Source organism: Chryseobacterium sp. (assembly GCF_022712095.1).
GTDB lineage: Bacteria > Bacteroidota > Bacteroidia > Flavobacteriales > Weeksellaceae > Chryseobacterium.
On sequence record NZ_JALAHD010000085.1, the window covers coordinates 1 to 57,671 of the forward strand.

General features: G+C 37.6%; 56 protein-coding genes and 1 pseudogene (1 of these 57 running past the window's edge). 7 read left to right on the forward strand and 50 right to left on the reverse strand.

Annotated elements, in window-relative coordinates; translation table 11 throughout:
• The 28 genes and pseudogenes from Q0A18_RS03875 to Q0A18_RS04010 form a co-directional block, all read right to left on the reverse strand.
• Nucleotides 1-1,092: pseudogene (locus Q0A18_RS03875) on the reverse strand (hypothetical protein); the annotation flags it as partial.
• Nucleotides 1,093-1,094: 2 nt separating this feature from the next.
• The gene (locus Q0A18_RS03880; RefSeq protein ID WP_292008861.1) at nucleotides 1,095-3,110 is read right to left on the reverse strand and encodes an N-6 DNA methylase; all 2,016 of its coding nucleotides are present in this window, start codon (nucleotides 3,108-3,110) and stop codon (nucleotides 1,095-1,097) included.
• Nucleotides 3,110-3,952, reverse strand: coding sequence for a nucleotidyl transferase AbiEii/AbiGii toxin family protein (locus Q0A18_RS03885; RefSeq protein WP_292008862.1), 843 nt, complete (start codon nucleotides 3,950-3,952; stop codon nucleotides 3,110-3,112). Before Q0A18_RS03885 ends, Q0A18_RS03880 begins: the two co-directional genes overlap by 1 nt.
• Entirely contained in the window at nucleotides 3,942-4,964 is a 1,023-nt protein-coding gene (locus tag Q0A18_RS03890; RefSeq protein WP_292008863.1) for a type IV toxin-antitoxin system AbiEi family antitoxin, read from the reverse strand. Before Q0A18_RS03890 ends, Q0A18_RS03885 begins: the two co-directional genes overlap by 11 nt.
• Before the next feature lie 294 nt (nucleotides 4,965-5,258).
• Nucleotides 5,259-10,424, reverse strand: coding sequence for an SNF2-related protein (locus Q0A18_RS03895; protein WP_292008864.1), 5,166 nt, complete (start codon nucleotides 10,422-10,424; stop codon nucleotides 5,259-5,261).
• Nucleotides 10,417-11,097, reverse strand: coding sequence for a hypothetical protein (locus tag Q0A18_RS03900; RefSeq protein WP_292008865.1), 681 nt, complete (start codon nucleotides 11,095-11,097; stop codon nucleotides 10,417-10,419). The genes Q0A18_RS03895 and Q0A18_RS03900 overlap by 8 nt, the downstream gene beginning before the upstream one ends.
• A gap of 71 nt (nucleotides 11,098-11,168) precedes the next feature.
• Nucleotides 11,169-13,148, reverse strand: a complete 1,980-nt coding sequence (locus Q0A18_RS03905) for a hypothetical protein (RefSeq protein WP_292008866.1) — start codon at nucleotides 13,146-13,148, stop codon at nucleotides 11,169-11,171.
• A 56-nt stretch (nucleotides 13,149-13,204) separates the two neighbouring features.
• Nucleotides 13,205-13,909, reverse strand: a complete 705-nt coding sequence (locus Q0A18_RS03910) for a hypothetical protein (RefSeq protein ID WP_292008867.1) — start codon at nucleotides 13,907-13,909, stop codon at nucleotides 13,205-13,207.
• An 11-nt stretch (nucleotides 13,910-13,920) separates the two neighbouring features.
• Nucleotides 13,921-14,802, reverse strand: a complete 882-nt coding sequence (locus Q0A18_RS03915; protein ID WP_292008868.1) for a M23 family metallopeptidase — start codon at nucleotides 14,800-14,802, stop codon at nucleotides 13,921-13,923.
• Between the two features lie 4 nt (nucleotides 14,803-14,806).
• Nucleotides 14,807-16,795, reverse strand: coding sequence for a type IV secretory system conjugative DNA transfer family protein (locus Q0A18_RS03920; RefSeq protein ID WP_292008869.1), 1,989 nt, complete (start codon nucleotides 16,793-16,795; stop codon nucleotides 14,807-14,809).
• Nucleotides 16,795-17,124 carry a hypothetical protein gene (locus Q0A18_RS03925; protein ID WP_292008870.1) on the reverse strand — a complete coding sequence of 110 codons (330 nt, stop codon included), beginning with the start codon at nucleotides 17,122-17,124 and terminating at the stop codon, nucleotides 16,795-16,797. The genes Q0A18_RS03920 and Q0A18_RS03925 overlap by 1 nt, the downstream gene beginning before the upstream one ends.
• Before the next feature lie 41 nt (nucleotides 17,125-17,165).
• The gene (gene traN / locus Q0A18_RS03930; RefSeq protein ID WP_292008871.1) at nucleotides 17,166-18,035 is read right to left on the reverse strand and encodes a conjugative transposon protein TraN; all 870 of its coding nucleotides are present in this window, start codon (nucleotides 18,033-18,035) and stop codon (nucleotides 17,166-17,168) included.
• Nucleotides 18,036-18,039: 4 nt separating this feature from the next.
• Complete coding sequence (gene traM, locus Q0A18_RS03935) at nucleotides 18,040-19,254, reverse strand: conjugative transposon protein TraM (protein WP_292008872.1); 1,215 nt, start codon at nucleotides 19,252-19,254, stop codon at nucleotides 18,040-18,042.
• Nucleotides 19,251-19,601, reverse strand: a complete 351-nt coding sequence (locus tag Q0A18_RS03940) for a hypothetical protein (protein WP_292008873.1) — start codon at nucleotides 19,599-19,601, stop codon at nucleotides 19,251-19,253. The genes traM and Q0A18_RS03940 overlap by 4 nt, the downstream gene beginning before the upstream one ends.
• 2 nt (nucleotides 19,602-19,603) lie before the next feature.
• On the reverse strand, nucleotides 19,604-20,218 hold the full coding sequence (gene traK, locus Q0A18_RS03945; RefSeq protein ID WP_292008874.1) for a conjugative transposon protein TraK: 615 nt from the start codon (nucleotides 20,216-20,218) through the stop codon (nucleotides 19,604-19,606).
• Nucleotides 20,219-20,240: 22 nt separating this feature from the next.
• Complete coding sequence (locus tag Q0A18_RS03950) at nucleotides 20,241-21,488, reverse strand: type IV secretion system protein (protein WP_292008875.1); 1,248 nt, start codon at nucleotides 21,486-21,488, stop codon at nucleotides 20,241-20,243.
• Between the two features lies 1 nt (nucleotide 21,489).
• Nucleotides 21,490-22,320 carry a hypothetical protein gene (locus tag Q0A18_RS03955; RefSeq protein ID WP_292008876.1) on the reverse strand — a complete coding sequence of 277 codons (831 nt, stop codon included), beginning with the start codon at nucleotides 22,318-22,320 and terminating at the stop codon, nucleotides 21,490-21,492.
• Nucleotides 22,321-22,324: 4 nt separating this feature from the next.
• Complete coding sequence (locus tag Q0A18_RS03960) at nucleotides 22,325-22,990, reverse strand: hypothetical protein (protein ID WP_292008877.1); 666 nt, start codon at nucleotides 22,988-22,990, stop codon at nucleotides 22,325-22,327.
• A 2-nt stretch (nucleotides 22,991-22,992) separates the two neighbouring features.
• Nucleotides 22,993-23,751, reverse strand: a complete 759-nt coding sequence (locus Q0A18_RS03965) for a hypothetical protein (protein WP_292008878.1) — start codon at nucleotides 23,749-23,751, stop codon at nucleotides 22,993-22,995.
• Nucleotides 23,752-23,761: 10 nt separating this feature from the next.
• Complete coding sequence (locus Q0A18_RS03970) at nucleotides 23,762-24,415, reverse strand: hypothetical protein (protein WP_292008879.1); 654 nt, start codon at nucleotides 24,413-24,415, stop codon at nucleotides 23,762-23,764.
• Nucleotides 24,402-27,491: a TraG family conjugative transposon ATPase gene (locus tag Q0A18_RS03975; RefSeq protein WP_292008880.1), complete on the reverse strand. Its 3,090-nt coding sequence runs from the start codon at nucleotides 27,489-27,491 to the stop codon at nucleotides 24,402-24,404. The genes Q0A18_RS03970 and Q0A18_RS03975 overlap by 14 nt, the downstream gene beginning before the upstream one ends.
• Nucleotides 27,463-27,777 (reverse strand): DUF4133 domain-containing protein, encoded by a 315-nt coding sequence (locus Q0A18_RS03980; protein ID WP_292008881.1) that lies wholly within the window; start codon nucleotides 27,775-27,777, stop codon nucleotides 27,463-27,465. The genes Q0A18_RS03975 and Q0A18_RS03980 overlap by 29 nt, the downstream gene beginning before the upstream one ends.
• Nucleotides 27,778-27,780: 3 nt before the next feature.
• A complete protein-coding gene (locus Q0A18_RS03985) occupies nucleotides 27,781-28,077 on the reverse strand; it encodes a DUF4134 domain-containing protein (protein ID WP_292008914.1) in 297 nt (98 codons plus the stop codon).
• Nucleotides 28,078-28,217: 140 nt separating this feature from the next.
• Nucleotides 28,218-28,754 carry a hypothetical protein gene (locus tag Q0A18_RS03990; protein ID WP_292008882.1) on the reverse strand — a complete coding sequence of 179 codons (537 nt, stop codon included), beginning with the start codon at nucleotides 28,752-28,754 and terminating at the stop codon, nucleotides 28,218-28,220.
• A gap of 33 nt (nucleotides 28,755-28,787) precedes the next feature.
• Nucleotides 28,788-29,441: a ParA family protein gene (locus tag Q0A18_RS03995; RefSeq protein ID WP_292008883.1), complete on the reverse strand. Its 654-nt coding sequence runs from the start codon at nucleotides 29,439-29,441 to the stop codon at nucleotides 28,788-28,790.
• A gap of 50 nt (nucleotides 29,442-29,491) precedes the next feature.
• Nucleotides 29,492-30,967: a relaxase/mobilization nuclease domain-containing protein gene (locus tag Q0A18_RS04000; protein WP_363315944.1), complete on the reverse strand. Its 1,476-nt coding sequence runs from the start codon at nucleotides 30,965-30,967 to the stop codon at nucleotides 29,492-29,494.
• A gap of 75 nt (nucleotides 30,968-31,042) precedes the next feature.
• Nucleotides 31,043-32,299, reverse strand: a complete 1,257-nt coding sequence (locus Q0A18_RS04005; RefSeq protein WP_292008885.1) for a hypothetical protein — start codon at nucleotides 32,297-32,299, stop codon at nucleotides 31,043-31,045.
• 24 nt (nucleotides 32,300-32,323) lie between these two features.
• Complete coding sequence (locus Q0A18_RS04010; protein ID WP_292008886.1) at nucleotides 32,324-32,680, reverse strand: hypothetical protein; 357 nt, start codon at nucleotides 32,678-32,680, stop codon at nucleotides 32,324-32,326.
• A 1,062-nt stretch (nucleotides 32,681-33,742) separates the two neighbouring features.
• On the opposite strand from Q0A18_RS04010, the gene Q0A18_RS04015 reads away from it, so the two are divergent.
• Both Q0A18_RS04015 and Q0A18_RS04020 read left to right on the forward strand, forming a co-directional pair.
• Nucleotides 33,743-34,735, forward strand: a complete 993-nt coding sequence (locus Q0A18_RS04015; protein ID WP_292008887.1) for a PDDEXK nuclease domain-containing protein — start codon at nucleotides 33,743-33,745, stop codon at nucleotides 34,733-34,735.
• Between the two features lie 296 nt (nucleotides 34,736-35,031).
• The gene (locus tag Q0A18_RS04020) at nucleotides 35,032-35,505 is read left to right on the forward strand and encodes a PH domain-containing protein (RefSeq protein WP_292008888.1); all 474 of its coding nucleotides are present in this window, start codon (nucleotides 35,032-35,034) and stop codon (nucleotides 35,503-35,505) included.
• Between the two features lie 243 nt (nucleotides 35,506-35,748).
• Here Q0A18_RS04020 and Q0A18_RS04025 read toward each other — a convergent pair whose 3' ends face one another.
• The 10 genes from Q0A18_RS04025 to Q0A18_RS04070 all read right to left on the reverse strand — a co-directional run bounded on the left by Q0A18_RS04025 (nucleotide 35,749) and on the right by Q0A18_RS04070 (nucleotide 41,189).
• On the reverse strand, nucleotides 35,749-36,171 hold the full coding sequence (locus Q0A18_RS04025) for a hypothetical protein (protein WP_292008889.1): 423 nt from the start codon (nucleotides 36,169-36,171) through the stop codon (nucleotides 35,749-35,751).
• A gap of 64 nt (nucleotides 36,172-36,235) precedes the next feature.
• Nucleotides 36,236-37,039 carry a PRTRC system ThiF family protein gene (locus Q0A18_RS04030; RefSeq protein ID WP_292008890.1) on the reverse strand — a complete coding sequence of 268 codons (804 nt, stop codon included), beginning with the start codon at nucleotides 37,037-37,039 and terminating at the stop codon, nucleotides 36,236-36,238.
• A complete protein-coding gene (locus tag Q0A18_RS04035; protein ID WP_292008891.1) occupies nucleotides 37,036-37,746 on the reverse strand; it encodes a PRTRC system protein B in 711 nt (236 codons plus the stop codon). Before Q0A18_RS04035 ends, Q0A18_RS04030 begins: the two co-directional genes overlap by 4 nt.
• A 27-nt stretch (nucleotides 37,747-37,773) precedes the next feature.
• The gene (locus Q0A18_RS04040; protein WP_292008892.1) at nucleotides 37,774-38,943 is read right to left on the reverse strand and encodes a hypothetical protein; all 1,170 of its coding nucleotides are present in this window, start codon (nucleotides 38,941-38,943) and stop codon (nucleotides 37,774-37,776) included.
• Nucleotides 38,944-39,018: 75 nt separating this feature from the next.
• The gene (locus Q0A18_RS04045) at nucleotides 39,019-39,237 is read right to left on the reverse strand and encodes a PRTRC system protein C (protein WP_069214556.1); all 219 of its coding nucleotides are present in this window, start codon (nucleotides 39,235-39,237) and stop codon (nucleotides 39,019-39,021) included.
• 12 nt (nucleotides 39,238-39,249) lie between these two features.
• Nucleotides 39,250-39,846 carry a PRTRC system protein E gene (locus Q0A18_RS04050; protein ID WP_292008893.1) on the reverse strand — a complete coding sequence of 199 codons (597 nt, stop codon included), beginning with the start codon at nucleotides 39,844-39,846 and terminating at the stop codon, nucleotides 39,250-39,252.
• 11 nt (nucleotides 39,847-39,857) lie between these two features.
• Nucleotides 39,858-40,322 (reverse strand): hypothetical protein, encoded by a 465-nt coding sequence (locus tag Q0A18_RS04055; protein ID WP_292008894.1) that lies wholly within the window; start codon nucleotides 40,320-40,322, stop codon nucleotides 39,858-39,860.
• Nucleotides 40,323-40,349: 27 nt separating this feature from the next.
• Entirely contained in the window at nucleotides 40,350-40,547 is a 198-nt protein-coding gene (locus Q0A18_RS04060; RefSeq protein ID WP_292008895.1) for a DNA-binding protein, read from the reverse strand.
• A 2-nt stretch (nucleotides 40,548-40,549) separates the two neighbouring features.
• Nucleotides 40,550-40,759, reverse strand: coding sequence for a hypothetical protein (locus Q0A18_RS04065; RefSeq protein ID WP_034870074.1), 210 nt, complete (start codon nucleotides 40,757-40,759; stop codon nucleotides 40,550-40,552).
• A 31-nt stretch (nucleotides 40,760-40,790) separates the two neighbouring features.
• Nucleotides 40,791-41,189, reverse strand: a complete 399-nt coding sequence (locus Q0A18_RS04070; RefSeq protein WP_292008896.1) for a single-stranded DNA-binding protein — start codon at nucleotides 41,187-41,189, stop codon at nucleotides 40,791-40,793.
• 204 nt (nucleotides 41,190-41,393) lie between these two features.
• Between Q0A18_RS04070 and Q0A18_RS04075 the strand changes: the two genes are divergently transcribed.
• On the forward strand, nucleotides 41,394-41,528 hold the full coding sequence (locus tag Q0A18_RS04075; RefSeq protein WP_292008897.1) for a hypothetical protein: 135 nt from the start codon (nucleotides 41,394-41,396) through the stop codon (nucleotides 41,526-41,528).
• Between the two features lie 494 nt (nucleotides 41,529-42,022).
• Here the strand turns inward: Q0A18_RS04075 and Q0A18_RS04080 are convergent, their stop codons facing one another.
• From Q0A18_RS04080 to Q0A18_RS04120, 9 genes are all read right to left on the reverse strand, one after another.
• Complete coding sequence (locus tag Q0A18_RS04080) at nucleotides 42,023-42,862, reverse strand: toprim domain-containing protein (RefSeq protein ID WP_292008898.1); 840 nt, start codon at nucleotides 42,860-42,862, stop codon at nucleotides 42,023-42,025.
• A 375-nt stretch (nucleotides 42,863-43,237) separates the two neighbouring features.
• Nucleotides 43,238-44,335, reverse strand: coding sequence for a hypothetical protein (locus tag Q0A18_RS04085; RefSeq protein WP_292008899.1), 1,098 nt, complete (start codon nucleotides 44,333-44,335; stop codon nucleotides 43,238-43,240).
• A gap of 61 nt (nucleotides 44,336-44,396) precedes the next feature.
• A complete protein-coding gene (locus Q0A18_RS04090; RefSeq protein WP_292008900.1) occupies nucleotides 44,397-44,603 on the reverse strand; it encodes a hypothetical protein in 207 nt (68 codons plus the stop codon).
• A gap of 54 nt (nucleotides 44,604-44,657) precedes the next feature.
• On the reverse strand, nucleotides 44,658-45,272 hold the full coding sequence (locus tag Q0A18_RS04095) for a hypothetical protein (RefSeq protein ID WP_292008901.1): 615 nt from the start codon (nucleotides 45,270-45,272) through the stop codon (nucleotides 44,658-44,660).
• 98 nt (nucleotides 45,273-45,370) lie between these two features.
• Nucleotides 45,371-45,622, reverse strand: a complete 252-nt coding sequence (locus Q0A18_RS04100) for a DUF3853 family protein (protein ID WP_292008902.1) — start codon at nucleotides 45,620-45,622, stop codon at nucleotides 45,371-45,373.
• Nucleotides 45,623-45,641: 19 nt separating this feature from the next.
• Nucleotides 45,642-46,181 (reverse strand): hypothetical protein, encoded by a 540-nt coding sequence (locus tag Q0A18_RS04105; RefSeq protein ID WP_292008903.1) that lies wholly within the window; start codon nucleotides 46,179-46,181, stop codon nucleotides 45,642-45,644.
• Nucleotides 46,182-46,200: 19 nt separating this feature from the next.
• Entirely contained in the window at nucleotides 46,201-46,461 is a 261-nt protein-coding gene (locus Q0A18_RS04110) for a helix-turn-helix domain-containing protein (protein ID WP_292008904.1), read from the reverse strand.
• Nucleotides 46,462-46,695: 234 nt separating this feature from the next.
• The gene (locus Q0A18_RS04115; protein WP_292008905.1) at nucleotides 46,696-47,541 is read right to left on the reverse strand and encodes an RteC domain-containing protein; all 846 of its coding nucleotides are present in this window, start codon (nucleotides 47,539-47,541) and stop codon (nucleotides 46,696-46,698) included.
• Between the two features lie 40 nt (nucleotides 47,542-47,581).
• Complete coding sequence (locus Q0A18_RS04120) at nucleotides 47,582-49,312, reverse strand: helix-turn-helix domain-containing protein (RefSeq protein WP_292008906.1); 1,731 nt, start codon at nucleotides 49,310-49,312, stop codon at nucleotides 47,582-47,584.
• 266 nt (nucleotides 49,313-49,578) lie between these two features.
• On the opposite strand from Q0A18_RS04120, the gene Q0A18_RS04125 reads away from it, so the two are divergent.
• Genes Q0A18_RS04125 through Q0A18_RS04140 form a run of 4 tightly spaced genes read left to right on the forward strand, consistent with a single transcriptional unit; the run spans nucleotide 49,579 to nucleotide 51,829 of the window.
• Nucleotides 49,579-49,827, forward strand: coding sequence for a hypothetical protein (locus Q0A18_RS04125; RefSeq protein ID WP_292008907.1), 249 nt, complete (start codon nucleotides 49,579-49,581; stop codon nucleotides 49,825-49,827).
• Nucleotides 49,828-49,861: 34 nt separating this feature from the next.
• Nucleotides 49,862-50,026, forward strand: coding sequence for a hypothetical protein (locus tag Q0A18_RS04130; RefSeq protein WP_225717029.1), 165 nt, complete (start codon nucleotides 49,862-49,864; stop codon nucleotides 50,024-50,026).
• 10 nt (nucleotides 50,027-50,036) lie between these two features.
• Nucleotides 50,037-51,542: a MauE/DoxX family redox-associated membrane protein gene (locus Q0A18_RS04135; protein WP_292008908.1), complete on the forward strand. Its 1,506-nt coding sequence runs from the start codon at nucleotides 50,037-50,039 to the stop codon at nucleotides 51,540-51,542.
• Nucleotides 51,543-51,574: 32 nt separating this feature from the next.
• On the forward strand, nucleotides 51,575-51,829 hold the full coding sequence (locus tag Q0A18_RS04140; RefSeq protein WP_292008909.1) for a DUF6520 family protein: 255 nt from the start codon (nucleotides 51,575-51,577) through the stop codon (nucleotides 51,827-51,829).
• Between the two features lie 30 nt (nucleotides 51,830-51,859).
• On the opposite strand, the gene Q0A18_RS04145 is transcribed toward Q0A18_RS04140, so the two are convergent.
• The 3 genes in view from Q0A18_RS04145 to Q0A18_RS04155 are tightly spaced (at most 11 nt apart) and all read right to left on the reverse strand, a layout consistent with a single transcriptional unit that may run on beyond the window.
• Complete coding sequence (locus tag Q0A18_RS04145) at nucleotides 51,860-54,442, reverse strand: prolyl oligopeptidase family serine peptidase (protein ID WP_292008910.1); 2,583 nt, start codon at nucleotides 54,440-54,442, stop codon at nucleotides 51,860-51,862.
• A complete protein-coding gene (locus tag Q0A18_RS04150; RefSeq protein ID WP_292008911.1) occupies nucleotides 54,442-55,902 on the reverse strand; it encodes a RagB/SusD family nutrient uptake outer membrane protein in 1,461 nt (486 codons plus the stop codon). Before Q0A18_RS04150 ends, Q0A18_RS04145 begins: the two co-directional genes overlap by 1 nt.
• Before the next feature lie 11 nt (nucleotides 55,903-55,913).
• Nucleotides 55,914-57,671: the 3' portion of a SusC/RagA family TonB-linked outer membrane protein gene (locus Q0A18_RS04155; protein WP_292008912.1), read on the reverse strand. Its footprint extends 1,110 nt past the window's final position; the window shows 1,758 of its 2,868 coding nt (coding positions 1,111-2,868); the start codon falls outside the window, past its right edge; it ends in the stop codon at nucleotides 55,914-55,916.

A 57,671-nucleotide genomic window follows, 5' to 3' on the forward strand; every position in this document is an offset into this window, starting at 1 on the left:
ATCTTGTGACCCGATAGCTTCTTTTTCTTCAAATTCTTTAGTAATTATTCTTGAGAAACCAATATTTCCTGCACACGTCAGTAAAATCTGATTTTCTTTAAGAAGCATTTCTTCTATAAATGGCGTTTTAGATTTGGACAAATATTCGCACTCAGCAAAAGGATCTAACAGAGATAAGTCTGCTCCCTTTAAATACGGTATTCCATTTTCATTGTTAACTTTAACTCTTTTAAAAATGCCAGGACGCCGAGTTTTATATTTTAACGATTTTAAATCCTTAAATTCTACTCCTTTATTTTGGAGTTGCTTTAATTTATAAACACCTTCATTTATGAAAGTATTACCATTTAACCGGGTTTGAGAGTTTGATTTAATTTGAGATATACTTATTTTATCAACTTTTTTAACAAAATTTTTATCCTCGTTTGTAAATAGTTCTTTTAGAAAAATTTCTTGAGCCTTTAATAATGAATGGTAACCATTTTCTCTAATTGATTTAGCCCGAATTATATCATTGTTGATTTGTTTTAACAAATCCTGTTTTATAATTGGCACTAAGGTTTTGCTGATCCCTGGTGCTTCAATATATCGAATTGCTGATCCAGAAGCATTTTTGTTAATTTGAGCTCTACCATATTTAGATTTCAAAAATGCGGTCAGATAGCCATTATAATCTTTATCCTTCACGATTAGTCTAGCTACGTTATTAGCAAAAGCACAACCTTTTAAAAAATCATCTACCATCCCTGCATAGCCTACGATGGTTCCAAACCCAGTTATTAGAATCCATCCTTCCTCTACTTCTAAATTCAGTTTTTCAACTTGATTTTTAGACAAAAAAACAGAGCTTTCATAATTTAATTTTATTATATCGTGGCTTTGTTTATAGGGAACTGAAGAAACACTTTTTTCACAATATTGTCTTTTAAAAATTGACGGATTGAAAAGATCTCCAAACGAAGAAAGTTCTCTTAACTCTAAAGATGAATTCTCTAATAACCGGCTATATATAGCATTAGGATTAAGATGGAATTTCCCTTCAAGTCGTTTCTCTTTTAGTAATTCAGAATATTTTATAGAAGATGCTACCATAACTAATTATTAATAAATTCTAAATATGCCTTTGCAATTTTAGGCAAATCATCATCCAATATCCGTTGTTTCTCGGTACGTGATTTTACCATCGGTTTCCCATCTTCTGGTCGGTAGGCTACATATTTATTCTGTACAGGGAAAATAATTTCAGCTCCATCTTCATCTCGTAAATAGATTGGATTACCTCTTCGGTCTTTTCCTAACTTTTCGGCTATTGCCATAAACACGTCGTAATCTTCTTCTCCTTCGTGGGCAATATTGCGTTCATTGGCAGATTTCTTTTGTAAGAACAAAAGCGAAGCTTGTACACCAACTTGGGGAAGGAAGGCTTCTACAGCTAAATCCACTGAAGCTAATATTTTAAATTTATCCAATATCCATTCTCTGACAGGCAATGTATTCGGATTACCTAAAATGCCATCTGGCAATACGATAGCCATTTTACCGTCTTCTTTCAAAAAGTTGTAACAAGCTTCTATAAATAAAACCTCGGGCGCAGTTGAGTACTTTGATAGCTCATATTTTTCAGCAATATCCTCATCGACCTTTACTTTTGCTCCAAATGGCGGATTGGTAAATATGATGTCGAATTTTTCTCTCGCACTATTACCATACATTCCCTCATCATTCTTCATTGCCGTTAAACTTCTATTGATTGCCTTTTCAATTTTTTCAATTTCGGCAGGATGTTCCCAGTTGGGATAAGCCAAAGAATTAACGTGAAAGATATTGGCGTGTCCGTCACCAGCCATGACCATATTCATTCGAGCCGCTTTCTTTAAATCAGGGTCAAAATCAAAACCGAATATGCTGTTTTCTGCATATTCGCGAACTCTTTCGTTTACTTCGTAGGTGTTATATTTTGCAGCAAGTAATACTTCATCCGTAATTTCTGGATATAGTTTTTCTGCTATTTGTTTGCGAACATGATCCAATACCATGACCAAAAAACCTCCCGAACCGCAGGCAGGATCCAACACTCGTGTATTTTCATTTGGATTCATCATTTCTACCATCGCTTTGATGATGTTGCGAGGTGTGAAAAACTGACCAGCTTCTTGTTTCAGGGTATTACTTACAATGGTTTCATAAGCTAAACCTTTTACATCTACAGAAGCATCAAGGAAGGAGTATTTTGCCAATTCCCCTGCAATAAATGCAATTCCTTTGTCGGTTAATTCTATTGCTTCATTCCCATCAAATACATCCGAAAAAGTGCCTTCTGTTTTTAATTCTTCAAAAATTTTCTTAATTCTTTCTGCAACGGCTTTTCTACCTTCAACAGTATTTTGTTCTTTTACACCCACCCAAAAATAACGACGATAAGAAATACCGTCTGGCTGAGGCATAAAACGTCTTTTCTCATCATACAATTTACAGAAAATAAGATAGAGCAATTGCCAAAACGCATCTTTCTTCCGACCTTCATTTCCATAAATATAATCGTGCGACCGCTTAAAGACTTTTATCAAAGAGTCATTCGCAGGCTTACGGCTATGGGAGCGGTCTCCACGGTTTAAATCGTCTAAGTTTTCTCCAAATCCAGGGAAATCCGATAAATCAGAAAAAGTATAATCAAAACCAACAGCGTCATCTTCTTTTTGTAAATATTTGATGTCTGTTCCGTTTGTCCACAAGCCAAATTCGCAATTATCGACAGCAGCAAGAGCATTCTCCAATGTGATGGTTACACCTTTCTTCTTATCGTTTTCCTTTATTTTTTCGTCTTGCACAATAGCAATTCGGACAATATGATCCTGCTCGTGTGCTTTACCTTTTTCAAAAATAACTAGTTCAATCTTTTGCTTTTTATTTTTCCCAGTGTCTGGATCGGTATAAATAATATTAAAATCTCGTTCCATATCGGTCAGATCAAAACCATACTCTTCGTTAAGCATACGGATTATGGACTGTAGGTTATTTTCCTGTGATGTTGCTTTTCTCGGTTTTTCCGTAAGAATACACATCACTTGATTGTCTTCTAATATTTGTTCTATTGTATTATTGATTCCCATTATTTTATTTTCTGGTTAAGAATTTGAAAGCAACATAGTATGTCTTCAAATTTGATATGATTTGTTTCTAGTATTTGATTGAATAAAATACTGTCTTCTTTTGCATTTATTTCTTTCTCCATAATCGCTTTTAATTTTGCTTTGTTATCTTCATTGTCAGATAAGAGCATATTAATATCTATACCTAATAGAGCTGCTCCAGCTTTTGTTATAGTAAAATTTTTTATATCATACACTTCTTCGTAATACTGCGCTGCGGCTCTTTCTTCGTGAATATTGAGATAGTTCAATAGAATAAATCCCATATCATCCGCATCTTTATTACCTTTATGATGCCTGTCTTTCCAAGCAACCAATTTCAAAATAAAAATTCCTGCCAATGAAACAATATCAATCTCCAATGTGTCATCTATCTTAACCCTGACCAAATCCTTTTCTGCTTCTTCAAAACCCAATACGGTCATTGCAAAAGACTGGTCAGGCGGCCAGAATATTTTGTCTTCAGCAGTTGTAATCCCACCATACGGAACTATATCTAATTGAAAATCATTTAGATATAAAAACCGTTGTTGCTGTTTTGGATCTTTTTTAAAATCAGGCAGTTGCGTTATTTCGTATTCAATAGTTTTGAATTCCTCCCATTTATCCACAGCTATGGCAATATCTATGTCTTGAGTTCTTCTACCAGATCTTTCTCCGTGAAGTTCCATAATGATATCCCTTGCAGTTGCTCCGATGACGAAAAATTTGATTTCCAATTTTTGAAATACAGGGATTAATTCTGTCAACAATTTTTTTAATAATGGATGCTCCAGTTTTTCACTTGATATGTTATAATCCATTCTCTAGAATAATTTTAGCCGTTTCTATATTTCTATTATTACCGGTTCCTAATAAATCTGCATATACAACCAAAGGAGGAGCAGCATCTTCATTTTTTAAATAAAGACTGTCTGTCCAGAATTTGCTATACAATTCAATGTTTCCTGCTTCGTCCGGAACAAGTTTCAAATCTTTTGCAACTTTGCTTATCTCTTCGTCTGTATATATAATATAATCCTTTGGTTTTAGATGTCCAGTTAAAAGTTCACCACCAGGCTCACCTCCGAAATAGAGTTTCATATTATTATTTATAATATTATTTGTATTAAACTCATTTCCTAAAGCCCGCATTTTTCTTTTAAAAGTGCGAGGCTTTAAAAGCTCATTATATGCTATTACCCATCGCTCAATTATTTCATCCTGATTTTTTAGAACTCTTTTGTTTCTTGTTTTTAACAAGTAGTGGCTTTCTTCTAATTCTTTTAAAATATTACTTACAGATCCTAAAGCAATCCCTGTTTTTTCTGCCAATTCTCTATAGGAAAATTGTAGTGTTTCAGGATTAGAGACAAGTAGTAGTAGTAGTTTTAATCCCGCTTCTTGAAATGCTCGGGTTTGATTAGTTTTTTTATTTATTTTTCCTTTTTTACCTTCTATATATATAAAGAAGTTGTTAGCTTTTAAAAAAGCATTTCCGGAAGCATCTAAGTAATTGATGTTATTTTCTTTAAGCTCTAATGCTGTTTTTTTAGTTAAGTAGTCAGCAATGACTACATTGCCTTTTGCATGATTAATTTCTTTCAAACTAGACATAATGATTCCATAATTTGCATTTTTTGCATTTTTCTTTGCAATACAATAAAATGTTTGTTCATTGATTTGAAGCACTACATCATAGCCTTCCCTAAAACTTTCAATGGCAATAGGAAGGCCTGTTATTTCTTCTAATGAAGCAACAGCTTCATAAACAAAATCATTATCTCTATACATTTTCTTGTTCAATAAAATTAAGCGTTCAGCAGGAATGAACATTCAAAAATAGTGAACAAAAATAGATTAAACAAACTTTTAGAGAGAAAAGTACTTTAAATTTTTCTACCGCCTTTCTTCTTTTTTTTCATCCAATTAGCAAACAACTATTCCTCCTAATTCACACCTGTGCCTCGGGTAAAAAGCTGAATAAACTAATATCAGAATTAGAAATGCTATTATGAAAGAAACTCCAAAAGGTCGTTAGCTGGTAAATTGTTTTATATTGATTTTGGAAACAAGGAAACTTAATTACCTGAAAAAAGATGAAGTGAAAGAATCTCTACATATTTAACACTATCTTTTTCTTCCCACAGTCGATACATTTTCCAGATTTATGCTTTCTCTCGGTAATAGTATTACGTCGACAGAATTTTTAATCGCCATATAATCAGCAGTATTTACTTTCAGTAAAGCATTATGCAGAATTAAATTTTCATCTGCTCTTTCTTTTACATAATTTATAAGCTCATTCATTTTGAGTTGCTTTGCTTTTTCCTCCGTATATTGAGTAATTAAATTATCTTTTATCTCCGGAAGCTCTTCCAGTTTTTTATCCAGCTCCGCTATTTTATCCTCTGTAGCCCTTGTTTGCTTCTCAATTTCTGTAACATTCACTCCTTTTTCAGCTAAATTCTGGATTGCTTTTTGAACCTCATCTTTTGCGAGATCAATCGTTTTTTGATACGACGGAAGCTGGTTTTTCCAATATTCTGAGTCCTCTCCTTCCTCTTTGGAGTACCCTAAAATCCTGTTATAACTATACTCTGCTTTGGTTACGCCTTCCTGAACTTTGATAAAATCTTCATACTTCCTTAATACAAAGGCACTATCTGCAAGGTGTTTGTTTTTCTCACTTTCAATTCGTTTTTTCATCAGTTCAATCTCAATATTAGCCCTTGTTTCCGGATTGGTAATGATTGATGTTTTGAGTTCTTGGGTACTGATATCCGAAACATCCAATACATCTGCCCCCTTTTTCATTGCTTCTAAATATCTTGCCTGCTTAGCCTGCAATTTTTGAAGCATAAAAACATCAATACTGTCATTGGTCAGCATAAAATTGACACGGACATTTTCATTCTTATTCCCCTGTCTCCATATTCGGCCTTCCACCTGCCGTAGAGAAGTAAAATTATAGGGTAAAGAAAGGAGATACAGATCGGTTGTATTTTCCTGAAGATTCATACCTTCCTGAATGGCTTCGCTGCCTATGATTACTTTTATTTTTCCTGCATTAAAATCATCCTGGATCTTTAACCTACCCGGTTTACTTGTTGCTCCGGTAATAATTCCAATTTCCTCGGGTCTATAACCAACTTCATTAACGAGATATTCTTTCAGCTTTGGAAATTCTGCAACGGCTAATTCTGAATAAATAATTTGCCCTAAATCCGGAATGTCTTTTTTATTCTGCCGGATCAGCTGCATCGTCTGCCTTAGCTTCGGAGAATTCTCTATAAATTCCTGTGCAGAAGGTTCTTCTCCATCATAATAAATCGACAGATATGGAGAAATGGCAATCAGCCTTGCATTGAGAATATGGGTAAGAATGGCTCCTTTCTCTGTTTCACTAAAGCTATCATTAAGTAAGTCATATTGCTCTTTCGTCAGGTCATTTTGCTCAATTTTATATTCTTTGTTGATTTTATTGGGCCGCTTCAGTTCTGGATTATCTTCTTCTCCTTTGATGTCAATAAATTCAGAAAGTAGCTGCTGAAATAAAGAATTATTCTTAAACCTCCGTACATTCGCTTTGAATTTCACATCGCCTTTAGCATCAATTTCCATATCATTATCAGCTTCCATAAAGGTTTCAAAGAAGGTATTGACATTGAAGTAACCGGACTCTTCCAGACGTTTATTGGCAATCAGGGATAAAATGGAATAATACTCCAAAGGTTTGTTGGTGAAGGGAGTAGCAGAAAGCAGCGTTACGTTTCTTCCATCATTTTTGTCCTGAATGTATTGCGCCGCCATCCAGGTATTGATTCCCAGTTTGGAAGTCTGCTGGTTCTGGCTCCTGAAATCCGATGCAAATCTACGGTCTTCTACCCTAACCTTTCCGACAATATGATTGGCATTATGGACTTCATCATAAGTAAGATGGTCAAAACCAAAATCTTCCCAATCATAGATTTTACCACGCTTCATTTTTCCCTCCAGCTCCTTTTCTTTCTCCAGTTCTTTCTGAAAATCCCTTTCGCTAATGGAATTAACACTTTTTAGTTCACTTTCTGAAATGTAAGAAAACCGGGAAGCCAGCTCCTGAGTAATATTTTCAGAAAAACCGATATTATTAAAGCCTTCATAGGTAACGATGGTTATCTCTCCGTCCTTGTTATCAAACTTTGAGAGATCATAATCTTTACCCAGGTTTCCCAGTACATTTAGTTTGGCATGAGGAATGGTTTCAAAAATTGTTTCCACCCATTGTTTGAGAATACTTTCGTTCGGAACAACAATTAAAGGCCTTTTTGCATTTCCACGCTCCATAGCTTCGTGCATAGATAAGATTCCGGATAAAGTTTTCCCAAAACCGACTTCGTGAGCTAATAAGCCAACCCCTTTTGTGGTTTGTCTTCCGATTCCCGCTTTCTGAACTTCGGTTAGTTTCAGTTCTCTTCCTTTGAAATTGAGATGAATTTTAGAAAACAACGGAAATTTGGAATAATCAGGAACATGGATATTATTATAGTTTCTATTAAAGTCTTTTACGAAACGTTCCCTTAATTCATCCGATAATTCTTCTCTCAAAAATTTATAAAACAAATCGTTAGCAGCAGCTTTTCTCCTCTCACGGACGAGAGCATTTCTTTCTTTATCACTTCCTGTAACCGTTTCATTATCCACAAAGCCTCTGACTTCCCATGACGACGATCCCGCAAAGGCATCACTAGGCAAACTACTTACAAAGTCCTTAAATTTTTCAGCAAGATTGTAGGACACCATTACGGTTTCTATTTGTCTTGTGTTCTGATTCCACTTTTCTTTTTCTACATAGCCCAATTCAAATTGGTGTATAAATTCATGATTCGGGCTGATATAAATTTCATCGAGGGATTTAGGCTTGGGTAAAACGCTTTCTAATAGTGCTTTTTGTTTTAAATACTGAGTTTCGGAATATCCTTCCGAAAAAGAATCTTTAAAATCAATTTCTAATTGCTCTAATTTTGTATAAATATTCCCTTCAATATAATAAAAATCATGTACCCATTTTCCGTTAATAAAATTGGCGTATTGATGATGTTTACCATTTTTATTTAAAACTCCTTCGTAATTTGTATCTCTAAAAGCTTCAATCTGTGCCTTTGAAAGTTCAGAGCTGTTTTGAAGCGAAGCATTTACAATTTCATCGGATTTAAGGAATTGATACTTTAGAACTCCTTTTTTAAGCTCCGGTTTGGTCTGAATTCTATACTCTGTATTTTTTTCATTTTGAGACTGAATAATTTTCTCCGCTTTTTGGAGAATTTCATCAATTTGGCTTTGATCGAATTTCTTTGGCTCGCTGGCAATTTGGGATTGAAGTTTGTTGTATTTCTCAATCTCCTTTACAACTGAAGGAGATTTAAATTTTATGGCGTCGAGCGATGAAAGTACCCGTTCAACCTTTTCCTGAACTTCAGTAAGATTTATCTCATCAGGCCCAGAATCCGTAATTTTTTCCGGTTGAACCTCCGAAACCTTATTTTGTAAGGTTATTTTAGGTCCCTCTTCAGCTTCCAGGAATAAATCTTCAAAAAGATTCCCTATTCTTTCGGTTTCTTTTTTGCCTCTCAGCTGCTCAATTTTTAATAAAGCCTCCTCTAAATTTCCGTGGACATAGTTTTCCTGACGCCCAAAACGGTTGGTTTTTTCCCGGGTTTCACCCAGAATTTTTTCAGGATTGTTTTCAAAATAGTCGGAGATATCCGTTGAAATTTTCAGAGGGTCTTTCTTAAGAAGAATAATATCCGTACCAATGGCGGTTCCGGCAAAAGCACCGCTAGGCAAGCGGTATCCTTCCATTAATTCGGCATTTTTCAATTGGTCTTGACGATTGAGCCAACCCGACGGAAGCACCATTGCCAGAATCCCACCGGGCTTTAAGGAATCTAAAGAGCGTTTTACAAAATAATCTTCATATTTTGAGATTTTCGGCTCTTCGCCCAACCCTTTGTACAATCCCCGATGATCTCCGTAAGGTGGGTTACCAATAACCAGATCATATTTTTCGGAAAATTCTTTTCTGCCACCCTTCTCATCAATAAATTCAGTTTCAAAGGAACGCAGATGGATATCAGCTTCGGGATGAAGGATTTTGGCAATTTTTGCTGTAGTTTCGTTGATTTCAAAAGCCGTAATACTGGTTTTTATACCCAAATCTTTTGCAGCATAGAGAAAGTTTCCTATTCCTACGCTGGGTTCCAATACTGAAATTTCCTGATGGTTTTTAAACCGGTCTTTGATTAAATTTCTCACGGCATCTACAATCCTTGAATCGGTGTAGTATTCATCTAAAATTCCCCTGCCTTCCTTGGCTGTTCCACCACTTTTGAACTGGCTACAAATATCTTGCAGTTCATCAGATATTTTAAGATTTTCTTTTAGAAAAATTTTGTGGTCTTTTGAAACGAAACAAGCTGCGGAAACCACTTCTGCAACTTGCTCATTAGTCAGCTTCTGACCTCTATACTTTGAAATGAGAATATCTAATTCCTCATTATTTTTATGGGATAAATCTAATCCTGATCTATTGGATAAAGTTCTCCGGGATACGATTCCGCCCACGGAATGTTTTCTTCCTTCATTTTCTTCATCATTCTGCTGTTGTGCTCCGTCAGTGGATCTTCCTTCTCCTCTGCTTCCCAAATTGCTCCACCCTGTGCCTGCAAGTCCATTTCCAGCATGGTTGCTGCCCATAGCTTGTCCTCGCGGGTGATTTCCGTTTTGCCCGGATTGGCTTCTTTGGAGAGATTCTCCAGAATTTCGTTCAGAAAGTTGGGATCCCAAGTGCTGAGTGTTGGGAATTCCGTTTCGTTTATTATTAAGGTCTGCATCTTCTGAATTTTTTGGTTCGACTAAAATAGTATTTTTATTTTGAAGACCTAGTTTGTTTTCTAAATACTCACTTAGGCTTTGATTACCGCTTTCTGAGATTCCGTATAAGGGACGAATGTCCTTTATATTTTTATCATTCAGCTCAGTAAGAATTTTCAGTGTCATCATATTTCCCGTTCTGTCACCATTCAGGCAAAGGAATATTTTACCTTCATAGTTCTGATACCTGTTCATAAACTTTTTGGTATTTGCACCGGAATGAATGGCAACAAGGGTTCTGTTATTATTCTGATTATTTAATTTCAGCAGTTCCAGGAATGAATCCCTGTCCTTACTGCTGTTAAAAACAATCAGTTCATTTTTATTCCCTTCTATTACGGAAATATCATCGATGTTATATGTCAGCTGATTTTCATTCACTTTCCCTTTTTTTTACAAAATGATTAAATTCAAATAATTCTTTCGCAGTATCATCCCAGTTTTTTCTGGGCAGTAATTGAAGCGTTACAAAAACGTCCTCTTTTTTATTATAGGAATCAATACGTTCCAACCGTCCATGATAATCCTTTTCGGCATGTCTGTACAGTGAATAAGGTAAAATAGTATCCGTAGGATTGATATAAAACCTTGTATAGGTCCAGGGAGAATTGATCTCAAAACGTTTGTATTTCTTATGGAATAATATGGTATCGGACAGGTTTCTTCTGTTCCTATAGTTGGGAATCCATTCTTTTGAAAACACAGCTCCTTCTTTCTTTTTCCAAACCAGAAAAGGCTGTTGTTTCCTGGAAAGATCAGAAAAGATGAGATCGCGCTCCATGAGGTCAATTGAATAACAGAGTGAATCCCTGATATAATATACCTGTCTGTTAATTTCGGGAAATGAAAGGTCCGGAACATATTCTATAAGCTGATCGTGAGAATAATTTATTTTCGAGACATGAAAGCTCTGCATATTGTCCAGTCCCTTGGACGCATCAAAATAGATATTGGAAATCAAATCAATTCCGCCTTTCTCGGATTTGATTTCTTTGTGACAGGAACTGATAGTGAAAAGAAAAAGCAGGTATGGCAGTATTAAATGTATTTTCATAGGGATTGATTTAAAGAAAGCGGCAAATCATTATCAGACTTACCGCTTTCAGATAATTGGTAAGGAAATTTTTATCGTTTGATGCTTTGCTCTCTTACATTGGCTTTATCATGTTCTCTCTCATCTTCCAAACCCTGCAAAGGCTTGTTGGTATTGATCCTGTTCATATCCTGATCATACAAGTTCAGATTTTTGTACTGGGGGTTGAGAACCGCTTTTCCTTCTATAACCCCGTCGTCCAATTCAAACTTCACCTTAACCACGTTGCCTTTTTCCAAAGATTTTATGGTATTCTCCTTATATTCAGGCTTATCAAATACCAGATTGGACTTTTCTACAATTTCAGCAGTATCAATACCATAATTTTTATAAAAATTCTGGAAATTATAATTTCCTTTTTCTGTTTTGGGCTCTTTAAAATCGAGCTTAACAAAGGCAGGCTCTACCTGATCTGTTTTCGGATTGTGAAATTCTATTTTCACGGAACGCCCTTCCAGAAGATTAACGGCCTCTTTAGCAGTAAAGGTGTTTTCTTTGCTCACATAAAAATTGTGGGAAAAACTTTCATTTTTTTCATTTTTCAGCGTTGCCTGGTAAGAATTAAAGAAAACACCTCCATTTTCGCTTTTATTGAATTTCAAACTAAAGTCTACGGTATTTCCGGGCAGTGCCTTATCTGAGACCACCTTGATTTCAAACTGCTGTTTGGGAGACTCAATACCTTTTTCCAAATCTTTGTGAAGTGTTGAATCTTCGCCAAAGCCAAGGTATTTTAACTGGTCTTTTAGGTATTGAACCTGATCGAATTCTTTTGTTGTTTCCATAATGTTGGGATTTTGATTGTTATTAATTGATTTATGATGAATCAGGGCCAGAAGTCTTTTTATTTCATTATCAATAAAAGACATAGCAATGATATCATCGTTCACTTGTTCTATTTTAAACTGTTCTTTCTTTAGCTTTAATAAATTTTCTAATTCGCCATCGGATAGATTCATTAATTCACTGTTGCTATATCCCTCAATGGTCGTTTCCAAATGGGGATTATTTTTTCCTATTTGAGGAGCTTCATAGGTTTTCCTTTCATTATTAGCATGATCTTCATTAATGGCTTTAATGGTAGCTTTAGTTTCAGCAGAAAACTGATTAGACAGGTCATGCATTAAGGCTTTGAATGCATCCGGTGCGCTTTCGACATTGGATTCATGGATCATATGAATATCAAAATTGTACCTGTCAAAAACTGAATAAACATTTTCTAAAAAAAGGTTATATTTTTCCATCTTTATCTTCTGGGATTCCTTTGCTTTCTCATAAAAAGATTCTCCCCTATCATAAGAATCATCCATGAAGTCGTAAAAATCAGGCTGTACTGGCGGTTCTGTAAAAATGTATGTCAGAACTTCCTTCTTTAACGATTCATCTGCATTTTGAAGAAATAATGCCAGTTCCAACGTCTTAATAGATTTCGGATGGGTAAAATCAAACATACTTTCCTGCTCTTTTTCATAGTACTTATTAAGCATATCCTTGAGTTCATCAAGCTTCAATGCTCTGTTCTCTGCAATACCTGAATTCTCGATTACTGGTTCTCTACTTTCAGGATAAGAAGCATTAATTTCATTTTTAGAACTTTTATACTCAAGAATTTTTAAAAACTTGATTTCTTTTGCCGTAAAGACTCTTTCACCATCCTGAAAAAAATGTTCAGGTGATGTATTTTCTTTTTCTTTTACAAAATCTTTATAAGCCCGGGTTAGAGGAGTAATATTCTTATCATACCAGCTTAGATCATTTGTTGTTCGCATAATGCCTTGATCTTGATTGTTTGTAATATGGTCTTGTAATTGTTGTCCTAAATTGATGGGTCGTAAATCAAATGGTTCTGCATCCAGTCCATAATCAAACGTATAGCCGATAGCTTCGCATTCTTTCTGAAAAATCTCACAATCATTATAATCAAGTCCCCGGTACGCTGCTTTTTCCTGCCATTTATCACAGACCGTCTTCAATTCCTCCGGAAGTAGGTTGTAATCTTCAAATAAATCCATTTTAAAATTTTATTTTTATATATTCTGAAACAGTTTATCAGGGGCATCCATAGGATTTATCTTCTAAACCTTCGCTTTTCTTCTTGCTCCTGCCCCTCTTTTTCTCTCATTCGGTTGGCATCCTGATAGAGATCAGGATCATTTACATCCAGCCTGATATCAGATTTTTCTTTTTGATTAAGATTTTGCTGGGTAAGAATTTCATCAACTGTACTGATCTCTTTTGAGATAATATTCAACTCATTAGTAATTTCTTTAGCGATCTCAGGCGGAAGTTCCACTTCCAATTTATCGAGGATAAATGCCTTAAGCTTTAGTAATTCAAATTTATATCGCGCGGTTTCAGTTGCATCTCTTAGATCAGCAATAATTGCCGTTAATTCCGTTGTATGCCTGATGAAATCAAACTCTGCTACTATGCCGGTGTCCTTATCGAAAATAAAGGCTTTCTTTTCCAGTGCCGGAACCTCCGGTGGCAATTTATTAGAGAGTTCCTTTATGTCAGAATATTCGATTCTCTTTTCACTGTTTTTAAGGATTTCCGAGATGCTTTTATCCCTTTCCAAAAAAATTACTTTTAGTCTGGTATTATCATCCGTGAGCTGAAAAGTTGCCCTTTTTGTATCGTTGTCAGCGACAATAGTGTATCCCTGTAAGAATTTCTGAATATCTTCTGTGCTTAGTTTTTTGGAAAATGTATGGTCTTCACCAATAATGCCATATTTTTTCAGTTCGTCTGTAGGTAAATTGCTGTTTTTCATTGTTAATGTATTTAGTAGGGGTTGTATGTTGCTGTCTTAGTATTATGATAGGTTGCCATGAGATGAGTGGCTTTTATTAAATCATTTAAAAAATGAGTAGGGTTAATGCTTTGTCCGAATTCTTTCACCGAAAAATGCAGGTGAGGCCCTGTAGAATTCCCGGTATTCCCGCTTCTTCCCAAGATAAATCCGGCTTTCACGAACTCTCCGGTCCGATAATAAATCTCAGAAAGATGCAGGTAGCTTGTCTCAAATCGGCCATAGTGGAGGATCTTGATATAATTGCCTCCGGTCGCTGACCGGCCCACTGCCGTTACGACTCCGTCCATGACTGCATATACATTTTCATAATATGCTTTCAGGTCAATACCATTGTGCATTTTCCGGTTTCCGGAAATGGGATGAACCCGTGTCCCGTAAGAAGAAGTGATCGCCATCTTACCCGCCAAAGGCATTACAACTTTTGATAAAGATTCTTTAGGCTCCTCCACAAAGTCATATAAAGCCGGGGAACTTTGATTTTCTAAAAGATCCATTTGTTGTTCGGCTCTACGCTTGGTGGCCAATAGCAAAGAATCTTTCATTTTTTGAAAGCTCTCTTTTCCAGAATTATTGGTATACTTGTACTTTTTTAACAGTATTTTTAAAGAATCCAATTCATTTTTTAAATCCGACCTTGTTGTCGTATTGAATATTTTTTTCCAGAAATTTTTCCCATTTTTGGGATCAATAGGTTTCTCTTCTTTTGTAAATTCAATACGGGATTGACTTTCGGGCTTTTGAGGCTGTGCAGGCATTATGGTATTGAATTGGGCAAACGTAAAACTGTTTACCAACAGAAGCATGAAGACCACCATCTTGTAAATTCGGTTGCTAATTATTTTACTCTTCATATGATTATGCTTTTACTGATTCTCTGACAATTAATTCTACTTCCTTATTGATTTTCCTGAAGTTGGTCATTAAGACTTCTTCTTTGCGGTTAACTCCTGTCCTATCCACAAAGGAGTAATAGGAAGGCATGGGCGGAAGTTCTGCTTCCTCTTTTTTAATACTTTTCATATCCAGGTTTATTTTACCGTTCACAGCAGAGGTTTTGTATTCTTCGGTATCATTTTCTTCTCCCTGGGCGATCATCCCCACCATTTCTCCGGTTTTAAGTGCCGCGATTTTTCCGGCAGGAATCATATGGTCCATTTTCTCATTGATACTGGTGGTCGTACCTTGCTGGGAGATGGATTGGGAATACGACTTCTGCTTTATTTTTCCAAATAATTTTTCAAGCCAATCCAAGGTATTCTTATCCCTTGCAGAGCCGGACAGGATATTTCCGACAATGGCAGAAATGGTATCTGCAACTTCTTTCTTATAAAACTGGCGAAGCTGTGGAAGCTCCTGAAGCCCTAGCATTACAGCAACCCTGTTGCTTCTTGCCGTAGCAACGACATTATCAATTTTATGGATGTAAATCGTAGGAAATTCATCAGCAATAATACCTCCCGGAAGATTACCTTTGGAGTTGATCAATCTTAAAGTCCTGTTAAGCACCGAAGAATACAAAGCAGAGTTGATGTCCTGAGTTCCCGGGTCTGACGCTAAAATAACAATGGAAGGATTGTTCCGGTCTGTTATTTTGAGTTCTACTTCATCCCCTGAAAACACCCAAAAGCTTTCTTTGGTAGCCAGTCGGGAAAGGAAAATCTTCAATGTTCCTACCTGCCCCTCCAATTGGTCAAAAGCTTTGTTATCATAGGCTGATTTAAAAGGTGATAACAAAGAATACAGCTCTTCATGGCCAAAAAGTGTATCAAATATTTCCTTATAGCTTCGGTTCATAAAGGAAAGGATGTGGGGCAGATCCGAATACTTCCCGTTTTCGTGGGTCGCAAAAAAATAAATACAGGATGAAAGGAAATTAATCGCTGATTGGGTAAAGAACTGGTCAGCCCCACCTCCGGAACTGGTACTGCCTTTTTGTAAAGAAGACACCATAGCCTCAGCCATTTCCTGTGCTTCGGCTAACGTCTTTACGTACTCCTTTTTGAAAGGGTTCACTCTTTTTGATTTCTCCACTTCATTGAGATTGATAACATTGAAACTGTAATTAAAATTGGAATCTTTACTTTTCTTCATTAAATAATGGTAATAGGCTATCTGTGCCAGGTCGGGAAATTTGAAGTCGTAAATCATCAGACAAAATCCTTTAGCTATCATCTGCCTGATGGCGGGATTGATCACTCCGAAAGATTTACCGGAACCTGGCACACCAATCACCATCGTCCCCCGGAAAGGATTAATATTCATCCAGCCTTTATTGCTTTTCCCTTTATACCTAAATAAATAAGGGATATTAATCATCATGTCGGATTCTACTAATTCCTGGTTCTGGTCAAAAGATTCTTCCTCGACATTCCATCGGTCTTTTCCCATTTTCTGCTGCATCAGCTTAGAGATGCTGTCAGCTCCCATTTGAAGAACAACCGCTCCCAAAAACGATAAAAAAGCATACACAACCTGGTAAAGACTCATTCCGGGAAATATTTTAGGAAGTGAAGGATTTCCGGCTTTATCCTGCAAAACCAAAGAGGAAAACATCATCAGGAGTCCCAATACCATAGGAACTACTATTTCCATAGCGATATGAAGGTCTTTCTTTTTCTTAGCTTTTGTTCCTACAGCCACTAATCCTATCAATAGTAGTGTCGCCAGTTTAGCATTGACAGGAGGATAAATGAAACTCATTCTGGAAAAATTCTTCAATAAGCCAGATACCACCGGAATATTGGCATGCAGATAAAATAGTGAAGCACAATCCAGCGCTACCACGGCATATACCGCCTTCTGAATGAAGCCGTAAATCCTGATCTGATGTTGTTGTTCTTGCATTAGGAATAGTTTTCAAAAAAATTGTCCAGTGATGGCTCCTTCTCAGCCTGGTTATCATGCTGCTTCTGCCGTTGCAATTTTTCATGATCTTCCTGTATTTTAACAAGATTGGCATTTAGCAGATTCAATTGATCAATTAATTGACGTCCTCTTTTTTCAACCTTTTCTAAAATATATGATCGGTTTACCTCTTCAGCTATGTTCTCATACCAATTTTTAAGGATGAGCAGCTGCTCATAGTCCTGTATAAGTTCTTTTCGCTTTTTTTCAAAAATGATCATACCCATACAGTAGCAGATCATTGCTAGGATGATTAAGTTTAACTCCATTGTAATTATGGTTATTTTAAAAATTGGAAGCGGAACTTCCGCTAAAAAGTATCGGCTTTTAAAATGTCCGAATAATTGATTCTCATTTCGATGGTTCTTCCGGAGAGCTGCTCTTCAATCAGGCGGATCATCATTACCTTAGAGTTTGGATAGGTAAATTTTTTGAACACATAGATATTCCGGAAATTCTTCATGAAATGCTTCTGAGGGTTCAGCTGGAATAATGGGGTCATCTCGATACTTTGGTTGTTGGTCGCCTTATGGATCTTTTTATCTTCTACGGAGAATTTCAAAGCTTCGATATCATAACTTAAGTTGGAGCTGTTTTTAAAGGTCATATCCAAAAAGATGTAATCACTTATAACATAGACATTATTAAGCTGAACACTGAGCCCGAGATTCTTCTCTTCCCGGATGGGATTTTTTTCTGATTTGTTCTGAATAATATTCATCGCAAATTTTCTCAGCTCAAGATTGGAGAAAACCATTTTATCAAATTCTATGGGCTGCATTTCTTCCGGCTGGATATGGATATTGGTAACGGTGTTCAGGTTTTCAGGATTCCTATATACTGCTTTATACTGGGCAATAAAAGACTGACCCACCACCGTGATAATGCCGAGGTTTGGGTTCCATTTTTCTTGGGTTCCATATCCTGATTCTTGTATCTTGGCTGCCGAATCTCTTTCTACAATTTTAACCCGGGCAATCTGGGCTGAAGGTAAATCTCCCGTGAGCTGCTTAGTGGACAGGTCCACATATTGAATGGGTTCCGGAGAAATAATATGAAGACTGATACCTTCGGTAATTTCGAGTTCCGGCAAATCCGAAATGAGCTGTTCTTTAGTGACAGTTTGCGCGTGGAAAAATGAGGCTGTAAAAATTATTAAGACATACAATATCGTTTTCATAAGTTTATTTTTTTTGTTGGTTTTGTGAATCTTTCAATTGTTTTTCGTCAATTAGCAGTACATAAGAGTTGTATTTCAATTTGGCTTTGTTGGTTTTAATCAGGTTGGCAATGGATTTGGAAGTGGATGTGAATAATTTGGAGCCGATGCTGGTAAAAAATCCCTGTCCTCCCATATCCATCTGCGTTCCCTGCACAGAGTTGCTTCCCATTTCCCGGATCATATCCCGGAAAACGCTCTCCGGAACATACAATCCCTTCATGCCGTCGACATCATAAACCGATAAATTGACCGGATATATTTCTCCTTTGGTGAATACGGATACGATACTGAGATTCACCCTTTGCATTGCAAACCCTGAAATCTGCCCATAGAGTATGGAACCTTTGCTTAGCTTTTTGTTTCCCACAAAAACGTCTTCCAATAACCTTAACCGGATCCGGCTTCCTAAATATCCCTTGTTATTTTCATCAATGACCGCTTTGATAAAGCTGTTTTCCTTTTCTTTGTAAAAAGCATTGAATTCAGTGTTGATACCTGATTTGCTGACATTGAAGGTCGAATTCAGGAATTCCTCCATTTTTTCTTTGTTGGCTTTGAGCCTTTCCTCTGCTGCCAGCTTACTTTGGTATTCCGGGTCTCTTGCTTTTTCCAAAGAATCCATAACCAGCATCTGCTGTTTCAGGTATTTGACCGGATCAGGAGCCTGCTCTTTATTTTGAGATTTTACACTTAGATTTTCAGAGACATACTCGCTTTCAGGCTTGCCATAGGATTGAGCGTTCAGCATCCGGATAATTTCCGAAGACCTCTTATAATCCCTGTCATCTTTCTGTTCCTGTTTCGGGTTATAGTAAGAAGATAAATTTCCTTTCGATTGATATCCGTTTTGCCTCCCGGACACTGCTTTAAGCGAATCTATTTTTCTCTTCTGAGCTAATGACAGCTGGTCTTCGTAGCTCAATAGGCTGTCCTTTTCTTTACCCAACCCTTCGAGCATTGTCCTATTATCCTCTTTTTTGAAGAATGCATCATAGGCATCATTTTTACTCATAATCGAATCCTGCGACTCACCAAGGGAAATGGAGAGTTCTTTGTGCTTCTCTTTGGGCTGTTCTTCTTTGGCGAACTGGGTTCCTACATAGACAAAAAGCAGCAGAAACGGTAATGCCAGAAGGGGCAGGATGTATTTCTTCTGTTTGAAATCAAATTTTTTCATTGAGTTTTTAATTTTTGAAATTGGTTAAACAAATATTCAATCCTCAGGCTGTCTTCTTTCTGTAATTGCTTCCTGTCTCTTTTCACTTTTAAAACCTTAAGCTCTTCCACAATCTTTTTGATCTCTCTTTCATTGTTTACAGTGGGGCTCTGAGCCATCTGGCTTTTGGAATAAAGGACAGGTGGTTTAATGGTAAATACTGTCCCCAAGGGAAAGAAAATTCCCTGGATCAGAGAACCTATGAATGACACTGACAAAAAAATCATCGAATAGGCAAAAAACTTTTTTGGGTGATGGACAATCCATTGCAGGCATTTCTGTCCGGCTTGTTTGAATGAAGTATTCATGGTTAGTACGAATTTTTGGTTTGGTTAGAGATTTCTTCATTATCAAGGATGCGCCAGTTTGTAAGCATTACTCCATGTGGGTTATTGGGACTCCGGATAATGTCCTCAAAGAAACCTTCGGTGATAAGCTTTCGGGTAATTACGGATGATTTTCTTGTGATCATCTGCTTCCCGAAAAAGGCGAATTTCTTTTGTTCCATATCAAGCTTAACCGAATCGGTATGAATGCTTACCATCGAACTTGAAGCAATGATCTGATTATAAAAGCCTTTTTCCCTAAGGTTGGTATATTCTTTCTTTCCGCTGTCATCGATGAGATACAATGATTTCTGGATATTATCCTTGATATAGGTATCGTCAGGCGCCAATGTGAAAAATAACCGATGAAAGAGTTCAATCTGGGCTTTGTATTCAACGGGCCTGTTGAGTAAAACATCCGTCTGCTTTGCCAAAACCGGGACACCATTATCCAGGATGTAAATGGATTTCCTAGAATCTTCAATCATTTTATAAGCGAAGAAAAATCCTGCAAAGACAATAAAAACGGCAAAGGCAATGGCAGCCAGAGAAACCACCTTATTCACCTTGATTCTTTGTTCTATATTTTTGATAAGCATTTTATGGTAATATTTTTCGAGATTATTTTTTATTTTTCATGGCCTGCTGAACTCTTCCCGATGCAGAACCTGCCGCAGCAGATTTTACAGCCGTAGTCGCTACAGAAGCACCTCCGGTTTTAACAGCCAGAACCGCAGTTTTAGCACTGCCCGCCATTTTGCCCATAGCACTTTTCATCTTCGTCATAGCTCCGGCTCCTCCTGCTGACACAATGGTATCTGCAATCGTAGGGGTCATCAAAACCCCGATTCCAGTAACGATATAAGCTACGCACGTAAAAAGCTGGTTGTAGATCATTCCCGAATTACTAACATAGACCATTAGGGCATCCAAATTGGTTACCGTTCCATTCGTTAAAAGCGTGTCATACCTTTCTATTTCCATCATATAGCCGGAAGCGATAAGCTGCTGGCCAATGTTGATAATGGTATAAGCCACAAAAGTGTAGAGATTGATATTGATGAATTTGGAAACCCAATTGTAGAAGGAACTTTCAAATCCCGGAACAAGAGCCATTCCCACGGCAATAGGACCTAATATAATAAGGATATAGGCCCATATTTTCTGGATAAAGAAAATAAGGTAGACACAAATTCTCAGAATGGAAAGGCAGATAAACTCAATGACTTCAGCCACCAATTTCTGCATCTGAAACTGCATCCTCAGCTGCCACTCCTTAATAGGCTGGATGAGCTTATCCAATCCCTCACTGATATCAAACCAGGAATCATCGGCATCTTTTCCGGTATTCTCAATAACTTCCTGCTTGGCATCTTCATCCGCTTTGAGCTTTATAACAGCGTCTAACAATTGCTGTTGTTTTTTGAAGCGCTGCACCCGAAGATCATTAACCTCAGATTCTATATCGCTGAAAATGCTGATTCCCGGTTCTGCAATGGCTTCAAAGGGAGCCTGTATCAGATTGACAAATCCCGTCCAATAGATCAGGGTGAATCCGATCAGGATTGGTTTCAGCATCGGGGTAATTTCCCATTCCCGGTCTCCGGCAGCCATCTGCCATCCCATGTATCCGAGGTACATTAAAGCCCCTAATCCGCCAATGGCTTTTCCAACCAATGCGGCATCATTAGCATTGTCCTGAACACTGGTATCCAGTTTGGTAAATACCTCCATGAACCATTTCTCAAAAGCACCATCACCTTTCAGGAACTGGAGTAAATTGCTGTAATCGCCATCGGTCTGGGCAAAGCCCATTACCGGCAATAAAAGAGCCAGAAGGCAACAGCATAAGGTTACTATCTTATTCATCTTAATATCGGTGTTTGTATTGATTCATAATATTTTGAATAATCTGCTGACCTGACGTCGGCGTCCAACTTGTAGGCAATGCATATGGAGAATGATTTTTCAGGATATTTTTATAATCCAGAAGAAGGGTCGTTTTGTTATTATGTTTCCTTAATTCCTGAACAAATTTTCTCCAACGAAGGAGGGTTTCGTGATACATCAGGAAGCGCTTTCCCCTTGGCATATCCATAGACCGGGACATCGAATATTTTTCTTTGATCATATCCAGTTCCTGCTGAAGCCTTTTTAGGGTTCCTATACTATTAAGCGTTTCATAAGTTTGCTCATCTTTCAGCCTCCATTCCACAAAATTCTGCGGGGTATCAGGGAATTCAGTAATGGGCTTTAACATTCGCTTGTAATACAAAAGCCAGAGAGGATCGGCATCTACGGCAGCAGAAGTCCAATGGGCAAAATCCTGGACACTCCTTTTGTAAATGGTGTCGGAAGCTGCTTTTATTTTTTGGGCTTCCTGCTCCTCATATTTCACTTCAGCAAATCGCTGATTTTGTACTCCTGTGGGTTTTAAGGGCCTTATATCGTCTCCGTCTTTATAATCCCTGTTGATTTTGGGTGCCCACATTCCCCACACCGTGGCATAGGCAAAATTGGTCTGAACTCCCAGGAAATATTTAGGGTACGGGCGCCAGTCTCCCCAGCTTTCAAAAACCATACGCTTGTGCTGGGCAACAATGGCAGGGTCATTGAGGCGTTTTACACTCAGTTGTGCGGATACGGCAGCAGCTACAAGCAGTAATTGCAGCCTGATTAATTGTATGAATAAGTTTTCCATTGTTTTAATTAAAAATGTATTTGTATTTCTGAATAATGTCTCCCACTATGGCTCTGTCGATATTGATGTAATTTCTAAGTACAGGAACCTGATAGAGATAGGGGATCTTCTTTGCGTTCTGTAGCCGTAAAATGATATAGAGAATATTGCCGTTGATATTCCTGACCCTTGTCAGTACCTTTTCAATGAGCATTTCCCGATCCATAGCATCCATCAGAAAATCTTTGTTTTCATTCAGAATATCCTGAGTGACCTCCTGTTGGAGCTTCAGGGCTTGCTGTCCTATAGCAGCATAATATTTTGAAACCAGCACGGCATATTCCGGATGTTGTATTGATAAATCCAGCATGATATTGGAGTTGCTTACAATTTTCCCCAGATACTGATAGAGATAGATGAGCTTTTTACTTTGGGTAAGGGCTGAATTGACATTTTTAAGCTGCTGGTAGATATATTCCTGAATGGCAATCACCTGGGCTGTTTTGTTTTTAATCTCGTTATAGAGCTCATTTTGCTTTTCATAAGAGTCTAAAAAAGCCTGCTCACTCCCTAAACGAACGCCATGATTAACGGTAATCTGGGACAGCAGCTTATCATTGATCACGATCTGCTGGCTTTTTACGGAAACGCCTGAAAATACTAGGGTTCCAAAAAAAAATATTTTTTTCATTTTTAAAAGGATTTAATGTTCTTCATAATGTTCTCCACCACTTGCTTATCCCTGTTGACGTAATACTGGAAAGCTCTTTTATTGCGCAGTACTTTAGCTTTAATATCCCGTATTTTTAAAAGCATATGGGTTGAGTTCCTGCTCAGGGTTTTAACCTCCCCTAGCGCATAGTCCAGCAAAATCTTGCGTTCCGATTTTTCCATTTGATTGATTGCCCCATAAGAGAGGATAATTCCGGTGATTAAGCGGAGTACCATTTGTAAATCATCCACATACTGTACTCCGGAAGGTAGCACCGTCACAATGGAGTAAGGTGCGGTTTCAATTTCATCAATAATGGCTGCCTGGTTTTGAGTGATCTTACCTATCTCCCGGCTTATTGCTACTCCTGTTGGGATTGCCTGCAAGGCAAATGAAACAATCCTTAGCCTGTCCTGTATTTTAACAACCTTATCCTTAAAGCTGTTCCACTCGTTTTTATTAACCGTTTCAATACCGGCATTCAGGGCCTGGTTTTGCCTCATCTCCTTTTGCCTGTCATGCTCTTTCATTGTGGCACTAATTTCCAGATCCATCATCGGAAAGGAAACATTTTCTTTTTGCCAGGCGGGTGTAGATCCTCCTCCTGAAGAAATTAATGCCACATAAACTGCCGGAATCAACAAGCTTAGAAAAATTTTCTTTTTGCCTCCATAAAGTCGGCGAATCTCATTCTTCGATGTACCTCCTATGAGTCGGTGAATCTCGTTTCTCGATTTCATGTTAAAAACTTTAAAAGTTGTGTTTGTATCGGTTCATGATATCTTCAACAATGGCTTTATCCGTGTTGATATAGCCCGCAAAAGGATTAATGGAGTTCCAGAATCCCAGTCTGTTGGCTTTTTCCAATCGCAGCTTGATAGCCAACAGCCACAGCTTTAGATTTTTTACGTTTCCCGAGATGTTATGCAGTATCTTATAGCGGTCTCCTGCCGTAGCGAGGTTGAGCTCTCCTGAAGCCAGGATGTCTGATACATCTGTTACGATTTTCAGGCTCTGCTCATAGGTTTTTTGCGAGGCTTTAACCCCGAAAATGGCATATTGGGGATGGGCGGAAGCCAGTTGAACAACATCCGAAGAGTACCCGTAGCATTTATTAAGTTCCGTGTAAATCTCTTTTACCTGAATCCCGTTTTGCAGGGTTCCTGAAACTTCTTTTAAGCCTTTGAGTATTTTATTCTGGATATCATTGGTGGCTACCATCTGGGTTCCTACCCAGGTTTGGGCATCTTTCAGCTTGGAAGTTTCATCGATAACTTCATTCTGCTTTGCTTTCAGGTTTTCTGAATACAGGATCATCGCTGCTGTTACGGTAGGGTCTATGTACGTGTTTTGAGCATACACTACACTTCCAAATCCTAAAAATAGTAAGCTAAACTTTTTCATATTCATGGGTTTGTCTGTTGATTAATTCCGAAAGGCTGATGTTATGATCTTCCAATTCCTGGGAGATAATTTTGAAAATATTTTTACCAAGATTCACCTTCCGGTTCTTTAGTCCGTGGTAGAATGCAAGGACTTTTGAGTCCAAAGGCTTTTGATAGAGGTTTACTAAGGAAACCATACTTCCCATATCATCCCCGAAGCTTTTCACCTGTTCTACAAAAATTTCTAAGGCTTTATCATAATTTCCATATTGTTGTACATAGTATTCAACAGCCGACTTTTCGGGTTTTTCCGTGGTGTAGGTCAAATATTGCTCGAGGGCCACTTCATTGCCGTATACTTCTCCCTTAGAACCTCTTTTGAGATAAAATTCCTTGAAGCGGCTTCGCCCGAACTTATTATTTAAGTTGTTGATCGTGAAGATCTTGTTCTGTTCTACTTTATTCAGAGATAATAGTGACGCTATGCGATCAAAATTGTCTTTGAATTTGGTCTGATCCAAAAGGATAAACGTATCGGAATTGTTGATAATGCTGTCTTTTACTACGGCATTTCCGATAATATCGTCCAGTTCCTGGGTCACCACCACTGCTTCCCCCCAGAATTTCCGTACGGTTTTATACAAATACAAAATGTATCCTCCCATCAGCTTACTGGCGATAGCTTTCCATGCTTCTTCGATGATCAGGGCTTTGCGACGGTCTTTTCTCAGTCTCATCTTCTGGATAAAAGTATCCATAATGATGAGTGTTACAATGGGGAAAAGTTTTGGGTTCTCCTTAACATTATCGATCTCGAATACAATGAAAGGTTCACTAAATAAGGTATTGTCAGCACTTTCATTAAGCGTGGTTCCGTATCTTCCGCCTTTGTAAAAATCTCTTAATACAAATAGAAATGTCCTAAGATTAAATTCCGTCTCTCTGATTTTATGCTTTTTGTTATTCAGGTAAAGAGGCAGGAATTTTTCGCAGTATTCATAAAAGCCGTTAAAGGAAAGTTCTTTTATAACAAGCTTCTCTTCCAGCTCCTTAATTTTTTTAATCAGGGCTTTCCTAAAGGATTCATTCCATTCTTCAGTATCTTTGGGCTGCTGTATGATTTCATTTGCCTGAATGAGAATCAGCTGGGTTTCGTTATAAGCTTTACGTTTTTCCTCATCACTCAGGGTTTCATAAGCTTCATAGATTGTATAAAATTTCTCGCTGTCATAATCGGGGTTATTCAGATTTTTATCGGGGTGGTATTCAATAGCCAGTTTTCTAAAGGCTTCTTTCACTTCATCAAAGCCAGCATCAAAGGCAATTCCCAGAATATCATAATAGGTATGTTGTCCTCTGGACTGCTCTTCGTATACTGCATAAACATCTTCTTCATGAATATTATATTTGCTTAAATAGAGAATGAGTTCTTCCGAGGTTTTATTTTCGTACCACTTCGTTCCCGAATTAAAGTACTGGTGGTAATACGACATCAGGACATTATCTAATATGGATTTTTGTGTGGAGGACATCGTAGCATCAGCTCCCTGCCAGATCAAAAAGATTAGGTTAGTTAAAAACTCTATTTTTTCAATATTGAATTCTTTTTGGTCCATCAGGAAAGGATTCATCGTAATAGGTTTTTCCTCCGTATATTGGATATATCTTCCGCCTTTATATTTGCAGGTTCCCGAATAGGAATCTCCGGTATCTACGATCACGACATCATAATTGTAGGTAAGGTATTGCTCCACGATATTATTCATTAAAAAACTCTTGCCTGAGCCGCTGGGTCCCAGCACAAACTTGTTACGGTTATTGATTCTTCCGGTTTTCATCGGTAAATCCGAGGGATCAACTTTTAGGGGAACGCCCTGCCGGTCGGTAAATCTGAGGTAGAAGCCACTTTCTTCATTCACGGGGTAGCTTTCTTTAAAAAAAAAACAAAGCGCCGCTTCACTCGTCGTCATAAATAAATCGTATTCCCGAAGTTCCGTGGCATTGCCCGGTAGGGCTGCCCGGAAAAGCTCCAGTTGGTTATAGGCATTCCTTGAAACTATGATCCCCTTGGTAAACAGCTTATTTTCAATCAGGGACTGTGTCCCTTCCATTTCTTCCAGCGTGTTTGTTGAAAATAGTAAGGAAAAATGGGCATTGACAATAAGTTGGCTGTCTATGGCTATATGATGAAGCAAGCTCTGGATTTCTTCGGCAATAATGGCATTGGAAGGGGAATTGTTCGCCGCTCCTTCGTGCTTTTTCCTTTTTTTGTCGAGTTCCCTTTGCTGCTGTGCCTGATGTGGAATGGTAATGACCTGGTTGTAGATGATCGTTTCATAATCTTCCAGCTCATTGATGAAAGTAAAATTATCCACTGCTGTTTCGGCAGCGGCTCCGTTTCCTCCCAGTATGGAATAAGGTTCAATTTCAGAAGGCAGGTCAATGTTTTCCACATCGACATAGGAAATATTTTTAACAAAGCGATTGCCTATTTGCAAATATTCATTAGTACTTCTGATATTGTCAAAAACCGGGGTACCCGAAAACTGCATGGATAAGGCTCCGGAAATATAATACTCAAAATCTTTCTCGAATAAAAACTCCGGTTCACAGTTATTTTGCTTCAACAGCATAAATACCTTCTGGCATTTGTCCCGGAGTTCTTTATAACTCTTTTCTGTTACATTGCCACCGGTCGCTGACCGGCCGGTTTTTTTATTTTTATCATGAATAATATCCGTAAACAGCAGGACGGTTTCAATGGTTTTAAAAAGCCGCCCGTCAAAATGCTCGGAATATTTCTGTTGTAGGAACTCCTTGGAAGGTTCGGCTGAATATTTCTTTTTTGAGAAAATATCAAGCTTCTGAACAATTCTCCCTTCCCCGATGATGGATACCATCTGGTTCAGAACCGTATGGAAATGGAGATAATAATCCGGGTCTGCCGAATATTGTTCCACCATATTTTTTATCTTTATCCCAATTATTGGGTTTCCGTACTGACCGAAAAGAACATCAAAATCCCAATGGTGATCTTTTCCATAATCATACCCGATGAAAGGAATATTAAATGCCTGTTTTTTTGTTGTTGCCATGCTGTAAAAATCTTTTGTTGTTCAACCTTTTAGGAAAAATGAAAATCTGACCGAAGTTTTTAGTTTTATCGTACAGGCCATGCTTATCCTGTCTTTTGAAAATGAGATATACCCCGCCTCCGGTGGCTGCAAGTCCCAATAAAGAGCCCAGTAATCCAAACCTGGATAAGATGAGCGCGGCTATGACTCCACCTCCGATAACACCCACCGCATAGAAAATATATTTTCCTTTGAGTCCGAAGAATACAAGAGGCTTTTTGAGCCCCTTGTAGAGGTAGAATCCCATAACTTAAGCAAAGAATGAGGTTACAAATTCCGGAACGACAATCAGGAAGATCATGGCTCCCCCATAACCCAGGATTTCTTTGTTCACATCCTGATCACCGTTAGTCCATTTGTTATACACTCTAAGACCTCCGATGAAGCCGACCAGTCCGCCCACCGCTTTCAAAATCAGTTTGATGGGATCCCAATAGTCCTTAATATCATTGGCTGCATTGGAGATGGCTGTTGCTCCGCCCTGGGCAAATATGGGAGTGACGGCAAGGAGAATCATACAGGCAGTTAATATCTTTTTTACTGCCATATAGCGTTTTAAATTATTGTTCATAATGATTAATTATTGGTTTAGAATTAAATTTTGTGCTTAGAAATTGGCATAAGGGGTATGCTATCCGTATCAGTTGATAGGATGATATTTGGTAATTTTAAAAGGTTTCTTACTGCTTAAATGACGGAGTGGTAGACCTTCTGGCCATCGTAATTAGCCACTAGCTGCACGGTGGTTTCCGATAAATTCAAAAGCTCTTTCCAATGGGACTTTTTAGGCTCAGCCTTTTCCTGTTTGGAATGCTCTACTGGTTTGTCGGGCATATCCTGAGGTTGGCTTGTGTTATCGGGCTGGCTCTCTTCTTCTGGTGCTGCTGTGGTATCGTTCACCGGTGCTGGCAGATCATCAATATCCTGCTCTGCTTCAAATCGCTTTCTCATCTCTTCTAAATCCGGCTGCTGGTCAGTAGAAGATGGTCTTTGGAAATCAAGCTCCTTTTTTAAAAAGGATTTGGGGGTACTAAGGTTTTCAACATCTTCAATTCCAATCCGGCTTGGAGGTTTAGCATTACTTTGTGCAAAACCGCCCAGTGAAAATTCTTCAGCCAGATCGACATGAGTGATCTTATCTTTTTTTAAGAAAAGGTCGTACAGGATATTTCCGGCATAATACAGGAAATAAGCTGCTAACAGGATGAGTGAATACTTTATCATATTTTTTATTTTGTTTTTTCTTTGGAATCAGCCTTACAGGGTAATTTGTAATGCTTCACTTATTTGCTCAATGATTTCATTGAATGGCTTTTTTATGGCGTATCGCTGCTCGTAGGTAAGCTTCCTCGTATTAATGGTCTGCAAACAGTTCCTTTTGTACACAGTGCTTACAATCAGGGTTCCGTATTTTGCGATCTCAATATCCATTTCCCTTTGGTTGAGATATTTATACCCTTTATCATATTTAGATCGGATGAAAATCCTTTCGGCCTCACTTTCGAGTAAACCCAGCAGGTTTTTGAATACCAGGGTCGATTTTACCGATACATCGGAGTATTCAAAGGGAATGATAATAAAATCGCTGTAAATGAGTAAGTCACTGTATTTCTGGTCCAGCGTGCCTGCCAGATCAAACAGGTATATTTCCTCACTTTCCTTAAGACCTATAATTTTTTCCAGATCGGCAAAAGGCTGCTCTTCTTCATCGTCTCCAATGAGCTCCACTTCATAAAGCCTGGGCAGCTCTGAATCTTCGTCCTCTTTCCATTTGTTGAAAAAAGATTTCTGAAAATCAAAATCATACGCCTTGATTTTCCTTTGGGAAACCTCACAAAGGTAATTGGCAAAGGCAATGGCAAGAGTGGTTTTTCCCGCTCCGCCCTTTTGGGTGGCAAAGGTGATAATCATAGTTTTAAATCGCTAATGTTTAATGGGAAGCCGAACTTCGGCACTTCGGGCTATCGGTTTTTCTTTTTACGTCTTTTCTTTTGCTCCTCTTCTCTGGGGTCTTTTCCTGTTCCTCCTGATGATTTATTGAATTGAAAAATCAAGTCATTGATGCTTCTGTCCAGTTCTTTTGAAAGCTTTTCATTTTGGATTACTGAAACCTGCTGGTGATTTTCAGCCGGATTCAGGAATATTTGATAATCTTTTTCTCCGATCAGCTGTTCCAGTTCTCCTACATAATGTAATTTTGAGTGTATCGCATAAAATTTACCGTCTTCGGACTTTATAATGTGAACATCTTTTACGTTCTGTGTTCTGAGATATTGCTTTACCTCACTCCTGACAGCGCCAAATATTTCTTTATTTTTTCTTTTTTTAGTTTCAAAAAGCATAAAATCTTTTGGTATATGGTCTGGATTCTGACGTTTCAAATGCTCTAGTAGGACTTGCTTAGAAGCTTCATCTCCTATATTGTAATCCTTTAAGCTTTCAAAAAGCCTTTTGTCAATGACATCGGAAGTGAACTCAAATAACTCGTTCATTTTCATAATCTCGCTTCCTTTATATATCGATCCTGTCTTATGGTCAATTAACGTATATCCAAAAGGTTTGAGATTTACAGCAGTTTTTACTTTGTCAGAAGTATGGAATACAATATCAATCCCGAAAACATCCCGCAACTTTTTCTGAAGCTCACTCTCAAATTCAATTTTCGCCTTCCAGTTCTCGTTGTGCTTTTCTTCCGGGAATACGCCTTCCTGAGCCCTGCGGTCTTCAACCTTGAACACCTTGCATGAATACAGTTCTTTGTATTTTAAGAGAATCGCTTTTAACTGCCATGTCCTGGAATCTTTTTTTTGACTGCTGAAGTTGAGCCGGGCGGCGTTAATGGTTTTTTCCCAGGCTCCGTTTTTCAGGATATCCAAGGCTCCCTCATCATTCTTATTGGGAGAAAGCCGGAATCCGTTTCTTTCTAAAAGCAGTTCCAGTTGCTTAAGAGAACCATATCGGTAGCCCAATAATTTTTCTATTTTCTCCTGTGTACTTAATCCATACAGCTTCTCCATTACACGACTTAATGCTTGTTGTGCTTTAAGCCTTTCGTAGCTGTCACCTATTTTCTTTCCGGTCTGTTTACCGACACGGGTAGAAACAATGTGTGTGTGGTTATTTTCCGTATCATTGTGGAACACCACAATAAAGGGCTGCTTTCCGTACCCGAGCTCATCCATAAAATTTTCTGCGATACTGGTAAGCTCTTCTTTGTTATGCTCCCGGAACTTCGTGGAAATAACAGCATGGAACTGAGGCTTCTTTACCCTTTCATTCTTTGAGATGGTTCTCAAATACTCCCGCACTTCTTGCTGGCTGCTGTCCTTGTTAATGATGGAAGGAAAATTTTTCATCAGCATCAGCTCACCACTCCCTTTCTCTACCTTTTTATCATTATACTCAACTCCCGGAAAGCCGGAACCCGCAGGTTCCATAATTTTTACGATCAATTTTTATGGTAATATTAACCGCCTACTTACGGATTATACTTAAGGTTTGTTCCTTTTATTTTATATGCCTAAAATTTGTTTGATCTGTATTTTTTGTGCCGGGGTTGCCGTCTCGAGAATGGATATGAAGGCCGCCACATTATCGTTAATTAATCCCAGTTTGCCATCCGGTCTTGCAACGACTTTCAGGGTATGAGAAGTATCTGATTGCGGTACCATATGATAGGTAGGATTGAGATTCAGTGTCCCATTGATCTTGAGCCATCGCTCAGCAAAGTCCCCGATGATCAAACCATTGGTCCAGGAAGCGCTCAGGTCAACGACGTTCTCTGTTCCGATAGCTTCGGAAGGAACCAGGCTTGCATTGCTGTGTATGACCAGCCTGTTGTTTACAGTTTCTACAGTATTTACCGTATTGCTGTGCCCGGCTCCTGTTCCGATAAATACATTGTTTTCTCCCCGGATATAGCCTCCGGCCTGCGCCCCGAGCATTACATTTTTGCTTTCCGTCGTAATAAACTGCCCCGAAGACTGACCTATAATGGTATTATAGCTTCCGGTATTCAAACTGTTCAGGGCCGACTGGCCTATTGCTATATTCTTATATCCGGAAGTCAGTTTTGTCAGGGTTGCATTTCCAAGTCCTACGTTCACATTTCCCGTAATAATTTTTCCGGCATTGGAAAGATCATATCCCGAAATATGGCCGATAAAGGTATTGTATGCTCCGGTTGTCACTCCATTCAGACTGTAGCTTCCAAAGGCAACATTCCCTGAAGCAGTGGAGAGCTTCTGCAGGGCTCCGTATCCGTAAGAAAGATTATACGTTCCCGTGTGCATCTGGTTCATATTTCCAAAATACATCGAATAGGTCTGCGGATTCATTCCTAAGGCAGCATCTGTTGTACCTTGTTTTGTGATGACGCTTCCCGTAAACGAAATATATCTCGGAGCAAAGTTTCCTCTTTCAACTACATCATATAAGCTCCCATAAAGCGGCTCCCATACCGAACCGTTGAAATAATAATAGGTATTAGGACTTTTGATATGGACAACCTGACCGGAAAGTACCGGTGCTGCTTCGGTTACATAGACCAATGCTCCTTTTTGCAAATTTGTATACGTATAGGTAGCCAACTCGCTTCCTTTCACTCTTGGAGCAATAATTCCATCCAATGCTTTGCCTTTATCCGTATTGCCAATAACATCAAGGGTTGCTGCTGGACTGGTGGTATTAACACCGACCTGAGCCCGAATATTTTCGGTCACTAGAAGAAGGAAAAATAATCCTGCCAGGTTACATATTAATTTTTGCATATTATTAGATTTTTGCTGTTTGTTTTATTTTCCAATCATGGAATAGATCTTTTTAAAAATGCTATTCTGCTCTTTTTTTAACTCAATAATCTGAGTCAACTGCCTGTTGAAATAGTCTACTTCTGAAGAGGTTATAGCTTTCATTGAATTGACATACCGGGCTACCTGATTGATGTTCGTTTCTATCTTTACAAAAATGTTGTCCTGCTCTTCAATGAAATTCAAAACTTTCCGCCTCTCATCATCCAGAATCCTGTTTTCTACTGAATAGATAATCAGGCTGGACAAGGAGATTTGCTTTTCTGAGCAGATTTTCTTCCAGTTGTCTTTTCTGGATTTTTGAATTCTTATAATAATCAAGTCTTCTTTTCCTCTTTCCATTTTCAATTTATCCTATGGTAAAATAACTTTAGTGAAGCTTTATCCGATTTAAACAGCTCTGCGCTTCTTGGCAAGTAAGGGTTAATATTTCCTCTCTGATAAATAACAGAAAAATAAATCTGTGTTTTCATTTTGCTTTCTGATTAAAATTTCTTCTGCAAAATTGGGGCATAAAAATCGTGAAAACAATAGTATTCATCGGGCGTGGGCTAAATAAGAACGTGCTGGGCTTATCTGGAATATGGGAAGATTAAAAAAGAATATACTGGGCTAATTTGGAATATTGCTCCTGATTTTCCCCGAAACAAAAAAACAAGTTCCGCTGTTTTTTCTCCTTTTTGCAAAAAAAGGCAAGATCGTCTTTGAAGATACAACTTGAAAAGTTTGTATATACAAAGACACATCTTGCTCTGTAAAGCCGCCCACTTTTTTAGAACTCTGAAAAGCGCATACACCAAAACATAAAATACTAATAACCAGCACCTTGATTCCATTTGACCATTTTTGCTCTTGAAAGAAAAAGATATTGTAAACATTGAAGTAGGGAGAATACACTGAACCTGTATCCATTTCACTCAGGGTAAGTAGACAACCTGATACATTTTTACGCAGGTTCTGTAATAGGGGTGGGCAAAATTTACACAGGTTAGAATAAAACATGGGTAATTTTTACGCAGGTTGCAGCTTTGACAATTAATATTCAAGATCAGAATGTACCTGATACTTTTTTATGCAGGTCTTATAATAAGGTGGATAAAAATTACTCAGGTTAGGAAAAAACATGGGTAACTTTTACGCAGGTTCCAATTTTTGCCGGTAATTATTTAAGATCAGACATGTACCTGATACTATTTTGCACAAGCGATACAATAAGGTGGGTAAAATTTACGCAGGGTCAGCTTTAGCCTGTTACTATTTTACTCAGGCAAGGAATGATATCATATGATTTGTGCAAGCAGTACTTGCACTATTGTAAACTACTTCAAAAAAATATTTTATAAAATTCAAAAGAATCCATTAATTAATCGGGAACTGAAAAATCAAGTTTTGTATCTTTGGAACATGGCAGAAAGACCTCAAAATTACAATAAGACCTTATACAATTCGATTGCACAAATTATTATTGATGCAAAATCGGCGGTTTACAGAAATACTAATTCAATAGTATTAAAAATGTACTGGGAAATTGGTAAGCTGATTATTGAAGAGGAACAAAATGGACAAAGCCGTGCCCAATATGGAAAGTCTATACTGAAAAACCTCGCCAATCAGCTGACTCTGGAATTTGGAAAAGGATTTAATGAACGGAATCTCAACAATATGAGGGCTTTTTTCAATTCATTTCCAATTTGGAACGCAGTGCGTACCGAATTGAGCTGGACTCATTACAGAATCATCAGCAGGATTGAAAATCCTGAACACAGACTGCAATATATACTTCATTCTATCGAAGGAAACTGGAATACTCGGACGCTGCAACGAAACATTGATAGTCAATACTTGGGAAGATTGCTAAAATTTCCGGAAAATAACAGTAGAGAAACTTCACACTTTATTAAAGACCCTTATATTTTTGAATTTTTAGGGCTTCCGTCGGATAGCTCTCAGACAGAAACCCAAATAGAATCGGCTCTTATTTCCCATCTCCAGCAATTTTTAATGGAGCTTGGAAAAGGGTTTGCTTTTGTAGCAAGACAGCAGCATATTGTAACGGATACTTCCGACTTTTTTATCGATCTTGTATTTTATAATTATTATCTTAAGTGCTTTATTCTGGTAGATTTGAAAACTCATAAACTTACCCATGAAGCTATTGGCCAGATGGATATGTATGTAAGAATGTACAATGACCTGAAAAAGAATGCTGATGATAATCCTACTATCGGAATCATTCTGTGTACGGAAAAAGATGAAACGGTTGTAAAATATTCAGTGTTGTCCGAAAATAAAAAGCTTTTTGCAAGTAAATATAGGACATACCTGCCCGATGAAAATGAGCTAAAACAACTGATTGAGGCAGATAGGGTAAAGCTTGAACTGGATAATATTGATTAATACATTAACATTTTGAATTTGAAAAATATTATTAATTCTGTATCAGCTTCTTCAAAGATTAGCAAAAAAACATTAAATTAAAATCCGCAGCCTCTTTTAAAAACATAAGGCAACAGCTTTTGAATTGTTTTTAAATGGGGTTGCTCCGCTTTTCGCAAAAATGCGTTTCCGACCAAAAGAAGGAATTGCATTTTTGCCACATGATTTTTCCTTAACTAAATTTTAGGTAATCTTCAATATTTTTCCATTATTTTTCACTAAATTGGGATAGTTTTATTTTAAGAAAAGCTTTGACCATGAAAGACTTACTTACTGATTTCAAAACTTCAGCCGAATCTGTAAATTATGAAGCCCAAGTTCATTGGATCTCTTATGTTATTCCTGTTTTCTTTATAGTAATCGGTTCTGTGGGAGTTCTCTATTTTCTATTGCTCGGATACAAATTTATGTTGGGATTTATCGGCATTATTTCCCTGTTTCTTATTTTTCTTTTTATCAAAGGGATCATCGCTGTAATTCGGAATAAGAATACCAAAATCTACGTTACGGATAATCATCTTTCGTTTACCACTGGGATATTAGGAAAAACACTTTCCGATCTTTCGTTAAATAAGCTTGAAGGAATGCAATTACACCAAAGCTTTTTAGGTAAAACATTAAATTTCGGAACATTGGTTGTTACTACCGGGGGAATGACTCATTCATATTTCATTGCAAATCCGATGGAGCTAAGGAATGTTTTGCTTCATTCTCAAAAACGGTCCGATTAAAAAATAACTTATTAATTTGAAATTAATTGCTTTAATTTAATCTCGCAACCTTTTTTCAAAAACATACTCTGCTAAAATGCGGCAATGTTTTAGAAATGGGGTTGCACCGCTTTCCGCAAAAATGCGTTTCCGACCAAAGGGAGGAAATGCATTTTTGCCGCCCGAATTTTGATTTGACTGATGAATAAAAAAAAGCACCCGGAATAATTCCGATTGCTTCAAAACAGATTTTACAAATATATGTTACAAATCCTGTCTGAGTAATCTCTCAAGGTTTTTTGATTTTCTGAAATGTATATACTTGTTAAATTCGGGTGTTGTGGAAAATTTTTGCAGAGCTTTGATTGTTTCTATATCCTTTTCGGATATACATGAGATCTTAATACAGGCTGTTCCTATATCTCCGAAACAATTTTTAGGTCCGAATAGGAGTGAATAATAAGTTTCTATGGTAATCGGGCGCTGATAATGTGGAAGATTAGCCCTGCCTTCCTGATCTTCATTCATAAACCTAAGATCTTCATCAAACATTTCCTGCGAGTAGAAAATCCCATAATCTACTCCGTTGTAATGTTCGTATGTTAGGCTATATTTTTCTTTCAAAAGTATATTGACTTCTTTTGCCATTTCAGCTTTTTTCAAATAGATGATTGTGTAGGTTCCCATAGTTGAAGATTTTTAGATGTTTTATGATGAAAATTAGTTGCTACTATAAAATCAGAAACTGTTTTTACAGTCTGATCGGCTGTGAATGAAAATTTTTCAAATTCAGGAAAAATCCTCTGTTTTCCGTTAATCCGTTTCTGAATAATCCCCACAATAGAGAGCTTCCCATCTGTGCCAATGTTGAATTAATAAACAAATCCTGCTTTTCCAGTGCTTCTGCCAGTGAACAGCTTGGTGTATCATCGGACTCTTCGGATTGCTTTAACAAGTCCCCAAACTCATCGGTGATAAAAGGTAAATGATCCACCGTTTCATATTTCTCTGAATTGGGCTGTTTGATCGTTCCTATGGTTGACAATATTGTTTGACCAGTATTTTTGCTGTTCCCAAAATCTAGGGAATATAACGGACGGTTAGCATAATACCTGCCATTATTCAGGCTTTTTAATATATCCGCTATTTCAAATCTTGCACTCACACTGTCAACACAAGATATATAAATATTTGCTGTTATATTTTCAGAAAATTTTTCTGATTCACTCTTTTTAAATTTTTGTGTTTCTGCTTTCCAATTAGTTCCCATCCAACGGTTAGCACGGTTGATTAATGCAACGGACTTGTATAATCCTGCTTCCGATTCTGCAAAACGCTGTCTCCCTAAATTAGCATCGGTAATAATATCATCATCCCAAAGTCGCACAGACAATCCTGTGTGTCCTAATTGAATCAGGCTGTGATTCATTTCCATTAATGCTGTCAATACTTTTGAACCTGTTCCCCCTGCACCGATCAGGTTAATGGTTACAGGGTTGGTCGGATTAATCAGGTAATTGTCTGTAAAATGAACTTTTGTTTTTTCGTTTGTCATGGCAGTATGTTTTTAAGGGTTTTATTGGTCTTTTTTAATATTTCTTTTGGAAAGGTTTTATCAGTATCAATAAGATTTTTCCAAATGCTTACACAGTTGCCATTGGTAGGATTATGATTTAAATGGCTGAACCTGCTGTTAAAAAAATAGCTTTCCCAAGCACGGATAAATTCCTCAACCGATGCTGAATTTTTAATATCCACACCAACTGTTCCCATGCAGACATTTCCGTTTTCATAAACATTAAAAAAGGGAGCATGGTATAAAATTGTTTTTTCTGTGGGTCTTTTGTCTGAAGTGAGAGCAAATACGGTAAGATGCTGTTTTGAAGCCATCCACAGCATAGGTGGAGTATGTGCTATACCATTAGGAATTTCAAGGGATTCGGTAAAGAATAGTTTTACTTTTTTGGCTTTGGTATACCATATCACTGAACCCTTTTCGGTAGGATTGATATATAGAACATGGGTGGGCAGAATACTTTCAGGTTTTAAAAATGCTTTGCTTTTTTCTTTTTCCGTATTAAGCGACTTTGCAAATATTTTAGCTTCTCTTTCGCTTAAAGGATGGGCATTAATGGGATTTCCGTCTTTATCCATATCAAAATGTTCTACATAAGTATCTTTATCATCGCCTTTGGTCTGATAAATGACCAGAGCTGAAACCGGATGATACAGTGTTCCGAAGTGATCGGTTATATCTTTCATGATGTTATATTTAAATGGTATTATAGTTTAAATGCTGTTCAGAATATCAATTAATCTTTCTATCAGGGGAAAAATGCAGTTTTCAAAATCAAGGTTGTCATTGCTGATATCTGCTCCGTTAAATTTTTTTTCGATGGATGGTTCTTCTATTTCCGTACATTCCTGAAATTCTGCATTAACGGAATCAAATAAAGTCTGAAACAATATTCCTTTATCATCTGCACAGAACGAAACATACTTTTCCATTGTGATGGTTCTTTCATGATAGTCCTCATCATAATCGTCATGAGCTGTATTTCTTTCGCTCCGCTGAATATTTCTGTAAATAGTAGCATCAGGAAACATTTCATAGAGGGCAAGGGTATCACAGGCTAATAAGAGACAATCGGTTTCAAAGGAATCTCTGTTTTCAAAACGATTGATTCTCTCTTTAAATCGGGCTAAATTCTGATGATTGAATATTTTTTGCTCCACATAATCACCAATCCACTCACTTTGCTTTATTTCACGTAAGTATTCAGGAGTATCTTCGGTTTCATCATAGATAAGCCACTCCGAAATCATTTCGTACATCCAGCACAGGTAGCTTTCCTGTTTTCTGTAGTATGGGACATCTGCGATGTGATACAGATAGGAACAAACGGATTGCAAAAGCTGTACAGCCTGTCTATAATTGGGATTTTTAGATAATCGGTACAGTGGAATTATCGGAACATAATATAAAGTAGCTCCTGTATTATATCTTTCTTCACTCAACAAATACGTTTTCTTCTTATCCTGTACCAAGCGGATTTTCTCCCAATTCTTCACCTTACTTTTTAACTGCTTTTTGAAATCTTCTAATGCAAAAGCAATATTGTAGGGAAAACCTAAATGCTTTGATTCAGCAGGTGTGATTCCGTAATGTTCGGTCAATTGGGAAAGGGACTGGTAAAAATCCCTTTCCATTTTGCCTGTTTTCTTCTCATCCTGTATGGATGGCGTGTCTATCAGCTTAGGCAGAAACGAGCATTTTAGAAAAGCATGGGTAGCATGGCTATCGGTACTGCTTTCATTTTGTCTTTCTGTATTTCTCCTGCATCCTTTGGACGTTGCATCCAATGGGCGAACTCGCCCAACTGTTTGTTCAGTTGCTTTTGTTTTTGCTGTTCGGGAAGCTGTATTTTTCCCGATATGATTTTTTGTTGCATTCATCATAATTTAGTGATTGATATTTAGTAAATAGTGGTTGGATCTAAAGCAGGTTACTGAAAACCCAACCATAATAATGTATCAGCCTTTTGTACCCATTACACTTTCAAAACGGTATTCTACTGTATCATTCCTGATCTGTGGTGCAGAAACTTTTGCAGTGGTTAAAATCGGATAGGTATTGGCGTAAAAATTCATGACGGCTTCTACGCTCCATTTCGGTTCTGGGTCTGTCAATCTGATTTCCTGTCCGTTATCTTTCAGGATAAAAACTCTTTCTAATTGGGTGGCGAGTAACATAATTGTTAATTTTTAAGGTTGAAAATTTTGTTCCTGTTCTTGTTCATCTTCATGTTCTTGTTCCTGTTTTTGTTCGATATTTTCTACACTTTCGGTATTAAACAGGCTTGGGGCAAAGTGTCTTTCGTACTCATCCTGTTTTTTACGGATAATGTCAGCATAGCCGGGATATTCCGAAGCTTTCGGCAAAGCTGACCATGCGCCTTTGTAGTTTCCTTCTTTTTCGAGTTCTTCGGCTTTTTGAAAAGCATCCTTATACTTTTTCTCTTTGGCTTCTTTTTCCTTCTTTTCCTTATCGGATTTTTCTTTTTCCATTGCAGATTGCTTTTGAGCTTCTTCAAGCTGTTTCATAAAGCTTTCCATATTCACCATTAATCCTGAAGCACTCCGCAATGGCACTGAAACATTTTCAAAAAATCCGTTGTCTAATTCTTCTGCTGTTCCCCTCAAATTAAGAGGAGGAATGGTTTTCCTCGCTTCGTCTCCGCACTGCTCATTATTGAGCAGTACGGATAGGACAAAGCTGTTTTCATCTGTCTGTCGGAGTATCAATTGTAAGTCTCCGACAAGGTTTAACTTTGTGAGTTGTCTGAAAAAATTGGTTTGCATAATTTGTTGGGTTATGGATTAATTACTAAATGAGCATTGAAGTCTATTAGTTCCCATAATGAAAACTCCACCGTCCTAAATTCTTCTTCCGTATGCTTTCCATAGGCTTTATAAATGGCATTTCCATCTTTAGATATCTGCATCTGGTAATGACACAGGCTATTTTTAGGTTGTTTCAGTTCTTTTAAATCCTCTTTCTCTAATTCAATGAAAACTCTGTTTCTCTCAGAGAGCCACTCTTCAACCACAGGATAATATACTTTCGAAAATCTAAAGAACTCCACATGGGTATCGAAATAGTTTAGAGACTTTATATCTTCATCAGTTTCAATGATTTTTATAACTTCAAGGCGTTTCTTTTGGGTTTGTTTCCACTCTGCTGTAATGTTGATAATGGCAAAGTCGCAAGCATCCCATTCACTGTTGGTTTTTGCTTTTACAAGTAAAAATTCCGTTGGTATATCAGATCGTTTCATTTTTTTGTTTTTTTTATGTTATAAATTCTATTTCTCAGAGGTATAAACTCCGTTCACGTAGTAGCAGATAAGCTTTTCCCAAAGACGTATTAAGCCGTTGGTGTCTACATAATATTTTTCCGTCCGACTGCAATAAATGATGTATACAGGGACATCTGCATACTCTTTATTAAAGCTATATGCTTTTGCCAGTTTTTGGGCTTCGCTTTTTGATTTTGTTTTCATAGTCAGGGATTTTCATAGATGTATGTTCCACTTGTTTTCATGGGGTCTGCACCCTGTGTCAATCGGATTTCCTTGTTAAATTTCAATGACAAGCTTCTTGCATAGTGTATCGCTGTTGTCCTGTCACAATGGATTTTGAAGTATATTGCTACCTGCTCCCATTCTGTTCGGTCATTTCGGGACTTCATCTGAAAATTATATTGTGATTCCATACGTTTTTTTAAGATAATCTTGGCTTAATTATTAAAATGGTAAATCATCATCCGTATCATCTGCAAAAGGATTGTTTGATTCTTGCGTTGCATTTTGCTTCGGTTCATTTTCAACATTTCTTCCACCTCCATAAACCTGAATGTATGAAGTATGAAAATTCAATCCTGAACGGATTTCTCCATCTCTGCCTATCCATGCGCTTGAGCTTGCCCTGCCTGTTAATTCTACCACCGTCCCTTTGGTAAGGATTTTGGCAACATTCGGGCTTATCCAATACGAGCAATTGTAATAGGTAGTCAGCTCTCTGCGCTCTCCCTGCTTGGTCTTGTAGCTGTCATTGATGGCTACTGAAAAGTTTACGACCTGTCTGTCGTTTTTCAATGTGTTGATTTCTGCGTTTCTGGTAATTCTACCGACAATGGTGTTCATAATATTTTGTTTTAATTATTAATGATTACTTTTTTCAGTTGTAAAATTTCGAGTGATTTGATTCGGTATCGAGGACACTCGGCTTCTTTCTTTTCACCTTTTCCAATGGGAAAAGCATTATTTATTTTTTTTGTTTGATTATTCTTATGTTAAAGAGCGACTGTTTGATTCGTATAACTGAGGTTCCGACTTTTTCTTTGCTAAATGACCATAGTACAGGATCAGGCACTTAAAACCGAAATGGAAAGCATTGAAATAGAGGTTCCGAAATCTTTTTGTCCGAAGGATTCAGGAGTGTCTGGAAAAATTGTTGGAGCGGAGTGGAGAGAATTTTTGTAGAAACCCAAAAAGATTTTTTTGAGTGAATGACCTGTACTACATTTGCTACAGTAAAAAGTGAAAAACCACAGTTATATATATGAATTGAATAGGTGATATTTAACCCGAGAATGATCTAAAACAATAATGAATAATTGGATTTTTCCTTGTGTCGATGTGATTTTGAAGTCTATTTTCTTAAGACCGTCATCAACATTCAAGACCGGAATTTTAAAAATTAACAGGTTTTATTGAAGGTTTTATATTTTTGTTAGCTGAAGAACCTGAAAAAAATCAGGTATATAAATCTGAATAATAAAGCATTTGTGATAGCCAATAAAATGAGGTTACATAAATTATTTGACCCTAAAAAACATCTTTATAACCATCACAATCAGCAAAAAAGCCTCCTCGTAAAGGAGACTCAAAAAATGATGATTGTTGGAAAAGCTTTCATTTCAAATATAGTGATTCTAAACAAACTCACTTACAAAAATGACCATTCAGAGAACCAGTTACTCAATATATCCTTGGCAAAACCACTCATTAATATCCTTAAAATCCCGATAAATCAGGGAACAATCCTTTACATGTTTATATTTCATTAATATTTTGTTTTTAGTGATATTTCCATTAGAATCATTATCAAGAAAAAGGTAAATTTTATCGTATTCACCAAGTGTTTTTATTGCTTTGAAAAGCATTACCGTAGAATTGAGAATCAAATAATCAGAATTTTTAGCCTTATCTATATTTTTGAAAGTCAGGTAATCTAAAAACCCCTCAAATACCGTGATTTCTTTATTATTTTGATCGCCCTGAATCAAAGTCACATCCTTTTTTCCTAAACAGATCTTAGAATAGGGATTGCGGATTTCAAAACCACCTGAATTATTTTCAAAAGCAATTCCGAAATAATTTTTCCCGTTTAACTCATAATGCAGCTCTTTAACCAGCTCTCTCTGCTCATAAACTTTCCGGGATCTCAGGTATTGAATTAAAACCGGATGCCCGATTCTTTTTACTTCCAATATCCTGTAATGAGGTCGTGTTGTAATCTCTTCCTTTTGTTTTTGATCCTGTATTGAAAAATCAAATTTTCTAAGGTATTTCAAAGCTTCCGAAACAGAACATTTATTCACCTGCTGAACAATAGAAATGATATCATAACTCTTTCCTGTTCCAAAATCAAATGCTTTATTTTTAATAAAATCGACAGAAAGACTGGGAATCTTTTCGTCCCTGTCCAGCGCAAAATAAAAGGCAGTTTTCCCATTTTCTTTCACGGGAAAAAGATTGAAGGATTCTAAAACCGTCCGGATTCCGACTTTTTGTTTGATTTTTTCGCAATTCATTTTTTTTCTTTTTAAAGCAATTTTTTACCCTGGATTTTCCTTTTAATAAAAAAAAGACTTTTATTATCTTTTAAATAAACTTTTAATAGTTCGTGGTATCTGCCTGTCGCAAAGCGTTTGCAATGATTTTCAAATGAGCGCAATTCCGAAAAGATGCCCTTTACCGCATGAGCGCAAATCCGAATTGAACTATTTTTTCATCCGTTCTTTACAAAGTATCTGTCATTTTCACTGGCTTTACAATATCGGAATGAGTGCAATTCCGAAATCAGCATCATAAAAATCACATTTTTAACATTTTCTTAACTTCAGCGAGTGCAATTCCGAATTCCGAATGAGTACAAATCCGAAATACAGATGAGCGCAATTCCGAAATCAGAGAATAACAGGATAACCGTTGGGAAGTATTTCCCCCATTTTTGTTTCTCTGTATAGCTGTAAAATAAGTTCCTGTATTTTGTTTAAAAAAGCCGTTCCCTGATAATTCGTGGATTTTGTCCCATTCAGCCTGTTCATCCTTATAAATTCGCCAAAAGCCTTTTCTATAAGCTGACGGGTTTGCGGAATAGTTTTGTATTGGTAGGAAAACTGGAGCATTTCCCGTTGTCCCAGGCCATACCTTTTCTGAAAATAATAGAGCCTCTTTGCAATTTTTGATTTCTCTGCCGTGTGCTCCGACATATCGGTACCGCTTACCATCTTATTGTAAAAAGGATGAATGAAAATAGAATCACCTTTGTAATGATAATTGAATGAAAGGGTATTGTACTTGTTGAAATTTATTTTTGCAGTTTTGAGGAACTTGAAACAAAAATCATTCGCGGTTTTATAGTTCAGCCCAAACTTTTTGTTCAGTGACGAAAGTTTCATGGTGGTTCCACCTTCTGGAAGTTTTGAAAGCCAGATGGCAAAAATAATGTGCTTGTTGTTTCTGATATTATACACCAGATTGTACAGGATGTAGTTATATTCGGGTATAATCATCAGCTTTTTCAACCAGTAGCTGCTGATCAGAAAGTTTGTATAACCACGCTCATCATAACTGGGAGTGGAAATAAGCCCACCAAATGTTCTAATCTCTTTTCCTTTGGAATTTACCGATTTATACCAGCCCATTTTGAACCGGGCAAGAAACTCATACGCTTCAATAACCTGTTTGGTTGAGCCACTCGGCGAGATCTTGCTGTTCCGGATTTTAATTGAGGCAAAAATGTTATTCTCGGTTTCAAATTCCTGATCAAACAGGGAAAGCTGCTTCGGACGGTCTTCAGGGCGGAATTGCTCACTGCTGATAATCGAAATGATATTAAAAATAACACGTAGTGCATTGATCGGAATATCAGCCGCCTCCTGGTCTTCAAAAATAAAATCGTCCACAAAGTGATTACCCAGGCGTATTCTTTCGGGAATTCTCTCATCTTTATCTTCAAATAGCTTTCTGACAAGCTTTAAATCTTTTTCCGGAATAGCCATACTTTATATTTTAAGTGCTTTTAACTTTGTTATTCTAACAGAAATCTATTCTTTGCAAGACCTACAGCAATTTAATTTTCTCACTTTTTAGTGTTTTTGAGCCATCGGTAAGATTATAATACAGGTACTCTCCTGTTTCATCTATTCTGAAAACTCTTTTCTCTACTTTTCCAAAAGTGGGGATTTTAACTTTTCGGATTCCTTGATACTCGGCGATAATGCCGTTGAGACTTACTTTCTGTCCGGGCTTTATATCTGATAATTTCATTTTTTATCGTTTTAAAATTTAATAGATAAACATCAATGCTTATATCTTTAAGCATCATTTTGGAGGTTTAATACTAGGAATTGAATCTAAAGACAGCTGGCCGTTATCCGCTTCGTTTTTTATATAAGGCAAAAGATTTTTCAATGAGGATTTCCAGCTGGTTATGGGTTTCCCCAAATTATTACACCAGTTACTATTTGCCCATAAAGCGTACCTCTCCTTAATAGCGGAATACATAGATTCTTCATAGCCGCTCAGCGTTTTAGCATAATCTATAAATTCTTCCAAAGAAGGGATGTTAGCTATTATTTTAAAAGGCTCAGGCTCCCTATTATCAAAGGATGCTTTCTCTTTCTTTTCTGTAGTTTCGGGAGTACTTATGATGGGTAAACCATCCAATGGCAAATTTTCATTTTTTTCTGCAATTGCTGTCGGTCCATCATGTTTGATTATTACCTTCGGGCCTTTTTCTTGGCTAGGGATTGGTAAAGAATAGTTCAGCAGTATTCTGTAAGAACAGGAATACCCGTTTTTGTTTTCGTACTGAACCAACCCCGAATTCTGAAGTGCTTCTCTGGCAGATTTTACCGTTTTTCTCGTTATTCCGAGTGTATCACCAATCGCTACATCGGAAACCGTAACATCGTATCCGTTATTATCGTTCGCCAAATTCAGGAGATACAGATATATCGCAACAGCAGTGGTACTGAGTTGTGCTTTTGGGCCAAATTCCCAAAACTTTTGTATAAGCTCATGGTAATACATCGTTACTTCCGGCCAAAAAGCTCTAGTACTTTTTGCTTATCTATGATGATAATTTTCCCCTTTTGTATAATGGCTTCATCCAACATTCCGGAAGATTTTATTTCCGAAGCTTTTGAAACGGAACAGCCCAGAACTTTCGCTAATCCTTTCAGTCCGTATTCATGCCTGTTTTCCGAATTGAGACTTTTGATAATTTCCAAAAATTCCTCAACTGTCAGTTTCCAAAGGGGTGTTTGCGGATCTATCTTTTTCATTTCCTTTCTTTTATTGATTTTAGCTATCTTTTTTTTTCTTAGAAATCCAATTCCTTGCAGCAGCCTGCCAGCTGTTCATTAATTTCCCGTCACTTAATTTCCAATCCCAAGAATCATAGAATGAATAAAATTGATGTGCTAGTGCAGAGGGTAAATCTCGTTCATTAAAATATAATTCTACTTCATAAAGCTTAGGTGCAGAAAAGAGGCTTTCTTTTTGTGCTGATAATTTTTGCTCCGGGAATGCTTTATGTACAGAAATTCCAGACTCGTCAAAATCAACAATCTCAACCAGGCTTCCAATATAAGGGTCGTAACTGGGGGAATACATAATGAATCCTGCCAGATGTAATTCTTTAATACACTTATGATAGGTTCCAAGGGATTTTACCTTACCCAATCTCATGACCTCACCACGATAAATACGAAAAGGACTCTGAAACCGGTTTATGCTCCAGCATTGAAAAAGTGCAACATAAATACTGATATGGGATGGATGTAACCGGTTATCTTTAATGACATGCCCGAAAAAACTAATGATATCTTTAGTCTGATTCATGATTTTCTGTTTTCTGTGATTATTTAGAATCCGTAAGCAGCTTCTCAATGTCTTTGTAGTTATAATACAGGATCCCCCCTATCTTCGTATAAGACAGGGTTCCGTTGATTCTAAGATTCTGTAAGGTCCCGGAAGAAATATTCAGAAGCTTTTTGACCTCGGAGGTGCGAAGCCATAATTTTTGTTCTGTCGTTCTTGTCTGAAGGAGTTCTCTAATTGCCTCCAACAGCTCTATTTTAAATTGCTGAAGGTCTTCCTTAGTGATAATTGCTATTGCCATGATTTCAAAAATTGTTTGTTTGACAAATTTTCGGAATCAGGCGGAATTTCTTTCGGTAGTTTTTCGGTACTACCGAAAGATTTCATTCCATATACGATGAATAAAGGGATTTCATAAGAAGGCCAAACTGTATTATCTAATAAAACCTAAAAAAATTAGAATCCCGGACATTTATTCATCTTATCTGTTTATTTTTTTCAGGAAAAACTTCTAAAATGAACAATATATAACCTCTTAAATATCTAAATCATCCAGATATTGCTCTAAATTATCCCTGAGCAATATCAAAAATTTAGTTCTTTCTGTTTTTCGCAACCTAATTTCACCTAAAATCTTATGATAGTTTCCCAAATTGATATTCAATGAGTTCTCTGCCCAACGAAAAATTTCGGCCAGATCTGAATTGCCACCGTTAAAACATCTGGTTTGATGAAGAGCATACAGTAGTTCGATAAGCGCAACTTTAGGACCTGTCCATTCCAGTGTATTAATTTGACCGATTGATTTTTCTACACCCTGTACCGCATTGATTTTATTCATCAAATAGTAATCTAAAAGATCATTGGCAAGAATTTGGGAAACAATATGATCATGTGATGTAGAAAATTCTTCATCATAGCTATACAGTTCTGGGCTAAGCTTTAATTTAAAGTCAAACTTGAAGCGGACAAAGTATTTTTTATCCAAATAAGTCGATTTTCGGCGATAGTAGCTAATAAATTCTTTTTGCTCATTATAGAAATACAAAAGATTAGATCTTTCGTTTTCATAATAAGATTTTAATGCCTGGGGATCAGCATAAGGTTTCGAAGATTCTATTGCCAGTACTTTTGAATGATAAATATAAACCGCTGTAAATTGCGGTTTGGTACTCTTAAAAAAATGAATTTCATCACTCCAGTCTGAAAACCGGTACTGCTGCAAAAGATCCTTCAGCTGCCGAATAGCAAAATCTGTTTCCATAAGGATTTTTTCAGATCTGATGACAACATCATCATCACTTCTGTTAATGTGATCTACACTACTTGTCAGATTTTTCCAAAGCTGGTCAACTTTTTTTCTAAAATTTTGTCGATTCATACGTTATTTTTTAGTTAATTTGAACGCAGAATCGGATAAATTAAGTCTTATTATTCTCTAGCTCCTCTTTTCTCTTTCTGATAAAGTCAACTGGCCTCATACCGTTGATTTCCATAAAATGTGCTGAAAAAACCTGTCTGTTTGCCATTCCGCACATCTTTCCTAATCCATCAATACTATAATTAAGGTATTTAGGATCTTCAAGCAGAAGATTGGTAATGTATCTGATTCGTAACTCCTTCAGGTACATCGTAAAAGTTAGGTGATAGTGCTCGTTGAGGACATTTGATAAATGAGTTCGATTAGTACCAATCATTTTGGCAACAATCGGTATGGTTAAATTTTTTTGGAGAAACTTCTTATTTTTTTCAAAATTTTTAAGTTTTGATTCGATCTCTTCAATGAGTTCTAAGCTGTATCCATTTTTTTCAGATAAAGAAACGGACAAAGATTTATTAAAAATATCAGGTGATTGGGGATTACTGAATTTCTCCGACAGTTCCTTATATTTTACATTCAGTTCATTCTCTCTTGCTCGAAATCTCGCAATTAAGAAATACAATAAAATAAAACCTGCAATTACAGAGACACAAAAAATGATGAAACCAATCTTATGTTTTCTCTCAAAGCTGTTTTTTTCCTTTAATAAAGTATCCGTATCATATTCATGGTGAAGTTTTGATGATAGCATTGGAAAATCACTATTAATTATATTATTCACATTCAATAGCTGATTGGTATAGTATAACTGTTTGTCGGAATCTCCGCTTTGCTTTGCATCATCAATTAAATATTCATAAGCCAATCGGATTTCAGGGGTAATAAACTGGAATTTGCTAGCCAATGAATCAACTTTATTCAGGTTAAGTAATGATTCGGACCTCTCCTTCTTTAACCAGAAGGCTTTTCCTATATAAAAATACACCGCAGTCAATGAAGCATAGTCTTGCTTATTACTTAATATCTTTTCAGAAAGCCTAAGGTATTTTAATGCTTCGCCCAGTTTATTTTGTCTTAAAAGCTGAATTCCTTTTCCTTTTTGAAAATAGCCGTATTCTAATGGTAGTTCTTTCGTATCATGCAGTCTTTCCAAACCAATGCTAATGAGAGAGTCTTCCTTACGGAATAATTGCCGGTTTTTGTAACAGGTGCTTAATCGGTAAATACTGTTAAAATATCCTGATTCATTATTAAGCCTAAGATTAGGATGAAGACCTGCCTTTATACTTTTCTCAAAATATTGGGCAGATTCTTCAAAATGTGCAGCTGCCTCTTTATAATATCCTAAATAACTCTTCACCAATCCCAAATGATAGATAATTTTATTTTTAAGATACTTATCCTGGGAATCCTTTGAAAACCTGAAGGCCAACAAATATTGTTCAAGAGCGGATTTATAGTGTCTTTTGTTGTAATAGTAAATGATTCCTTTTCCGAGATAAGCCCGCGAAATCTGATCCAGATCATTGAATTTCTTAGCAACTGTAATAGCGCTGTCCGCATAATTCAGCTTATTATCAATGTTTTTGCTATAGTAAATGGCTTCCTCATAACCCTGAATCTGCTTTTTATAGTTGTTTTCCTTCTTTGCCTTATCAATAAACATTCTTACAAACACCAAAGCCCTTTCATCATTTTCAGGATATGCATCAAATAAACCTGAAATCTTCTTATAAGATTCTACCTCCTGTTTTTCAACACGTCTTTGCCCTTGCATTAACAACAAAAGACAATTGAAAATCATTAATAATATTTTATTATGGGTAGACATATCGAAAAAATATTCGCTAATTTAATAAAAATCACCATGCAGAGATTGTTTATTTAGCCAAAAACAATACTTCGTCACCAAACGCTGAATTACAGGAGCATACAAATGATTTTTTAGTGGGTAAGATGTACCAATTATTACGTAATAATTGGTACATCTTACCCACTATTTCTTTTTTTCACCCCTTAAGCCTTCTAATTTAGCCCTCAGAATTCTAACGATAACCCGGCCGGGATAACTTTTTTAAACATCATTTATAATCAATCATGAAAAAGTATATCTCAATTTTAAGTTTATTGACTGCATTATTTCTGTACTCATGTGAAAGATCAGATTCTGATTTAAATGCAACACAACAAAATGAAGCTGAAATTGCTGCTTTAAGCACCATAGAATCTGCAAAGAATCAAAATGAAGGTTCACAAGGACAAGTTTCTGATAATATGGAAACCGGCGATGATGAACCACCAAGGGATAAACAGCACTGGAAGATCGCCAAAGACACAATATGGTAAATGCAGCCCTGCTTAGCTGATAAAATTTATTAGAGTGGAAAATCAGAAAGTATTTTTAAGCACAGGAAAAAAATGCACCATCAGTGGAGAATGGGAAGGCGAAGGAAAAATCGGCACAATTGTATATATCTCAAAAGGCGAAATAATGCCTGCATATTGTGGTAAAAATGTAAAATGGATTTTAGTTAGAAAAGGATAATTTTTTTACAATGAATACAATAAAAACAATATTTACAGGGTTTACAACCTATTTTTTCATACTGCTTTTCGTATATGCAGCATTAAGTAAACTATTAGATTTTGAGGCTTTTCAGGTACAGTTAGCGCAGTCACCACTATTAAGTGCATATGCCGGATTCATCTCTTATGCTGTTATTATTGTTGAGCTCATCATAGCAGCATTATTATGTATTAACAGTACGCGTTTAGTAGGGCTCTATGCATCATTCGGGCTAATGGTGAGCTTTACCATATACATTTATCTGATTTTAAATTTCAGTGATTTTGTACCCTGTTCATGCGGAGGAATCCTGGAAAAGCTGGGCTGGACAGAACACCTGATCTTTAATATAGCATGTATTGCTCTTGCATTAGGAGCTGTTATTATTATGGAAAAGCAAAGAACGACAGATCAGGGGCGCTACCTTCTTCTCTCCGGAACCATTGGAATTATAAGCTGCGGATTAGTAGTATTTTTGTTCATCCGCTCGGAACATATCATGAAGACAGAGAATAATTTTACCAGGCGTTTTCTTCAGTATCCAATGGAAGAGGATAAAAAAATGGACCTTGGAGCGAATTCCTATTATTTCGCAGGAGCCGCTGATGATAAAATATATTTGGGAAATTATACAACACCCCTAATTTTAACAACAATTGATACAGCTCTGGTAACAAGAACATCTTTCACCTCAGTAATAGACAGCCACAACCATCCGTTCAGGTCAATACAGATACAGGTACAAAAGCCTTACTATTATATTTATGACGGCAATGTCCCTGTTATTTATAGAGGCGTGCTCGGAAAACAAAATGCTAAAACGATCAGCTATAAGGATGCGTACTTCAACCAGATCATTCCTTTGGATTCTGCGCGCTTCACCATCAGGACACAAAGCAGCGAAACACAAAACCGTGTACTGGGCATTCTGGATCTTCAGAAAGACCTAAAAGTAAAACTGTATCCCGGTTTACTGGAAAAGCAAAAGGATGGAGTTTTCGACTCAGATGGTAAGATGGTCCGGGACCCGGCAACAGGCAGGCTTTTATATACTTATTTCTATCGCAACCAGTTCATGGAAATGGACAGCGAGCTCAATATAGTAAGAAAGCTTCATACGATTGACACCGTTACCAGGGCACAAATACAGGTAACGCAACTGAAAGACGGACAGCACAAAATGAGTGCACCGCCCTTAACAGTGAATAAAGATATGGTCGCATATCGCAAACTCTTGTTTAACGAATCTAATCTAATGGGAAAACATGAATCCCGAAAAGCATGGAAACAAGCAGCTATTGTAGATGTGTACCGTACCGACCGGCAGGAATATGTGGGAAGTTTTTATGTCTTCAACCGCGGGAAGGATAAGATGTCCCATATGCTGGTTACCGATAAGTATTTCTATATCCTTATCGGAAATGAAATGGTCAGGTATCGGTTATATTCCTCCCTTACCAGGCATTTCAACACAGGGAAAGCCGAAAACCTGTAAAAAGAGTAGGCATAACATCAAAATCTTATTTTATGAGAAAGTTTATTTTGCCTGTAGTAGTTTTTCTAGCAGGCGCAGGAGGTGCTTTTGCATCCACTGTATCTAAAACCGCAGATTCAACAATGGTACCCGGTCACAGGTTTGATCCATCTGCATCGGAAGTGAAATGTATCGAAGTTGCCCAGTGCAGCACCATCGAAGGTGCAGAATGTACCTGGAACTCCGAAGTACTGAAAGAAAAAATCAATGACACTGCATGCGGAGCACCATTGTACCGAGTTAACTAAAAATCTGAAGGGTGCCAAAAGCACCCTTCTTTATTTTTTATTAACCCATTTTGCCACCTTATGATCCTTCAGGTAAAAATCAAACCAATCCAATATCTTGGAGGTAAGATCTATTTTAGACACCTGTTGCCACATAGCATGCCCATCATCGGGATAAAACAATGCCACAACCTTTTTTTTATTCCTTTTTAACGCATTATAAAATGTCCGGGTTTCTTCCCAGTTTACATTCTTATCCTGCATACCGCACCATAAAAGTATGGGTGAAGTTACCCGATCGGTACCATACAGGGGATTATTCCTGAAATAAAGCTCCTTATCTTCTGAAAAAGATTTTCTCATCCTGTACTGCCCGGATTCATACCTCCAGAATTCCGGAATATGGTAACTTTCACTAAAAGTATGATAAACATGTACGATGTCAGCATTGGCCGCTCCCGAAACATAGGCTTTGAACATATCTGATCGGGTAGCAATAAAATTGGCCTGGTACCCACCAAATGACTGCCCTATAAGCCCTACGTTTGAGGAATCAATAGCTGTATTCTTTAGTACCGCTTTCATAGCTGCTTCCACGGATTGCAGCGCAGAAATTCCCGGACCTTCCTTGCCGTAAGCGATATCCGGCAGAAAGACAAAATATCCTTTTTCCTGTAATAGCCTCACATTAAATCCTAAGCTGTTCTTATAAGTTGGCCGCCAATATTGTGAGCTTAAGTGGTGCTGAGTCTCATAAATATGCACCACCATCGGATAAATCAGCGAAGGACGGTAATCTATTGGGTAGTAAAGCAGACCCTTTAAAGAGGCATTTCCCGGTCCGGTATAATCAATAACATCCATCCTTGCCTTTGAGATTTTAGTATCCTGTATATTGCTTTGGTAGATCACTTTACTTTTATTATCCTTTGTGATTACGACACGGGGTGGCATACTATAATTTTCCTGCAAATAAGCAAATGAGCATAAAGAAGGATTATAAAGCATTGAACTAGTTTTACCCTCGGTGAGAGGAACGGCAGTATAGCTTTTATTCCCATGCAATCTCTCATATCCAAACCAATCATTCATTTCATTCCGATGTTCTACGGTCATTGGACTCTTATCATCAATCACAGAGCGGTAAAAATTGTAATTGGCTAAGAGCGATTCCCTTTCTCCACCTATGACATGGTGTTGGAATGCTTTGGTCGTTGTGGTTAATGGTTTAAAGCTTCCTTTCCGGATATCATAATACCACAGAGCATCATTCCCACCAAAAATAATTCCTTTCCCATCCCGGGTAAAGTAAGGCTGTTCTACTCCATTTTTTGAAATAAGGATTGTTTTTCCATCAGAAACCCTGTATAATTTCCAATAATTATTTTTAAGAAACAGGAGATATTCTCCCCTTTCCGAAGTGTATAATTCAGTCCCTACGGTATCAATCTTTACGGAAGTCTTGTTTATCCGGTCGTATACAGAAATCAGCAAAGAAGGTGTTTTTTCGGTATAATCTTTAAGCTCACCGGGGTTAAAAGCCAGGAAATACCGCTGGTTATGTAAGGGGATGATTTTCTGAAATCCACTGCTGTGATTCAGATTTTCAAGCTTTCCGATTTCAGGTTCCCAAAAATACTGCTTTTCCCGGAATTGCGGTAAAAACTTCCCTTCTAGGTTTGTATCATCACCGTACCAGATATCAGGTGAAGATTTCTTTGTTTCAGTCGTATTGCTGATGGTGCTTATGAAAAATTGTTTTCCCTGCCCAATGCTTTTTACCGTAGCATGATGAAACAGCAGGTTTTCATCTAATGGATAACTCTTAAAATCCTTTAGGTTAATATACACTATTTTCATATACTCCGTGGCCGTGTCTTTTTCAAAGCTTACTAGACTCTCTCCGTCTGGTGCAACATGGATACTTTCAATCGGCCTGTTGGTCTGATACAGCAAACGTTTCGCAGAACCGGAAAACTTAATCAGGCTGTACCATTTATCTTTTTTATTCTCACTTGTTTTTTCCTGTACTGTATAGAGATCGGAATTATCTTCCATCACATAAGCTGTAACATCTTCCAAAACCCGTAAAAGGTTTCCTTCTGCTGAAAACCATGACAGGGAATTCTTTTGTGAGATATCAGACCATAACAAAAATTCCCTTCCATTGTTAAAAGCTTCAATCTTTTTTATTTGAGTAAAAACTTTACGATTGGCAACAATATTGCCTTCACTATTTTTCTCATGCACTTTTCCTTTCTTTTGTTCTCTTAAGCTCAGGTATTCCGCCTTTCCATCTTTATCCAACAGCAATACTCTGTTATTGACGAGAAACTGTAAATCAGAAATATGGGTTCTTTTAAGGGCAATGGATTCGGGGACATCTGTTCTTAAGATCATAAGCGTGTCTTCCCCGCTGTCCATCACTTTTTTTACTGCCACCCATTTTCCTTCCGCTGACATTTTGATCAGCTGGATTTCATGGGAATCTGAGGTCAGCTTTTGAAGACGATGGATATCTTTTACTTTGAGGTCCTGTGCTGAGAATAGAGGCAACGGTACAGGCAGCCACTTCAGCACATAAAGTAAAAGCAGCGTCATAAGAATCGTGAGCAAGCGACAGACTGTTTTCATCAATATCCCGGGTTTTGCGGATTAAGGTTAGCATTCAGCAGCAGCTCTTTTTGAGGCAGCGGCCATGCCGTATAATAGCTTTTCCAGTTAGGCTTTATAGCAATCAAATCCCCAAGGCGGTCAAACCGTTTTAAGGCCATGAACCTTTGTCCCATTTCTGCAAAAAACTCCCTTCTGATCTCCAGCAGCAGTTCCTGAAGAAAAGCATCTTTTGTCCAGCTTCCCGTTAGCGGCAAAATGCCGGCTCTTTGCCTGATGGCATTGAGATAAGGCAGTGCTTCCGTTACCCTGTTTTGCCGGGCTAAAGCTTCTGCCATAATAAGGTATGCTTCTTCAAGCCTGAAAACAATGGAATACTCATCGGTGTTTCCTGAAAGGTTTTTATACTTCGCTGCGCGGTACCAGGTGTTCTGTGAAAAGGTAACAGGGGTCATCCACGCCTGTCTTCTCAGATCAGCAGGAGCGAAAATATTAACCAGGTTTGTGCTAAGGGCATAGGCATTGGGGGCGGCCCCTGAAAAGTAATACAGGGAAGCCTCTTTGGTGGAATCCCCGGAGTTTAACGGTTTTAGCTGCCAGAGAATATGCTTTCCTCCCTTTTTGAAGACCTTGGTAATATCCTGTTCCTGCTGGTAAAGGGAACTTTGAAGGATATTTCCTGTTAATTGTTCTGCCTGAAGCCATTTCTGCTGAAGAAGATATACTTTGGCCAGTAACAGCTCCGCTACCTTTTTGTTGGGATAGATCCTCTCGGTATTACGGTAGGTATCCGAAAGTAAGCTGACAGCAAGACTCAGGTCAGCCTCTAATTTCTGCAATAAGGCCTCCTTAGTCAGCTTTGATAAATGGCTGTTGATTTGATAGTCGGTTGTTTCCGTATATGGAATTTCCTGATAAACCTGCTGTAAATAAAAATAGATAAGGCTTCTTACCAAAAGCGCTTCCCCTTTGATCCTGTTTTTATCTTCTGTACTCAACGATGTAGAGTTGTTCACTCCCATTATAATGGAATTAGCAGCGTAAATTTGCTGGTACGCTGTATTCCATGTTTTTTCAATCATTGGATTGGTAGGAATCTGTTGGTTCTGGTAGAGTTCCAGTGCTCCGCTGTTGTTATTGACATAGTAGCAGTCCAGATCATCGGTATAAGTTCCCAATAAAGCTCCCATACCGTCACTTCCACCGGAGATAAGTGATGAAGAAAATAATCCTGAATATAGACCCGATAAAGCGGCATTGGCACTTTGCAGGTCTTCAAATACCTGATGGGTCCCAATCTGGTTATCTGGGTCATCGACTTCCACCAGCTTGTCGCACGAAACTGCTGTAAGCACAAGGAAAATAAAAATGAAAGGTACTTTTTTAACAGCAAAAGGCACTATGATCCTTCCTATACCATTCATGTTGATAACAGATCGGACAATAGGTATAGATGGGAGATTGATATTATATTTTTTCATTTTCTTAATTTTTAAAAGTTAAGCTGTATTCCAAAAGAATAGGTTTTGAGCGGGGGTAAGAAACCGGTAAGGACAAATTCAGGGTCGAGCCCGAAATACTTAGTCCAAGTCAGCAGGTTTTGCCCTTGGAAATAAATCATGGCATCTTTTACAATCCCGCTTTCAGGCTTAAGCCTGTAGCTTAGCTGAATATTTTTCAACCGAATGAAAGATGCATCACTAATAGCCGCCGTACTGTTTTTAAAGAAGGTTTGCAGAGTGGTTTTCTGAGGGTCAGCTCCTGAAGTATAAGGCATATAGCTTCCGCCCGGGTTGTCCTGAGACCATACATCCAATAGCTCTACAGGCTGGTTATTCATCGTTCCCGGAGTTGGCATATAGTTGTGGTAATTCCAGTTCCTTTGCTTAACAAACTGCAATAAAAAGGAAAATGTCCAGTTCTTATATTGAAGCTGATTTTGTAATCCTCCAAAATACCGGACCCCTACTCTTTCGACCATCTGGTTATCATCCGGTGAAGTGATTTTCCCGTCACCGTTAAAATCTTTAAAGCGGTAAAGCCCCGTTCCCGGGTCTATTCCTTCATATTGGTAAACCTTGACAATAGATACCGGATAACCTATGACATATTGATTGGCATAGGTTGAACCTTGCAGCCCCGGAAAAGAAACGAGCTTGCTGGTCGGAATGCTGATGTTAAAGCTGGTATTCCATTTGAAATGAGAAGTTCTCACCGGAAAAGCACTGAGGTCAAATTCAAATCCCTTGTTTTCAACCGTTGCCGGAAGATTGGCCTGAATGGAGCTGAAACCTGTCGTTCCGGGCAGGGGAACCCCTACCAGCTGATTGGAAGAGCGGTTCCTGTACAATGCTGCCGAAAGGTTGATGCGGTCTTTCAGGAAGCCTAATTCTATGGCAGCTTCAAGCTTTACCGTTTTCTCCCAGCTGAAAAGCGGGTTGTATAACCGTGAAGGGTTCAGGGCGGTAATCCCACCATAGCCTGTCCCGGAAACGGTATAAGTGTCTAAATATTGGTAATCACCAATCTTATCACTTCCTGTAGTCCCGACACTGCTCCTGAACTTTCCATAGCTCAGCCATTGAGCTTCCTTAAGGAAGTGTTCGTTAGAGAACAGCCATGCTGCGCCTACCGCCCCGAAATTGGCAAATCGTTTTTGCGGACCAAACCTGCTCGAACCATCCCTCCTTCCGGTGATATTGAGAATATACTTATGCTTATATTGATAGTTGATACGCCCGAATAAAGCGGCATACCTGTACTCATTGTCTGCTTCGGTAATAATTTTGGTTTTTGCAGCGCCTATATTGTGGATCAGGGCATTGCTTTCAAACCCGTATCCCTGGTTCTGGGACTGGTAGCCGGAATCCTGCTGGAAGGTTCCCCCGGCAAGCACATCAACCTGATGGTCTCCAAAGGTATGCTTCCAGCCAAGTTGCGGTTCAATAATATACGAGAAATATTGGCGTCTGTTTCTTAAGGCTGAAGAAGTAGCGCTGGTTAAGCCGTAGGATGGATTGTACATCGTATGGGGCAGCAGGGAATATTCTTCAAAAGCACGGTAATTAATCCCACCATTAAGCTTAACCGATATTCCTTTATAGGCTTCATAGCTCATATTGACATTGTAAGTGAACTGCTTGCTATCGTTAGAGTACGTGCTTACAAACGGTGCAATGGGATTATCAAAGGTGTTGTTTTCCCAGTTGACACTGCCATTTGCGGTATATAATGCCGGAGCATTCGGGCT

Coding starts and splice junctions, on each gene's coding strand:
- Q0A18_RS03955 (WP_292008876.1), bottom strand. CDS start 22,320: ATGGAAAACTTATTCATACAATTAATCAGGCTGCAATTACTGCTTGTA.
- Q0A18_RS04085 (WP_292008899.1), bottom strand. CDS start 44,335: ATGGCTATTCCGGAAAAAGATTTAAAGCTTGTCAGAAAGCTATTTGAA.
- Q0A18_RS04115 (WP_292008905.1), bottom strand. CDS start 47,541: ATGAATCGACAAAATTTTAGAAAAAAAGTTGACCAGCTTTGGAAAAAT.
- Q0A18_RS04120 (WP_292008906.1), bottom strand. CDS start 49,312: ATGTCTACCCATAATAAAATATTATTAATGATTTTCAATTGTCTTTTG.
- Q0A18_RS03925 (WP_292008870.1), bottom strand. CDS start 17,124: ATGGAGTTAAACTTAATCATCCTAGCAATGATCTGCTACTGTATGGGT.
- Q0A18_RS04100 (WP_292008902.1), bottom strand. CDS start 45,622: ATGAAAAAGATAGATCCGCAAACACCCCTTTGGAAACTGACAGTTGAG.
- Q0A18_RS04025 (WP_292008889.1), bottom strand. CDS start 36,171: ATGGGAACCTACACAATCATCTATTTGAAAAAAGCTGAAATGGCAAAA.
- traN (WP_292008871.1), bottom strand. CDS start 18,035: ATGAAAACGATATTGTATGTCTTAATAATTTTTACAGCCTCATTTTTC.
- Q0A18_RS04070 (WP_292008896.1), bottom strand. CDS start 41,189: ATGAACACCATTGTCGGTAGAATTACCAGAAACGCAGAAATCAACACA.
- Q0A18_RS04105 (WP_292008903.1), bottom strand. CDS start 46,181: ATGAATCAGACTAAAGATATCATTAGTTTTTTCGGGCATGTCATTAAA.
- Q0A18_RS04030 (WP_292008890.1), bottom strand. CDS start 37,039: ATGACAAACGAAAAAACAAAAGTTCATTTTACAGACAATTACCTGATT.
- Q0A18_RS03920 (WP_292008869.1), bottom strand. CDS start 16,795: ATGCAAGAACAACAACATCAGATCAGGATTTACGGCTTCATTCAGAAG.
- Q0A18_RS04075 (WP_292008897.1), top strand. CDS start 41,394: ATGACCATAGTACAGGATCAGGCACTTAAAACCGAAATGGAAAGCATT.
- Q0A18_RS04145 (WP_292008910.1), bottom strand. CDS start 54,442: ATGAAAACAGTCTGTCGCTTGCTCACGATTCTTATGACGCTGCTTTTA.
- Q0A18_RS03880 (WP_292008861.1), bottom strand. CDS start 3,110: ATGGGAATCAATAATACAATAGAACAAATATTAGAAGACAATCAAGTG.
- Q0A18_RS04110 (WP_292008904.1), bottom strand. CDS start 46,461: ATGGCAATAGCAATTATCACTAAGGAAGACCTTCAGCAATTTAAAATA.
- traM (WP_292008872.1), bottom strand. CDS start 19,254: ATGAAAAAATTTGATTTCAAACAGAAGAAATACATCCTGCCCCTTCTG.
- Q0A18_RS03970 (WP_292008879.1), bottom strand. CDS start 24,415: ATGAAAAAGTTTAGCTTACTATTTTTAGGATTTGGAAGTGTAGTGTAT.
- Q0A18_RS03940 (WP_292008873.1), bottom strand. CDS start 19,601: ATGAATACTTCATTCAAACAAGCCGGACAGAAATGCCTGCAATGGATT.
- Q0A18_RS04000 (WP_363315944.1), bottom strand. CDS start 30,967: ATGGAACCTGCGGGTTCCGGCTTTCCGGGAGTTGAGTATAATGATAAA.
- Q0A18_RS03975 (WP_292008880.1), bottom strand. CDS start 27,491: ATGGCAACAACAAAAAAACAGGCATTTAATATTCCTTTCATCGGGTAT.
- traK (WP_292008874.1), bottom strand. CDS start 20,218: ATGCTTATCAAAAATATAGAACAAAGAATCAAGGTGAATAAGGTGGTT.
- Q0A18_RS03950 (WP_292008875.1), bottom strand. CDS start 21,488: ATGAATAAGATAGTAACCTTATGCTGTTGCCTTCTGGCTCTTTTATTG.
- Q0A18_RS03965 (WP_292008878.1), bottom strand. CDS start 23,751: ATGAAATCGAGAAACGAGATTCACCGACTCATAGGAGGTACATCGAAG.
- Q0A18_RS04045 (WP_069214556.1), bottom strand. CDS start 39,237: ATGTTACTCGCCACCCAATTAGAAAGAGTTTTTATCCTGAAAGATAAC.
- Q0A18_RS04040 (WP_292008892.1), bottom strand. CDS start 38,943: ATGATGAATGCAACAAAAAATCATATCGGGAAAAATACAGCTTCCCGA.
- Q0A18_RS04080 (WP_292008898.1), bottom strand. CDS start 42,862: ATGAATTGCGAAAAAATCAAACAAAAAGTCGGAATCCGGACGGTTTTA.
- Q0A18_RS04050 (WP_292008893.1), bottom strand. CDS start 39,846: ATGCAAACCAATTTTTTCAGACAACTCACAAAGTTAAACCTTGTCGGA.
- Q0A18_RS03995 (WP_292008883.1), bottom strand. CDS start 29,441: ATGATTATCACCTTTGCCACCCAAAAGGGCGGAGCGGGAAAAACCACT.
- Q0A18_RS04005 (WP_292008885.1), bottom strand. CDS start 32,299: ATGCAAAAATTAATATGTAACCTGGCAGGATTATTTTTCCTTCTTCTA.
- Q0A18_RS04060 (WP_292008895.1), bottom strand. CDS start 40,547: ATGAAAACAAAATCAAAAAGCGAAGCCCAAAAACTGGCAAAAGCATAT.
- Q0A18_RS03885 (WP_292008862.1), bottom strand. CDS start 3,952: ATGGATTATAACATATCAAGTGAAAAACTGGAGCATCCATTATTAAAA.
- Q0A18_RS04065 (WP_034870074.1), bottom strand. CDS start 40,759: ATGGAATCACAATATAATTTTCAGATGAAGTCCCGAAATGACCGAACA.
- Q0A18_RS04020 (WP_292008888.1), top strand. CDS start 35,032: ATGAAAGACTTACTTACTGATTTCAAAACTTCAGCCGAATCTGTAAAT.
- Q0A18_RS03960 (WP_292008877.1), bottom strand. CDS start 22,990: ATGAAAAAAATATTTTTTTTTGGAACCCTAGTATTTTCAGGCGTTTCC.
- Q0A18_RS04140 (WP_292008909.1), top strand. CDS start 51,575: ATGAGAAAGTTTATTTTGCCTGTAGTAGTTTTTCTAGCAGGCGCAGGA.
- Q0A18_RS04015 (WP_292008887.1), top strand. CDS start 33,743: ATGGCAGAAAGACCTCAAAATTACAATAAGACCTTATACAATTCGATT.
- Q0A18_RS04150 (WP_292008911.1), bottom strand. CDS start 55,902: ATGAAAAAATATAATATCAATCTCCCATCTATACCTATTGTCCGATCT.
- Q0A18_RS03990 (WP_292008882.1), bottom strand. CDS start 28,754: ATGATAAAGTATTCACTCATCCTGTTAGCAGCTTATTTCCTGTATTAT.
- Q0A18_RS04035 (WP_292008891.1), bottom strand. CDS start 37,746: ATGAAAGATATAACCGATCACTTCGGAACACTGTATCATCCGGTTTCA.
- Q0A18_RS04090 (WP_292008900.1), bottom strand. CDS start 44,603: ATGAAATTATCAGATATAAAGCCCGGACAGAAAGTAAGTCTCAACGGC.
- Q0A18_RS03910 (WP_292008867.1), bottom strand. CDS start 13,909: ATGAAAAACAGCAATTTACCTACAGACGAACTGAAAAAATATGGCATT.
- Q0A18_RS04055 (WP_292008894.1), bottom strand. CDS start 40,322: ATGAAACGATCTGATATACCAACGGAATTTTTACTTGTAAAAGCAAAA.
- Q0A18_RS03985 (WP_292008914.1), bottom strand. CDS start 28,077: ATGGCAGTAAAAAAGATATTAACTGCCTGTATGATTCTCCTTGCCGTC.
- Q0A18_RS04135 (WP_292008908.1), top strand. CDS start 50,037: ATGAATACAATAAAAACAATATTTACAGGGTTTACAACCTATTTTTTC.
- Q0A18_RS03980 (WP_292008881.1), bottom strand. CDS start 27,777: ATGGGATTCTACCTCTACAAGGGGCTCAAAAAGCCTCTTGTATTCTTC.
- Q0A18_RS03905 (WP_292008866.1), bottom strand. CDS start 13,148: ATGGATTTATTTGAAGATTACAACCTACTTCCGGAGGAATTGAAGACG.
- Q0A18_RS03915 (WP_292008868.1), bottom strand. CDS start 14,802: ATGAAGAGTAAAATAATTAGCAACCGAATTTACAAGATGGTGGTCTTC.
- Q0A18_RS03890 (WP_292008863.1), bottom strand. CDS start 4,964: ATGTTCATTCCTGCTGAACGCTTAATTTTATTGAACAAGAAAATGTAT.
- Q0A18_RS04125 (WP_292008907.1), top strand. CDS start 49,579: ATGAAAAAGTATATCTCAATTTTAAGTTTATTGACTGCATTATTTCTG.
- Q0A18_RS03900 (WP_292008865.1), bottom strand. CDS start 11,097: ATGAAAATACATTTAATACTGCCATACCTGCTTTTTCTTTTCACTATC.
- Q0A18_RS04010 (WP_292008886.1), bottom strand. CDS start 32,680: ATGGAAAGAGGAAAAGAAGACTTGATTATTATAAGAATTCAAAAATCC.